Consider the following 56,888-nt stretch of genomic DNA (forward strand, 5'->3'; position numbering starts at 1 on the left):
GAGTCGTGCGGTTGCGCCCATCCGAAGCGCATCGATCGCGCGCGTTCGCGCCGACACGCGCTGGTAGAGCCGTGCCCTGCCCTCGAGTGTTTCGCCAGCGGGCACCGTCACGGGGAGGTCCTCGGCGACGAGCGGACCGAACCGGCGCCCGCGCCAGAACATGGCGACCAGCGCGGTGATCGCGAGGAGAGACGTGGTCGGCACGAGCCAGATCGGGGTCAGTTCGGCGACGTTGGGCGGGCCGGATGCTTCGACATCGGCAATCGTCGGCAGGTACCAGACGAGTCGCTCGGTCTCGCCGAGCAACCCGAGGGCGAGGGCGGCGTTGCCGTTCTCGATCACCCGGTCGTTGCTGAGCAGGTCGACCGGTCCCACCAGGGTGAGCGTGCCGTTCGCGGTCGGCAGCTGCACCACACCGAAACCATCGGTGTCCGCGGGGAAGCAGCCCACGGCATCCGAATCATTGGTGATCCGGAAGGTGGCGCCGGCGCTGATGCTCCCGGCGCGTTCGGCGGCAGGCAGGTCGCAGTCCGCCGTCAAGGCGACCGACTCTTCGCTCCTGCCGGCGGCGAACACGCCGGGTGCGAGCGACTGGAGCTGGGTGAAGGTGGGTCCGAGGATCACCACCGAATCCGCGGCGCTGACGAGCTCGGACAGCCTCGCGTCGGAGAGGTAGCCGGACGGGTCGAAGACGGCGAGGGTGGTTCGGGCCTGGTCGGCCTCCACCATCGCTTCACTGAAGGACTCCGGCAGCAGCACATCGACGCCCTGGCTCCGCAGGACCTCGGCGGTGGCCTTCGCCCCGGTCGGCGCCGGGTTCGCCGGGTCGAGTTCGATTCCGCTCGATGTGCCGCCCCGCGTGAGCATGAGGGTGGCAACGACGACGACGGCGGAGACCAGGGCGACACCGATCCAGAACACCGCGCGCCTGACGACGGTGCGAGCGAGGGGCGTCGTCACCTGATTTCCGGCGACGTCGGATGCCGCGGCGTGCGCTGTGCGCTCCTTGAGGTCGTTGGCGGTCACGCGGAGCTCTCCTCGGTGATGGCCTCGAGCCGGGCTGGCGTGCGCGCGTCGAGTTCATCATCGAGCGCGGCAAGTTGGCGATACTGCTCCGCGGTGCCCTCTGCGCCGAGGTAACGGACGCCGTCAAATGTCCGTGCGGCGTCGGCGAGCCGGAGGCGCGCGTCAGGAAATGCGTCGGCGGCGCGCTCGGCGAAGTCGTGCGCGGTTGTGCCGGGCGAGACGAAGACAACGGTGCGCTCGGTGAGGCTCCTGGCGATGGCCCTGAACCGGTCCCGGATGGCGGCGGTCCAGTCGCCGGCCGCCGCTGACCGGTCCGACGCCACCCGCAACTCGTCGGCGGACCGGGTGTCATCATCACCGAACAGGCCGCTCACCCCTGTGCTTCTGCGGTTGAGTCGCGGGACGCCCCAGACCAGCAGGGCGACAGCGATCGCGAGTATGACGGCCGCGACGATGGCAACCGGTATCCAGTCAGTCGGTACTGCCTCACCGGGCTGGAACAGGCGCCCGAGCCAGTCGAAGAACTCCTGGGAGAGCCTGTCGAAGAGGCTGGGTTGCGCCGCAGCGTACTCGGGTTTGCTCAACTCCTCGATGAGCCAGTCCCGTGCCTCGGGCGCTGACGGATCGACGGGCACATCCGCCGTTGGATGGGTGATTCCGGTGAACCGGCCGCCGGTTACCGCGAGCCCGCCTAGGCCCACGGCGATCCCGGACCGGTCCCTGCCTGCGTCTGGGGAGGGTTTGCTCGGACGAGGTAGGGGTCTTCGACCGTGTGGTCGCCCGTCTGCCGCGCCTCGACGAACCGGATGAGCTCGAGATCGAGTCCTTCCTTACGCATCCGAAGGTCGACATAGATGAGGGCGATCGCTGCGGACGACACGACGGAGGTGATCGAGCCGATCAGGAGTGAGAGCACGATCATGATCACGTAGAGCACGACCGGACCGATCCAGCTCTCCGCCGACGTGCCGGTCGGGTCGATCGCCGAGACAGCCATGATGTAGAGGAAGCTGATCGGGCTGATGACGATCTGCGACACAGTGCCGACGATGAAGGCGATGAGGTACTGCACGCCGAGGGTGCGCCAGAAGTAGCCGTCGGTGAGGCGCCAGGACCGGCGGATCGCGGCGATCATCGTCGCCCGTTCGAGCACGATGATGCTCGGCACTATCGACAGCTTGATGCTTACCCACACGCCGACCACGACGAGGGCGATAGCGGCGAGGATCGCGAGGATGATGCCGGCCGCGACGAATCCGCCGCCGAGGACGACGAGGAGCCAGACGATGCCGACGATGACAGCGACCACGGCCAGGACGGCACCGGTGGCGACGAGGACCCAGAGCAGCAGGCTGCCAAGGCGGGGCCAGGTTGCCTTCCACACAGCCTTGAGGGTGAGCTTCTCACCGAGGGTCGCGCGCGCAACCTCGGTGACAATAACGCCCTGCAGGAACACTGTTCCAACGAGGGTGATCAGGAACGGGACGAGTGAACCGATAATGATGCCGGCGATCCCGCCGGCCGCGACGGCATCCTGATCCTCCGGGGCCGCAGCGGTGATGCGCGAGATGAAGAAGAACGTGATCACGCCGATGACGAGAAGGCTGATGATGACGGTGACGGCCTGCACGAGGAGCGCGCTGCCGAACGTCGCCTTCGGGTTTCGCTTGAGGGCGAGGAACGGAGCGGAGAGCAGAGTGCCGAACCCGAGCGGGCGCAGGGGAATCAGCCCCGGTTTGGGGGGAGGGGTCCACCCCGGCTGTGAGAACAGCGGTGCGCCGTACGGATTCTGGCCGTACCCAGGCTGGGATGGAGCCTGACCGTACGGGTACGGGTTTTGACCGTACTGGCCCTGGCCGGAGGGGTTCTGGCCGTAGGTGTTCTGACCGTACTGGTTGCCCTGGCCGTACCCGTTCGAGCCGTGAACACTGGGGTCGTAGTCGTTCGGGGCGGCAGGCTGTTGCGGCTGTTGCGGCTGTTGCGGCTGGCCGGATGGCGGCGACGGCTGCTGCCCGGAAGGAGGGGGCGACACGCGCTCACCATAGCGTGGTGGCTCCTCCGGCTGGCCCGGTGCCTGCCAATTCTGGTCGTGTGTCATTCAGCGGCCCCTCCGTCGCGAAAACATGCCGTGCTCATCGTGGCACATCTGATCCGCGCCCCGCGAACCTTACTCCGGTCGGGCGAAATCGGTGCAATACGCAAAGTCCCCGGCTGGAGCCAGTAATCTGTTCGAGTACCCATGGCTGTCGTCCCCCCGCGTCAGCCGAAGAAACGAGAACGAGGCGTATGAACGCACGGATCCTGGTTGTCGACGACGACACAGCGCTGGCCGAGATGATCGGCATTGTGCTGCGAACCGAAGGGTTTGAGCCGCACTTCTGCGCCGATGGCAGCGGCGCCGTTGACGCTTTCCACGAGGTAAAGCCGGATCTCGTGCTTCTTGACCTCATGCTTCCAGGTATCGACGGCATCGAAGTCTGTACCCGCATCCGTTCCGAATCCGGCGTGCCGATCATCATGCTGACGGCCAAGACCGACACCGCCGATGTGGTCAAGGGACTGGAGTCCGGCGCAGACGATTACATGGTGAAGCCGTTTAATCCCAAAGAACTCGTCGCGCGGATTCGCACCCGCCTGAGGCCGACGCCCCAGCAGGCGCAGGACACCCTGCAGATCGGTGACCTCGTCGTCGACGTGGCCGGCCACGAAGTGCGACGTGGTGACGTGCCCATCAACCTCACCCCCCTCGAGTTCGACCTGCTGCTGACGCTGGCATCCAAACCGCAACAGGTCTTCACACGCGAGATGCTTCTCGAGCAGGTGTGGGGATACCACTACAAGGCTGACACCCGGCTCGTGAACGTGCACGTTCAGAGGCTCAGGGCGAAGGTCGAGTTTGATCCCGATAACCCACGCATCGTCATGACTGTTCGCGGTGTCGGCTATCGTGCCGGTTCCGGCGTCCCGCTCTAGAGCGCCCTATGGTGTTCAGCCGGGTAACTGACGAGCAGGGCCAGGGTCATTCGGGGGCGAACACCGGTGTCGCCGGGGCCAGGTTCGCCAACTGGAGAACGTGGCCGTCGAGAGCGGCCAGATCGTGGCGGCGTTCGCTCCAGTTCCGCACCGTCGTTGTGACGCTCGGTCTCTCGCTCGCGGCCGTGCTGATCTCGAGCGTGTACATGTCGCTGTCCATCGGCAACGACCTCTTCTCCTCCAGGGTCGATCAGGTGCAGCAGGACTCTTTCCGCGCCACGACGTCGGCCCAGAACCTTCTCGATTCGTCGAGCGAGCAGGACCGTGCCGGGATCCAGGAGCTGATGAGCGCTGCCCGCACCGAGATTGCCAGGACCTCGAGTTCGACGCTCATCGCCGGTTACCGGGCACCCGGCCAGCCGGCGAGCGCGGCGGCCCCACAGGATTTCGAGAGCCCGCAGCTGACCGGGGTGATCAGCGACGCGCTCAGGGCGAGCGTCCAGAAGAACCCCGACGAACAGTGGTGGCAATCCGTGTCGCTTCCGACGTCCAACGGCGGGACAGCACCTGGCATCGTCGTTGGCACCGAGATCACACTGCCGGAGGGCAGCAGGTACGAAATCTATATCGGGTACAACCTCAGCGACACTGAGGAGACGCTGCTGTTTGTCCAGCGCACCCTGATCATCGGTGGGCTCGCGCAGTTGCTGTTGCTCGGCTCTGTGGTCTGGGTGGTTGTTCGGCTCGTGGCCAACCCGATCCGGGTTGCCGCCGAAACCAGCCAGCAGCTCGCCGCTGGAGAGCTCGAGGTGCGCATTCCGGAGAGGGGCGAGGACGAACTCGCCACGCTCGCCCAGTCGTTCAACGCCATGGCAGACAGCCTCCAGCTTCAGATCAAGGAACTCGCTGACCTGTCGCAGGTGCAGCAGCGATTCGTCTCCGACGTCTCGCACGAACTTCGAACGCCGCTGACCACGATCCGCCTCGCTGGCGATGTTCTGTACGACCAGCGGGAGACCTTCCCTCCCGCCATGGCGCGCACCACCGAGTTGCTGCACACGCAGACCCAGCGGTTCGAGATTCTTCTGGCCGACCTGCTGGAGATCTCGAGGTATGACGCCGGCTCTGTCCAGCTGGAGATCGAACCATCGAGCCTCGTGCATCTCGCGGAAGATTCCATCGAGGGTGTCGCCGCGCTCGCCGAGCAAAAAGGATCAGAGATCCGGCTCGTCGCTCCCGGCGGGTACTCGCCCGTGGAAATGGACCCGCGGCGCATTCGGAGGATCGTCCGCAACCTGCTCGGTAACGCCATCGAACACGGTGAGGGCCGTCCGATTATCGTCACTGTCGACAGCAACGAGCGAGCCGTCGCGCTCACGGTGCGTGACTACGGGCTCGGAATGACCGAGGCGGATGCCGAGCGGGTCTTTGACCGCTTCTGGCGCGCTGACCCCTCCCGAAAGCGGACGATCGGCGGAACGGGCCTCGGCCTCGCCATCGCCCTCGAGGACGCTCAACTTCACGGAGGTACCCTTGACCTGTGGTCGCGGGTCGGCCACGGCTCCTGTTTCCGCCTGACCCTGCCGAGGGTCAGCGGTGGCAGCTTCACCGTCTCGCCCCTCCCACTCCCGCCCGACGACGCCGAAGGTCCTGGTCCCGTGAATACACTGTCACCGACGGATGCCGACGGCACGGTGTCAGGGGAGCGATCATGACCCCGAGGCGGCTGGCAACGAGGCGGCTGACAACGAGGATCGCGGCCGGCCTGGCGCTCTCCCTCGCCGTCCTGCTCTCCGGCTGCGCCGGCATCCCTCAGTCAGGCGCTCCGCAAATCGGCCAGGTGGTGCCAGCCGACGGAGATCCAGAGGTCGAGTTCCTCGCTGTCGGACCGGAGAAGGACGCGACCCAGGAGCAGATCGTCAGCGGCTTCATCGACGCTGCCTCCAGCCCACGGGACGACTACGCCACGGCGCGCGAATACCTCTCACCGTCGATCCGGTCCGAGTGGAACCCGGATGCGAGCGTCCTGGTGGACCTGGCCAACCAGCGCGTCTTCGCCCCCGTCGATGAACTGAACATGCTGGTGACGCTCGAGCCTGTGGCATCCGTTGACTCCGCGGGAGAGTTCACCGAGTTCACCGATCCGGAGACCACGAGCAGCGTGTACTCACTGGTACAGATCGACGGCCAGTGGCGGATCAATTCAGCGCCGGACGGCGTCGTGCTCGACGAGCAGAAATTCAGCGAGGTGTTCAACCCGTATTCGCTCAGCTTCTTCGACCCGACCTGGACGCACCTCGTGCCTGACCTGCGCTGGTTCCCGTCGCGGGCGTCGACCGGTACCCAGATCGTCGCCGCTCTTCTCGCCGGGCCAAGCGAGTGGTTGAGCGGTGCGGTGAGTTCCGCCTTCCCTGAAGGGATCAAGCTGACCAGCAAGGCGGTTCCCGTTGTCAACGACGTGGCACAGGTCGACCTCACCAGTGAAGCATTCGACGCGGATGAGGTCACGCTGCAGCGGATGCAGGCCCAGCTGTCTGCGAGCCTCTCTGGCGTGTCCACCATCACCTCGGTGAGTATCGCCGTCAACGGCAACGTGCAGAACATTCCGGCGCTGACCCTCGCTGGGACCCGCGTCGACCCCCGGGCGCTCGCGTTGACCGAGGACGGTTTTGGGTTCCTCGGGGGCGGAACCGTGGAGCGGATTCCTGGCCTCAGCCCGCAGATCGAAGCGCTCGGGGCAACAGCGGCCGTCGTGAACCAGAACTATTCGCTCGCCGCAGTGCTCACGCCGGGCGGCGTCTATGCGGTGCGCCAATCACAGGAAGCCGGGCTCAGGGTCGACGCACGAGCTGACCTGATCGCGCCGTCACTCGACAGGTTCGGGTTCCTGTGGTCGGTTCCCGAGAACGAGCCGGGAGCGTTGCTTGCGCTCAGGGCGGACGGTTCCCAATCGCCGGTTGCGTCCAGCTGGCCTGATGCCTCGAGCATCCAGTCGATTCAGGTGTCACGCGACGGAACACGGGTACTCGCGCTTGTGCACACGGTGGGCCAGCCCCGGCTGCTTGTGGCCGGGATCACCCGCGCCGCGGACGGCACACCGGTCAGCCTCGGTGAACCTCTCGGGTTCGCGGCCGGCGCCGGCGTCGGGCTGTCGGCGACCTGGGTCGACGACGTCACCGTCGCCTCGCTCGTCGGAGCGTCCGACGGACGGGGAGAGGTCGTGACCCAGGTGATCGGTGGCGAATCGGGAGCACTCGCCATGGTTGATGACGCGGTGCAGATCGTCGGTGGCAACACGGTCAGGCAACTCCGTGCACTCTCGTCGACCGGAAGTGTCGAGGTGCTGCGAACCTCCGTATGGCAGACGACGTCGAAGGGTGTGTTCTTCCTGGCCACCCAGCTCGGCAGCCCGGACTAGTCCTCACCAGCTCGGGGGAACGCGCGAACTCTCCACCGCTCCGTTGCCACCCTGTCCGTCAGTGGCGGGCCGGGACATGCTCGGCGGATGAATCACAGCGGGCACGCGGAGCCGGACTCCGACCCGGACTTGGGCTCGGACTCGGGGGTCGTGGCGGCAGGTGTGCGCTCGGCGTTCCGCGAGGCGATGGGGCTTCTCCTTCCTGTTGCGTGCGTCGGATGCGGTGAACCGGACGTCGCGCTCTGCGCCGGGTGTGTTGCGAGCATCGGCGAGCCCCCGGCGGTGCGTGACATCGGGGATGCGTTCCCGGTGTGGGCTGGCGCCGAATACGACGGTGCCGTGAGGCGCGCCATCCTCGCGCTCAAGAATGACCAGCGAACCGATGTCGCTGCGGTGCTCGCCCAGATCCTCAGGACGGCGTTCGACCTGGCGCTCGCCGAACTTCCGCGCCACGCCGGAACGGTCACCGACCTGAGGCTCGCCGCTCTCCCGTCCAGCAGGGCGGCCTACAGACGAAGGGGATACCGGCCGGTCGACAGGGTGCTCAGAAAGGGAGGACTCGCCGCGGAGCATCCGCTTAGGCTGGTCCGACAGCCTGCCGACCAGGTTGGCCTCGGTCGAGCGGGTCGAGAACGCAATCTTGTGGGGTCGCTTCGGGCCTCGGAGCGTGTCGCCGGAGGGAGTTTCCTCGTTGTCGACGACGTGGTCACGACGGGTGCGACGCTCAGGGAAGCACGCAGGGCACTCGACTCCGCCGGGGCACGGACTGTCGGTGCCGTGGTCATCGCGGCAACGCCACTGCGCATCATAGCAACGCGCCAACCACACAGTTTGCCGAGTGACTTCTCATCCGGCGCGGACTAGCGTGGGGTCTAAAGGCGCGAAAGGACCGCCCATGAATATGCGGCGGTTCGCGCAGATCTGGGAGGTTGACGTGGAAATTAACATTGTCGGACAAGGCCTGGGACTCACTGATCGCTTCCGCGATTACGTCGAGGAAAAATCAGAGAAAGTGGCCCACCTGTCAGACCGTGCCCTCGCATTCGAGGTCAAGGTCAGCCGCCATCATGATAAGAGTGGCAAGCCCGGAGACGACCGGGTCGAGCTGATGCTCATCGGTCCAGGTCCGCTTATCCGGGCTGAGGCGTCGGGCTCAGACAAGTACGTTGCCTTTGATCTGGCGATGGGAAAGTTGCTCGAGCAGGTACGCAGGGCGAAGGACCGCAAGAAAGTGCTGCGGGGCAAGCGGCGAACGTCGTTGTCGACCGCGAGCGCTGAGGGCTTCAGCGGCATCGACCTCCAGCCCGCTGACCCTGACGTGATCGACCGGGTCGCGACAGGAGTGCTGACGACGGTGGATGACAGCGACAGCGAATCCGAGGAGGAGTACTCGCCGGTTGTGATTCGCGAGAAGGTGTTCCCCGCAGAATTTATGACCGTCGACGAGGCGGTCGACAGGATGGAGCTGGTCGGGCATCCGTTCTTCCTGTTCGTCGACGCGAAAAATGACAGGCCGAGCGTGGTCTACCGGCGCAAGGGCTGGGACTACGGTGTCATCGGTCTCGATGACGAAGCGGCGGAGTCGAAGAAGCGGGCGTAACCCGCAACGGATGCCGTGAGGCACGTTGCGAGCGGGTGTCGGAGCGATCCGGCACCCGCTCGTGAGTTCCGGGTGTTTTCGCCGCCTTTATCAGGGCGCTCTCACCGGACTGGACGCTAACATGGGTAGCGTTGTCGACTGACGTTGATTACCGTGCACACGGCACGGTGGCGCGATACTCGCGTGCCCTAGATAAAAGTGGAGTGCAATTCGTGGCCTCAGTACTAGAGAGGGTTCTTCGCGTTGGCGAGGGCCGGATCCTCAAGAAGCTCGAAAACCTGACCAAAGCTGTTAACTCGCTCGAGCCGAACTTCGCGGACCTCACCGATGAGGAACTTCGCAATGAAACAGCCGAGCTCCGCGCCCGGTTCGAGAAGGGCGAAACCCTCGACGACCTGCTTCCCGAGGCGTTTGCCGCCGTACGCGAGGCGGGAAAGCGCACCATCGGGCTCAGGCACTTCGACGTGCAGATCATGGGTGGAGCGGCTCTTCACCTCGGCAACATCGCCGAAATGAAGACCGGTGAGGGCAAGACGCTCGTCGCCACGCTCCCCGCGTACCTCAACGCGATTGCGGGCAAGGGTGTTCACATCGTCACGGTGAACGACTACCTGGCGACCTACCAGTCTGAGCTTATGGGCCGGGTGTTCCGTGCCCTCGGCATGACCACCGGTGTCATCGTCGCCGGACAGACCCCGGCTGAGCGGCGCGAGCAGTATCTCTGCGACGTGACCTACGGGACCAACAACGAGTTCGGGTTCGACTACCTCCGCGACAACATGGCGTGGCAGTCCAAAGACCTCGTACAGCGTGGCCACTACTTTGCCATCGTCGACGAGGTGGACTCGATCCTCATCGACGAGGCGCGGACGCCGCTCATCATCTCCGGCCCGTCGTCAGGCGAGGCAAACCGCTGGTTCAATGAGTTCGCCCGCCTCGCGAAGATCCTCGTCGAGGGTGAAGACTACGAGGTCGACGAGAAGAAGCGCACCGTCGGTGTGCTCGAACCAGGTATCGAAAAGGTCGAGGACTACCTCGGCATCGACAACCTCTACGAGTCCGCGAACACGCCGCTGATTTCCTTCCTCAACAACTCGCTCAAGGCGAACGCGCTGTTCAAGAAAGACAAGGACTACGTCGTCATGAACGGCGAGGTCATGATCGTCGATGAGCACACCGGCCGTATTCTCATGGGCCGTCGTTACAACGAGGGAATCCACCAGGCGATCGAGGCGAAAGAGGGCGTTCAGGTCAAGGCCGAGAACCAGACCCTCGCCACGGTCACGCTGCAGAACTACTTCCGCCTGTACTCGAAGCTCTCCGGCATGACCGGTACCGCCGAGACCGAGGCCGCTGAGTTCGTCTCGACCTACAAGCTGGGCGTCGTTCCGATTCCGCCGAACAAGCCCATGCGGCGAATCGACCAGCCGGACCTCGTGTACAAGAACGAGGAGACGAAGTTCGCGCAGGTCGTAGAAGACATTGCCGAGCGCCACGAGAAGGGCCAGCCCGTCCTCGTCGGAACGACCAGCGTCGAGAAGAGCGAGTACCTCTCCCGCCTGCTCGCGAAGAAGGGCATCAGGCACGAGGTTCTCAACGCGAAGAACCACGCGCGAGAGGCCGCGATCGTCGCCCAGGCCGGCCGGCTCGGCTCGGTGACCGTCGCAACGAACATGGCCGGTCGTGGAACAGACATCATGCTCGGCGGAAACGCTGAGTTCCTGGCTGTCCAGGAGATGAACCAGAAGGGCCTCAGCCCGAGCGAGACTCCCGAGGAGTACGAGGCAGCCTGGGATGACGTCTTCACCGCCGTCAAGCAGAAGGTCCAGGAGGAAGCGGACAAGGTCATCGAAGCCGGCGGACTCTATGTGCTCGGCACCGAGCGCCACGAATCCCGCCGCATCGACAACCAGCTCAGGGGCCGGTCGGGCCGCCAGGGCGACCCGGGCGAGAGCAGGTTCTACCTGTCACTCACCGATGACCTGATGCGCCTGTTCAACTCCGGCGCCGCTGAAGCCCTCATGGGCCGCGGCGGGGTTCCCGACGACATGGCCATCGAGTCCAAGGTCGTCAGCCGGGCGATCCGGAGCGCACAGTCACAGGTCGAGGCCCGCAACGCCGAGATCCGCAAGAACGTGCTCAAGTACGACGATGTCCTCAACCGTCAGCGCGAGGCCATCTACGCTGACCGCCGCCACATCCTCGAGGGCGACGACCTGCACGAGCGCACCCAGAAGTTCCTTGAAGACGTCATCACCGAGGTGCTCGATGTGCACGTCGGCGAGGGCAACGGAGACGACTGGGACTTCGACGCACTGTGGGTCGACCTCAAGACCCTGTACCCGATCAGCCTGACCATCGATGAGGTTATCGCTGAGGCCGGGCAGAGGGGCAAGATCAACCGCGAGTTCATGCGTCGCGAGATCCTGTCGGATGCCAAGCTCGCCTACGCACGGCGTGAGGAACAGCTCGGCTCACCGGCGATGCGCGAACTCGAGCGGCGCGTTGTGCTCCAGGTCATCGACCGTCGCTGGCGCGATCACCTGTACGAGATGGATTACCTCAAGGACGGCATCGGCCTGCGGGCGATGGCACAGCGTGACCCGCTGGTCGAGTACCAGCGCGAAGGCTTCAGCATGTTCCAGCAGATGATGGGACAGATTCGCGAAGAGAGCGTCGGTTACCTGTTCAACCTCGAGGTCGAAGTCACCAAGGGGGCGAGCGAGGAAGTTACCTCCGTCGAGGCCAAGGGGCTCACCCGGCCGGACGACGAGGACGAGAACCTCAGCTACTCCGCCGCGACCGAGACCGGTGACGTCGAGGTTCGCAACCAAAAAGGCCAGGTAGAGAAAGCGGCAACGGCGCGCGCCAGGCAGGCGACAGCCGTGCGGTCAGCGCAGCCGGAGGCCGCAGCACCGGTCGCAACGGCCGAGCGTGGAGCTTTCGGTCAGAGGGGCCAGGCCACTCCACCCGTCGGAGGCAACCGCGCCGACCGCCGCGCCCAGGGTAAGAAGAAGTAACAGCGCGGCACACGCAAGCAGTGCAACACAAGCCCCGGCCCTTTTGGTGTCGGGGCTTGTGTCGTAAGGGCAGGCGTCGTAGCCGCAGGAGTCGTAACGGTAGGCGTCGTTCCACCGCCTCGGCTGCCCGGGTGTCCGCCTAGAGAATGCCGATGGAGGTGGCGCGCCATCGCTTGTCGACACCCTCGAGCCGAATGGCGACCGCCCGCGCTCGTGGCTTCTCGTAAACCATCACCACAGCCTCGATCACGCCGTCTGCCGGCGAGCTGGTCGTGATCCTGCCGATGACCAGGACGGGCCGCGTGGCTGGTGTCCCCTTGATCTGCCGCGCCCTCGCCGAAATCAGTTGCCGTTTGAGGAGGTGTTTGTAGACATCCTCGCTGATCCAGCGAGCGAGTTGATCGATGTCACGTGCTCCTCGCAGTACCTCCATGACGCATCGCGTCAGGTTCTCCAGAAGCGGTTCCGGCGGCGGGAGCAGCTCGGTCGGGGTTTTCTGTCTGTCGAAGAAGCGATCGGTGTCGAAGTGGTCCCCGCCAGACCCACGTGCACCGTGCGGTCCCGCAGGACCCGGCGGGTCGGTGGAACGCTGCCGCTGATCATGGGCGGGGACGGGATCGCCCGGTGCATTCTGCCGGGGAGGCCCCTGTGGTTTCCGCGACGGTGGAACTGGCTCGCCTGAGAACGGAATGCTCATGCGTGGCTCCGTAGAGTGACTGTCGGTGCTTGATGGGGCACGATGACCGGCGACGGACCGGCGATGACGCCACGGGGCAAGGCGGCAGCGGTGACAGGACGTGTGTTCGGGTCCACGCGAGACCTGCGTCAGCAGTTGCCCGGAACGTCCCGAGCAGGGTGAGGCTTCGAGACGGTACTTTTGCAGGTTCGAACCATCGATGTAAACCCCGGCGACCGAATCTGTGGATAACTCACGTTCCCGATCGCGGAATGTGTACCCTTCCAGAATGCGCTGGGACAGCCTTTTCGATGACCTCGAGAGTCAGCTCGAGCAGGAGCTTCACTCGGACGAGGGTGACCTCCGCGCTGAGGAGTACCGGCACCGGCTTGGCCGGCTGACGCTGAGGGAACGACTCTCGACGTTCAGCGGTCACGACGGCCGGGAGCGTGAACCGCTGTCGATCGAACTCATTACCGGCGAAGTCCTCGTCCTGATTCCGCAGTCGTTCGGCAGGGACTGGTTCTCCGCAGACCTGGCCGGGCAGGGAGCGCCAGCCAGTGCCGTTCTGGTTCCCGTCGGAGCGATCGCCGGTGTGATCGTGCCAAAGGCATCCGTCTCGCGGAGTCTTGATGTTCCGGAGGTGACGGACGGTGCGCCGCGGCTCACCGATCGAATCGGCCTCGCCTTCGCGTTGCGCGACCTCTGCCGACGGCGGTCCTTTGTCGAGGTCCACTGCGCAAGCGGCGTTGATGCCTGTCATTCCGGCACCATCGACAGGGTAGGCAGAGACCACTTCGATCTTGCCGTGCACGAACCGGGAGCGCCACGCAGGGAGCGGAACGTGGCGCACCAGCGACTGATCCCGTTCGACATGGTCGCGTACGTTCGCCTGTGACCCAGTCCCTGTCAGCCCTCGTCGTGGTTCGGCTTGATGATCGTCCCGCGTGCAATCTCGGGGAGGCTCGCGATGTCGGACTCCTGCCACAGGCTCATGCGTCTGGCTTCCTCGTACTTGCCCGCGATGTAGGCCTCGAGCACCCGGTGTTCGATGCGCCATCTTCCCGGCGCGCCGATGCTGATGGCGGGCAACTCAGCGGTTCGGATCAGCTCTGTCACCTCTGCTGTCGAGATATTGAGGATGTCCGCGGCGTCGGCAACCGTGAGGAAGCGGCCTACGGAGTCTGACGAGACCGTATCCATACGTCGATTATGAGGCTGCCGATCACCGGGGTGCCCTCTTGTGGATAACTTTCTCGCGTCATCGTGAAAGTTGGCAGCATGGAGGTCCGCAGGGCCGCCCCTGCGACCGCAGGGAGACAGGAGGGCCCATGGACGCGTCCATTCCGTCGGTTTCCCGGCGAATCCGGGCGGGTTTCGACCCACGATTCGCCGTTGGGATCGTGCTGATCGTCAGCTCGATCGTTGGTGTCTGGTTTGTCGTCACGTCGGCTGAGCGATCCACGGGCGTCTACGTCGCACGCACGACGCTGAGCGTCGGCGACGTGATCCGGGCCGGCGACCTCACCGTCCAGAACGTGCGCCTCGGAGACGCAGACGCCAGATACGTCACAGCCGGAAGCATCCCGGAGGAAGGACTTACCGTGGTCAGGACCGTGCTCAAGGGGGAGCTCGTGCCGCAGTCCGCGGTGGGAACCGACGCCAGCGTCGGGGTGAGCGCACTGGTCGTCGGTTCGACGTCGATTCTCCCGGAGTCCGTGGAGGCCGGTTCGCTCGTCGACGTGTGGACCGCACAGGTCGAGGATGACGGAACCTTCGCTCCGCCCGTCGTTCTCGTTGCGGGAGCAGCGGTTGTCAGGGTGGTCGAACAGCAGGGACTCGTCGTGGCAGGGGGACAGGACGTCGAGGTCCTCGTGCCGAAGGGCAAAGTCGCCGCGGTCCTCGCCGCCGTCGCTGGAGGCGATGCCATCTCGGTTGTCCCTGCGACGGGGAGGTGACGGCGGTGGTTGCTCTCGCCGTTGCCCTCGACGGTGACACCGAAGACCGGGTACTCCCCGCGCTTCTCGAGAGCGGGCACTGGGTCGACGTCCGGGTTGGAGAGCACGCCGACCCGGTGTCGGTGCTCGATGGGGCGACGGCAACCGTTCTCCTCATCTCTGCGGCGCCAGACCGGCTCACCTCAAGGGTGCTGGCGTGGTGCGACGCGCACGGCGTCCGGGTCGTTGCCGTGACGGCATCCGAACGGGACGTTCGTAATGCCAGGGCGCTGAACCTGCTCGAGGTGGTGTCGAGCGACGCACCTCTCGACGAGATCGACACCCTGGTGAGTGGCGGGTTTGTCGATCGGCCGGCGGCTCGCACCCAGGAACCCGGCCGCGTTCTCGTGGTCTGGGGTCCCGCTGGCGCCCCTGGGCGCACAACTGTTGCCATAACCCTCGCCACCGAACTCGCTGCGGTCGGCAGGTCTGTCGTGCTGATCGACGCCGACACGCACGCGGCGTCCATCGCTCCAGCGCTCGGTCTTCTCGACGAGTCGCCGGGCTTCGCGGCAGCGTGCCGCCTCGCGGGCAAGGACGGTCTCAGCGTGGCCGAGCTGGAGCGGATCAGCCAGACCTACCCGGTCGGCGGCGGATCGCTTCGCGTGCTCACGGGGATCACTCGCGCCTATCGCTGGCCGGAACTCAGCGCGGAGCGGGTCAGGCGAACGCTCGATGCCTGTCGGGAGTGGGCCGACTACGTCGTCGTCGACACCGGCTTCAGTCTGGAGAACGATGAGGAGATCTCAACGGACCTCTTCGCGCCGCGTCGCAACGCAGCGACGCTCACCTGTATCGACGCGGCGGACGAGATCATCGCCGTTGGTGCGGCCGATCCGATCGGGCTCCAGCGGTACCTTCGTGCGCACGGTGACCTGCTCGAGCGAGCGGTCGGCATCCCTGTGACGACGGTCATCAATAAGGTGCGAAGCGGATCGGTTGGCCTGAACCCGTCAGGGCAGGTCAAAGCGACGCTGCAGCGGTTCGGCGGTATCGGCGACCCGGTGCTCATCCCACACGACGAGAAGGGGACGGATGCCGCGCTGCTGGCTGGCAGGGCTCTTCACGACGCGAGTCCGAGGTCGTCGGCGCTCGCGGCGCTGCGCCGGTTCACGGCCAGCCGCATCCTGCCGCCACCGGAAGAAGTCGTCACGCGCCGGTCCCGTCGGCGCGAGCGCTCCCGCCAGCGCATCGGTCATGTGAGCCAGGCCTGATTGGGGCTCGACGCACGGGTCACACCCGCCAGCGCTGGCGGCCGCTGGGGCTGGCGCGACGGCATCCGGCACGGACTCGTACCGGTCAGCAGCACCCATAGACTGGACGAATGTCAACGCTCAGTGACCTCGTACTCGCCCAGGGGCGCTCCACCGAAGCCGATGTCGATTGGCTGCACATGCTCGTCGGCGATGCTCAGCTGCTCGCGGACCTGGCCTTCGCCGATATCGTGCTGTGGGTCCCTGACCGGGACGGCGGGTTCATCTCGGTCTCTCACTACCGGCCGTCGAGCGCTGCAACCCTGTTTTACCGTGACTTCGTCGGACAGCCGATCAAGGCGCAGTGGCGAGCACAGGTGAGCGATGCGTTCGAGAACGCGCGCATCGCCGACTCCACAGCCCCCGACTGGTACGAGGAAACACCGACACGGGTCCGAGCCGTTCCGGTCATGCGGAGGCTCAGCTCGAGTTCGCCCGAAAACTCACCGACGCCGATCGCTGTGCTCACCCGCCACACCAACCTCGGTGAGGCCCGTACTCCGAGCCGGCAGGAGCTCACGTTCAATGAGTGCGCAGACGACCTGTTCGAGATGGTGGCAACCGGCGACTTCCCCGACCTCTCGGCGCCCACCGGGCCGCGCAGGGGTGCGCCTCGCGCCTCCGACGGGCTGATCCGCCTCGACGTCGACGGGATCACGACTTTTGCGAGCCCGAACGCCCTGTCGGCCTTCAACCGGATGGGATTCGCCGAGGAGCTCGAGGGGGAGTCGCTCGCCGAAGTGACCACCAAGATCCTGCCGAGCAAGCAGGTCATCGACGAATCCCTGCCCCTCGTCGTCACCGGTCGCGCGCCCTGGCGCACGGACATCGAGGCCAGGGGAGTGACGGTGTCGCTTCGCGCGATTCCCCTCCGTCACCGTGGCGAACGCGCCGGGGCGATCGTGCTCTGCCGCGATGTGTCCGAGCTTCGCCACCAGGAACGTGAGCTCATTACGAAGGATGCCACGATCCGCGAGATCCATCACCGGGTCAAGAACAACCTGCAGACCGTGGCATCCCTGCTGCGGATCCAGGCGCGACGGGCGCACAACGATGAGGCTCGCGAGGCGCTGTCGCAGGCGATGAGGCGGGTGGCTGCCATTGCTGTCGTGCACGACACCCTGTCGGAGGGGCTGACCCAGGACGTCAACTTCGATGAGGTGTTCGAGCGCGTGCTCATGCTCATCGCCGAAGTGGCATCCAGCCACAACACGACGGTGCATCCCCACAAGACCGGTGAGTTCGGGGTGCTCCCCAGTGCATACGCGACGCCGCTCGCACTTGCTCTCACCGAACTCGTCACGAATGCCGTGGAACACGGACTCGCGGGCCGCGACGGAGAGGTCGAGATCGTCGCTGACCGGTCGGGCGACGAGCTCACTGTCCTCGTCCGCGATAACGGTGTGGGGCTCCAGGAAGGCAAGGTCGGTTCGGGACTCGGAACCCAGATCGTCCGCACGCTGATCCAGGGTGAGCTCAGTGGAACGATCGACTGGCACACGGTCGTCGGCTCTGGAACCGAGGTCACGATCGAGGTGCCGCTTCGCTGGATCTCTCGCACGTAGCATCCGCTGTCTTCTCAATGACGAGTGCAGAAAAGACCGTTGCCCACTCTCCGGAGAGAGTGGGCAACGGTCTTTTCATTGTCAGTGCCTGAGGTCTGGCGCCTGGGCGCGGTGCCTCAGGCCCGTCGGCTCAGGAAGCGCGGCGGGCGCGGGCGGCGCGGCGCTTGAGCGCGCGACGCTCGTCTTCGGAGAGGCCACCCCAGACTCCCGAGTCCTGACCGGTCTCGAGGGCGTACTGGAGGCAGATTTCGGTCACAGTGCACCGACCGCACACGGCTTTCGCCTTGTCGATCTGGTCGACTGCCGGGCCTGTGTTTCCCACCGGGAAAAATAGTTCAGGATCTGCGGTGAGGCAAGCGGCTTTGTCGCGCCAGTCCATGGGGGTACTCCTTTGAATTGCGGGTATGCGACCTCTGTGGTCGAAAATGGAAACGGGCCCGGATCTGAGAGGGCGATCACACGATGGGATCCGCTCACCTCTTTGTGAACCGCAGATCGAGGCCTCAATTATGTTCCCATAAGGGCTCAGTCAAATCAATAGATTTGGGTGCGATATACCTGTGAATAACGCTCCCGACACAAAACGGACACACGAAAGGTCTACAATTTCCAGTTTTTCACCCGAGACGCGAGGATCTCTCGCGATTCGCCTGCTCACCGGCCTTTTGTTCATCGAGGCTTTGGCCATGATTTGTGTCGTGGTTGTTCTCGTCTTCGACGTCCTCACCCAGCCGGCGGCATCCTTCGCCAGCGCACTCGCCCTCACCGTGCTTGCCGGCATCGCCGCTGCCTTCGTATCGGCCGTCGCCGTCGCTCTGGCGAGGCGCTCACCGTGGAGCCGTGGAGCCGCTCTGGTCTGGCAGCTCGTGCAGCTCGCGATCGCGGTCGGTGCCTTCCAGGGTGCGACAGCGCAACCGGCGTGGGGCTGGGCGATCCTGGCACCGACTCTTGTCGCGCTCGTGCTGCTCTTCACGAAGAGCGTGATGGAAGCGCTCCGGCGCCCCGAGGTCGAGTAGCCCGGCACCCCGCGGCGTCGCGCGCTGCAGTTGCATGCGCGCGCTGCAGAAGTATCTGCCGCGCGGGCATGGATGTGTACCGCTCGCGGACGGCGGATGCGGCGCGCGTGTCAGGCTACGCCGAGCTTCTTCCGCAGCGGATGCCGTCGGCAGGGGGTGTGAGCTGTCGCGCGAGCCGCGCGAGCCACGCGAGCCACCCGAGCCACCCGAGCCACCCTCGCCACCCGGGCGGCCCGGGCTGCGACGCGTACCCGGTCGCGCGCGCCCCGGCACCCCGGGCGGCCCGGGCTGCGACGCGTACCCGGTCGCGCGCGCCCCGGCACCCGTGGCGTCGCGCGCTGCAGTTGCATGCCCGCGCTACAGAAGTATCTGCCGCGCGGGCATGGATGTGTAGCGCTCGGGGGCTGCGGATGCAGCGCGGGTCAGGCTACGCCGAGCTTCTTCCGCAGCGAGGCCACGTGCCCCGTCGCCTTGACGTTGTAGAGGGCGAGCTCGATCGCGCCCTTCTCGTCGATCACAAAGGTCGAGCGCAGCACCCCGGTGATGATCCTGCCGTACGAGTTCTTCTCGCCGTACGCGCCATACGCCTTGTGGACGGCGAGATCCTCGTCGCTGAGCAGCGGGAAGGTGAGCGCGTCACGCTCGGCAAAGGCGGCGAGCTTGTCTGGCGAGTCCTTGGAAATGCCGAGAACCGTGTATCCCGCAGCCTGCAGCGATCCGAGGCTGTCGCGGAAATCACAGGCCTGGGTGGTGCACCCAGGGGTCATCGCTGCCGGGTAGAAGTAGAGGATGACCTTTGAGCCGGCGAAGTCCGCGAGGGAGACCGGTGTCCCCGCCGAGCTCGGCAGGGTGAACGATGGAGCGGTCTCGCCCGGCTGCAGCCGCAGTGGAGCGTCGGGAGCGGTGGTGGTCGATGAATCTGTCATGGTTCCAGCCTAAGCATCTCTTGTGGCGGCGCGGGTCGCGAAGGTCGCGAGCAGCCGCTGCAGCGAGTCGAGTCGCGCGGGGCCCGTCTCGCCGAGTTCGCCGGACTCAACGGCCTCGATGATGGCGCAGTCCGGCGCATCCGGCAGGTGGGTGCAGCCCCTGGGGCACCGCTCGGCCGCCTCCGCGAGGTCGGTGAAAGCCTTGAGGATGTTGGCGGGGTCGATGTGTCCGAGCCCGAAGGATCGGACACCGGGTGTGTCGATGACCCACCCTGTGCCGTTCTCATTCTCGATCCGGTAGGACACCGTCGACGAGGACGTGTGCCTCCCGCGCCCGGTGACGACGTTGACGTGGCCCGTCGCCCGCTGCGCGCTCGGCACCAGCGCGTTCACCAGGGTGGACTTGCCGACACCGGAGTGGCCGACGAAGACCGTGTCGTGGCCGATTAGGGCGTCGGTGATCTCGGCGAGCGGCATTCGGTCCTCCGCGCTCGTGAACACGAGCAGGTCGAGCCCGGCAAAGTTCTTCAGGAAGTCAGAAGGGTCGGCCAGGTCCGTCTTCGTGATGCAGAGAATGGGGCGGATGCCGGCGTCGAGGGCGGCGATGAGGTACCTGTCGACGAGGCGCTCGCGTGGTTCAGGATCCGCGGCAGCGACGACGACGAGCATCTGGTCAGCATTCGCGACGATGACGCGCTCGACCTCGTCGGAGTCGTCGGCGCTTCGGCGGAGCAGCGTCGTGCGCGGAACGATCCGAACGATGCGGGCGAGGGTACCTGGCTCACCGGAAAGGTCACCGACCACGTCGACACGATCGCCGTTGACGACCGCGTGCTTGCGGAGTTCGGATGCCCGTGACGCGGTGATCCGGCGTTCCTTCTTCGTGCCTTCATCGAGCAGCACCGTGTACCGGCCGCGGTCGACGGCGAGGACGCGTGCGGTCTGCGCGTCGTTGTGCTCTGGCCGGGTTTTCGTGCGCGGCCGGTTGCCCTTGCGGTTCGGCCGAACGCGGATCGATGACTCGTCGAATTCGGGCTCGTCGTCGTCGCCGGTGTCCCACCAGCTCATGCGCTGACCGCTTTCGAGAGCATCGTCGTCCACAGTTCGGGGAACTGGGGGAGGGTCTTCGCTGTTGTCGCGATGTTCTCGATCGACACACCATCGACGACGAGGCCGATGATTGCGCCCGCCGTCGCCATTCGGTGATCGTGGTAGCTCGACCAGACGCCGCCCGAGAGCGGCTTCGGCACAATCGAGAGGCCGTCGTCGAGCTCGGTGACGTCGCCGCCAAGCTGGTTGATCTCGGTGGCGAGAGCGGCAAGCCGGTCTGTTTCGTGGTGACGGATGTGACCGATTCCGGTGATCGTCGACGGCGACTCCGCGAGGGCGGCGAGTGCGACGAGCGGCGGCGCAAGTTCACCCGCCGTGGTGAGGTCGAGGTCAACCCCGAGGATGCGGCCGGTTCCGGTCACGGTGACGCGGTCACCGTCGATGGAGACTGTCGCGCCGAAGCGGGGGAGGATGTCGAGCAGTTCGGCGCCGACCTGAGTGGTCTCGGCGGGCCAGCGCGGAATGGTGACGCTGCCACCAGTGACGAGGGCCGCAACGAGGAACGGTGCCGCATTGGAGAGGTCGGGTTCGATGTCGATGTCGAGACCGGCGATCGGGCCGGGTTCGACCCGCCAGGTGCCAGGGGCGGGCGAAGTCACCGTCACCCCGCGAGCGGCGAGGGCGGCGATCGTCATGTCGATGTGCGGCAGGCTCGGCAGGCGGTCGCCCGCGTGCCTGAGGGTGAGCCCCTCGTCGAATCGTGCGGCGGCGAGGAGGAGTGCCGAGACGAACTGGCTTGAGCTCGATGCGTCGATGGTGAGTTCCCCGCCACCGACCCGGCCGGTGCCGTGAACGGTGAACGGCAGCGATCCGCGTCCGTCGTCATTGATGTCGACGCCGAGCTCGCGGAGGGAGGAGATCAGTGTCTTCATGGGGCGACCGCGTGCTGAGTCGTCGGCATCGAACGTGGTCGGGCCCAGGGCAAGGGCGGCAACGGGAGGAACGAATCGCATCACTGTGCCGGCGAGGCCGCAATCAACGGTGGTCGAACCGGTTAGTTCGCCGGGCGTCACCAGAAGGTCAGGGCCGAACTCGCCGGTGGCATCCGTCTCGGTAATCGCGGTGCCGAGGGACCGCAGGGCCTCAATCATGTTCTGGCTGTCGCGCGAGTGCAGGGGTGCACGCAGCAGCGACGGCGACTCGGCCAGGGCGGCAAGCACCAGTTCCCGGTTCGTCAGCGACTTCGAGCCGGGGAGAGAGACGACCGCCTCGATCGGCCCGGGGGCGACGGGTGCAGGCCACGGCTTATCGCCGGCGGGCTGGGAGCGGTCGCCGTAGATGTCGAACTCCGGTGCGGAATATTGAGACTCAAGCATTGTTTATCTAATGTATCGGCCATTACAGCTTTGGAGGCATTTCGGCAATGACAGTTCGCGTCCTTGAACGACAGGTGAGCATGCCTGTCGCCGCCGGGCTTGTTCCCGACCTCACGGGCGGTCTCGTCAAAGCGGTCGTAGACTTGCCTGTGATGACCACCGTGGACGATAACCCAGCCCCTGAACCGGTCGAAGACCCGCGAGCACTGTTTGAAGAACAGGCCCTGCCCTTCATCGACCAGCTGTACGGCGCGGCCATGCGCATGACGAAGAACCCGTCTGACGCGCAGGACCTCGTCCAGGAAACGTTTGTGAAGGCGTACGCGGCTTTTGGGCAGTACACGCAGGGCACGAATCTCAAGGCGTGGCTGTACCGCATCCTCACGAACACGTACATCAACATCTATCGCAAGAAGCAGCGCGAGCCGTACCAGGGCACGATCGATGACCTCGAAGACTGGCAGATGGGTGGCGCGGAGTCGACAACGGCGACGTCGTCCCGATCGGCCGAGGCGGAGGCCATCGACCACATGCCTGACAGTGCGGTGAAGGATGCCCTCCAGGCCATTCCTGAGGACTTCCGACTCGCGGTCTACCTGGCAGACGTGGAAGGTTTTGCGTACCAGGAGATCGCCGACATCATGAAAACCCCGATCGGGACCGTTATGAGCCGACTGCATAGAGGCAGGCGGATGCTGCGGGACCTTTTGGCTGATTACGCAACGGAGCGCGGCATCGACACGCGCCCGACAGGAGCTCGAAAATGACAGATTGCGGATGCGACCAGGCCAAGCGCGACCTTGAGGAGTACCTCCGGAATGAGGTCTGCCAGGCGAACGCCGCCGACATCAGGGAGCACCTCGAGCACTGCGCGTCGTGCCAGGAAGAAGCTCTGCTCGCGCGCACGCTGACGGATGCCGTCCAGAGGGCGTGCAAGGAGACAGCGCCGGAAGACCTCAAGCTGCAGGTGCTGGCGAAGCTCCGTACTGTGCAGGCGTCGCACTCCTGAGGCGAAGCCTTAGGCACGGCGGCAGCCCTTACTCAGGCAATCCAGTCTCCGTGACGTCGACCCTCAACCGTCTGCGGAACTGATACTGGAACTGATACTTCCGATTTCCAACTTTTGATCGACGCGGTCGCCCTGGCAGCGATCGTAACGTTGAGTGTGTGATCAAGACTTCTGCCTCTCGTCGAGACTCGCGCGTTCCTGTCTGGCTGCGCGTTCTCATCCCCGCCGCTCTCATCCTCGTCTGGTTCGGGCTCTTCGGAGCCGGCGGTGCGAGTTTCGGCCAGATCAGCGAGGTCAGCACCAACGACCAGTCGCAGCAACTGCCGGCAAGCGCAGAGGCAACGAAAGTCCAGGACCTTCAGGCGGAGTTTCGCGATGACGATGTCATCCCGGCGATCGTGGTCTTCGAACGCGACGGCGGTCTGACCGAGACCGACCTGGCCGAGATCGACGCCACCGTCGCCGAGTTTGCCGACGTGGATGGCGTCCTCGCCGAGGAGAGCTCGCCGCCCATCGTGTCCGATGACGGCGATGCCGCGCAGGTCGTGATGGTGCTCGACACAGACGTGAAGACGGCGGACACGGTCGAGGCCCTGAGGACAGTCCTCACCGACGACCCCATCGACGGTGTCACCGCCGCGATCACCGGCCCGGCAGGCCTCGCCGCCGACCTCACCGATGCATTCGCCGGTATCGACGGCCTCCTTCTCCTCGTCGCGCTTGGCGCGGTCTTCGTCATCCTCGTGGTCGTCTACCGGTCACCGCTCCTCCCGGTTCTCGTCCTGTTCTCGAGCCTCTCGGCGCTCTGCGCCTCGATCCTTGTCGTTGTGCAGTTGGCCCGCGCCGACATCCTGCTGTTGAGCGGGCAGACCCAGGGAATTCTCTTCATCCTCGTCATCGGTGCAGCGACGGACTACTCGCTGCTCTACATCGCGCGGTTCCGGGAGTCCCTCGTCACCCAGCCGACGAAGTGGAAGGCCACATGGGCGGCGCTCAAGGGATCGTGGGAGCCGATTCTCGCCTCGGGCGGAACGGTGATCGCCGCGCTTCTCCTGCTGCTCTTCTCCGACCTGAACTCGAACAAGTCGCTCGGCCCCGTCGCATCCATCGGGATCGTGTTTGCCCTGCTCGCCTCACTGACCCTCCTCCCGGCGCTCCTGTTCTGGGCGGGGAAGGTCGCATTCTGGCCGATCAAGCCGAAGGCCGAGGCCGCGGACGTCAACCCGATCGGCGATGACAGGAAGGGGCTCTGGCCCGGCCTCGCGCGCCTCATCGCAAAGCGCCCGCGCGTGATCTGGATCTCGAGCGTGATGCTCCTCGCGGTGCTCTGCCTCGGCATGTTCCAGCTCAAGGCCGACGGCGTCGCTCAGAGCGAGTTCGTGCTCGGCGAGTCACAGGCCCGCGACGGACAGGCGGTTCTCGCCGACCACTTCCCGGCAGGATCCGGTTCGCCGACGGTCATCATCGCCCCAGAGGACGAGCTCGAAGCTATCTCCGAAATCGTCCTCGGCACCGACGGCGTCGATTCGCTCACCGTGCTCGCAGAGGACTCGCCGTCGGGATCGCTCCCCGTCACTGAAGACGGTGTCCAGCCGCTTGGCCCTCCTGGAACCCCGGTCCCGGAGCCCACAGTTGTTGACGGCAACGTGCTGCTCTCGGCCACCCTCTCCGACGCCGGCGACTCGATCGCCGCCGAGAACGTCGTCGTGGAACTCCGCGAGGCGCTCGCGGACATCTCGACGGAGGATGCGCCGGTCCTGGTCGGCGGGACGACGGCCATCGCGCTCGACTCGAACACGACGGCGATTCACGACCGCAACCTGCTCATCCCGTTGATTCTCGCGGCGATCACTCTCATCCTGATGCTTCTGCTCCGGTCGATCGTTGCTCCGTTGCTGCTGATCGCCAGCGTTGTGCTGTCGTTCGGTGCGGCGCTCGGGGTGTCTGCGTGGGTATTCAACGGCATCTTCGACTTCCCAGGAGCAGACCCGTCAGTCCCGCTGTTCGGCTTCGTCTTCCTGGTGGCCCTCGGGGTGGATTACAACATCTTCCTCATGACGAGGGTGCGCGAGGAGTCGAAGAACCACGGCACAAAGCAGGGGATTCTGCGCGGGCTCGCCGTCACAGGTGGTGTCATCACCTCTGCGGGACTGGTTCTCGCCGCCACGTTCGCGGCGCTGAGCGTCATTCCGATCCTGTTCCTGCTCCAGATCGCGTTCATTGTCGCATTCGGTGTGCTCCTCGACACGTTCCTGGTGCGCACCCTGCTCGTACCCGCGTTGAGCTACGACATCGGGCGCGCCATCTGGTGGCCGAGCAAGCTCGCGCGTCGCATCCATTCGACCGACCGGCAGCCCGCCGCTGCCGTGGATGAGCCCGTGGCCGCTGGGCGCACAAGCTAGCCAGAGGGCTGGGAAGAAGCGGGGCCCGGGAACGGGGGCACAGGGGCACGGGGAAGAACCGGGGCACGGGGAAGAGCCAGGGCACGGGGGGAGAAGGCGGTGAACGGATGCCACGGTATCGGTTCACCGCCTTCGTGTCTGTGTGTGTCACTGCCGCCCGACGCGGCCACTCAGCTGGGCGAGCCGGGACTCCTCGAGGTCGAGAATGTTCTGCGCCCGTTCCATCACCCTCGAGCTGTACGCGCCGGTAGCCCGGGCGTCGAGCAGCGCGTCACGCTCCGCCTGCAGCACCCGCAACCGAAGAATCCGGTGCTGCTGGTGTGGCCCCGGTTGACCCGACCGGGCTTCGGCGACTGACTCGCTGCGCATGATGCTGTCCTCCCGCACCCGCTCGATGACGTCGGGGGAGAATTCGCCCCCGTTCTCGGCGAGCAGGTCGGGGTTGTCGAGGCTGGCCAGTCCGACGTCGCTGATCTCGTTGATAAGCCCGGCCAGCTCCGCCCGGTCTGCGGCGGGATCGGTGCCAACGATCCCCAGTTTGCGGATGAGGATTGGCAGCGTACCGCCGTTGGCGAGCAGTGTGACAACGGCGACAGTGAATGCGATGAGGATCAGTTGCGGTCGGTACGGGATGTCGGTTGGCAGTGACTGCGCCGCCGCGAGAGTGACGACGCCACGCATCCCCGACCAGGCGAGCACCGCTCCACCTCTCCAGCCGAGCCCCTCCGAGGTGAGGAAGGTCACGTCGGCCCGCCGGCGGGTGAGGAACCGGCGGACCCGCTTCGTGTTCCCCGGTGAGGAGGTCTCATCGGGCTCCCGGTCGTCGAGTCTCCGGAGCGCCGAGTCAAGGTACTGCTCCTGACCCTTGGCGCGTCGCTGGTCGCGGCGCAGTATCGCGATGAGCGGGATCACAAAGAGGGTGCGAACGAGCATAAGGAGAATGCTGGCGAGGATGCCGAGGCCGATGGCTGCGGTCACGCTGAGGTCGTCTGCCTCCACCTGGTCGATGAGCGTGCGGAGCTCGACGCCCATCAGGAGGAAAACGCCGTTCTCCAGCACGAACTGCGCTGTGCGCCAGTTCAGGCGCTCGGCGATCCGGTCGTGGGAGCTGAAGTACCTGGCGCTGTTGTGGCCGGTGATCAGTCCGGCGACGACCACAGCGAGGACACCAGACGCGTTGAGCTCTTCCGCGGGCAGGAAGGCCAGGAATGGCACGGTGAACGACAGCGTGGTGTTGAGGATCGGGTCGTCGAACTTCGACCTGACCCAGACCATCGCGTAACCGACAGCGGTTCCGATGACGATGGCGGCAGCGACCGCGTAAGCGAACTCCCCGGCCACCTCCGCGAGCGAAACCGCCCCGGCAGACGCGGCAATCGCTGAGCGCAGCAGCACGAGTGCCGTCGCGTCGTTCACCAGCCCCTCGCCCTCGAGTACGGTGACCAGTCGCGGGGGGAGACCGAGCCGCTTTCCGATCGACGTCGCGGCAACGGCATCCGGCGGGCTGATCACAGCCCCGAGGGCAATCGCGGCGGGCAGGCTGAGGTCGGGGAGGATGAGGTAGAGCGCGAAACCCGTGATGAACGCCGACACAATCACGAGCAGGACCGAGAGTCCGGTGATCGCCTTGAGGTTACGGCGGAAATCGACGAGGGGGACGTTGACCGCTGCCGCATAGAGGATCGGCGGCAGGACAACCGAGAGAATCAGCTCGGGCGGTACGACGATCTCGGGGACGCCCGGCACGAAGCTCGCGCCGATCCCGACGACGACGAGGAGGAGCGGACTCGCCACTCCGAGCCTGGGGGCGAAGCGCGCGACCACGACGATGGCCAGGACTCCGAAGAGCGCGAGGATGGCGTATTCCATTGCCCAAGAGTAGGTCGGATGCCGTCATGCGTGGAGTGCTTGCTGGCCGGCGTCCGCGGTGGTACGCGGCCTGAATCAGGAAACACGAGAGGGGTGTCGGCCGAAGCCGACACCCCTCTCGATCGCTTGCGACAGGCCTAGAGGGTGAGTGCCCTCGACAGCAGGTCGGCCTGCTCGGACGCGTGGCGCTTCGCCGAACCCGTTGCGGGCGACGCTGATGCGGCGCGGGAGACAACGCGGATGCTGCGTTCTCCGACGTGCTTCGACGCCTCGAGTGCGATGAACGGCCATGCGCCCTGGTTCTCCGGCTCGTCCTGTACCCACACCAGTTCGGCGTTCGGGTACTGGGCGATCACCGCGGTGAGGTCGTCCTTCGGCAGCGGGTAGTACTGCTCGAGCCGCACGAGGGCGACCTCATCGTTCGGCTGCTTGGCGAGTTCGGAGACGAGGTCCCAGTGGATCTTGCCCGAGTGCAGCAGAACACGCTTCACCGCGGCCTTGTCGGTGATCCGGGCATCGTCGATGACGGGCTCGAACCTGCCGCTCGTGAAGTCCTCGACACTCGACGACGCACCGCGGAGGCGGAGCATGGCTTTCGGCGTGAAGACAACGAGCGGACGGCGGGGCCTCGCGTACGCCTGGCGGCGCAGCAGGTGGAAGTACGACGCGGGAGTCGATGGGCGGGCCACCGTCATGTTGTTCTCGGCGCACAGCTGCAGGTAACGCTCGATCCTCGCGGACGAGTGGTCTGGTCCCTGTCCCTCGTAGCCGTGGGGCAGCAGGAGCACGACGCTCGAACGCTGTCCCCACTTCTGCTCGGCACTCGAGATGAACTCGTCGACGATGGTCTGGCCACCGTTGGCGAAGTCGCCGAACTGGGCTTCCCACAGCACGAGCGCGTCGGGGCGTTCCACGGAGTATCCGTATTCGAAGCCCATGACCGCGTACTCCGACAGCAGCGAGTCGTAGATCCAGAACCGTGCCTGGTTGTCGGCGAGGTTGGCGAGCGGGAGCCACTCCTGACCGTTCACGCGGTCGTGGAGGACGGCGTGGCGCTGCACGAAGGTGCCGCGTCGGCTGTCCTGGCCGCTCATGCGCACCGGTGTGCCCTCGACGAGGAGGGAACCGAGAGCGAGGAGCTCGCCGAATGCCCAGTCGATGTTGCCGTTGCGGCTCATGTCGAGCCGCTTCTGCAGCAGCTGCTGCAGTTTCGGGTGCACAGTGAACCCGGCTGGCTTGTTGTTGAAAGCGTCTCCGATGAGCTGCACGACGGCCTCGGGCACGCCCGTGGTCTCCGGCTCTCCCGAGTAGCCGTCGTCATCGGCCATGTCATCGAGGATGATGGGCGTCGACGCCGTCTGGGAGGCGTGGGTTTCCATGAATGCCCGCTCGAGGCGGTCCTGGAAGTCGCGGTGGGATGCCTCGTACTCGTCTTCGGTGATGTCGCCACGACCGACGAGAGCCTCCGTGTAGAGCTTGCGCACGCTGCGCTTCTGCTCGATGAGGTTGTACATCAGCGGCTGCGTCATCGACGGGTCGTCGCCCTCGTTGTGACCGCGCCTGCGGTAACAGATGAGGTCGATGACGACGTCCTTCTTGAATTCCTGGCGGTACTCGAGGGCCAGTCGCGCAACACGGACGACGCTCTCGGGGTCGTCACCGTTCACGTGCCAGATCGGGGCCTGGATCGTCTTGGCGACATCGGTCGAGTACACGGACGAGCGGCCTTCACCCGGAGTCGTCGTGAAGCCGACCTGGTTGTTGACGACGAGGTGGATTGTTCCGCCCGTGCGGTAGCCGCGCAACTGAGACAACTGCATCGTCTCGAGCACGATTCCCTGGCCAGCCATCGCTGCGTCACCGTGGACGAGGATGGGGAGCGTTGAGTAAGAGCCGATCGGCTGGCGATCCTGCTTCGCGCGGACGATGCCCTCGAGGACACCGTCGACAGCTTCGAGGTGTGACGGGTTGGCGGCGAGGTACACCGGGAGCTCGCTGCCGTCGGAGGCGCTGAAGGTTCCCTCGGTGCCGAGGTGGTACTTGACGTCGCCGGAGCCCGATGCCTTCTTGGTCGTGCCCTCGAACTCCTGGAAGACCTGGCCGTAGGTCTTGCCTGCGATGTTGGTGAGGACGTTGAGGCGTCCGCGGTGGGCCATTCCGATGGCGGCACCGTCGAGTCCCGCTTCGGCAGCGCCCTGCAGGATTGCGTCGAGAAGGGCGATGGTCGATTCGCCGCCCTCGAGGCTGAAGCGCTTCTGGCCGACGTACTTGGTCTGCAGGAAGGTCTCGAATGCCTCTGCCTCGTTGAGCTTGCCGAGGATGCGCATCTGCTCGTCGTGGGTCGGCTTGGCGTACGGTCGCTCCACCTTCTCCTGGATCCACTTGCGCTGTGCCGGGTCCTGGATGTGCATGTACTCGAGGCCGATGGTGCGGCAGTACGAGTCACGGAGCAGGCCGAGAATGTCGCGGAGTTTGGCCTGGCGCCTGTCGCCGAAGCCGCCGGTGACGAACTCGCGGTCGAGGTCCCAGAAGGTCAGGCCGTGGTTGAGGATGTCGAGGTCAGGGTGCGACCGCTGCACGTATTCGAGCGGGTCGACATCGGCCATGAGGTGGCCGCGCACCCGGAACGAGTTGATGAGCTCCTGGACGCGGGCGGTCTTGTTGACCGTGTCGCTGAGGTCGACCGAGATGTCCGGTGCCCAGTGCACCGGGTCGTACGGGATGCGGAGGGCGGCGAAGATGTCCTGGTAGAACGACTTCTGACCGGTGAGGAGCTCGTGGACCTTCTTGAGGAACTCGCCGGAGCCTGCGCCCTGGATGACGCGGTGGTCATAGGTCGAGGTGAGGGTGATCGTCTTGCCGATGGCGAGCTCGACGAGCGTGTGCTCGCTCGCGCCCTGGAACTCCGCCGGGTAGTCGAGGGCGCCGGCGCCGATGATGCAGCCCTGCCCCTTCATGAGGCGCGGCACCGAGTGCTCGGTACCGATACCACCGGGGTTCGTCAGCGACACCGACGCGCCCTTGAAGTCATCGGCGGTCAGCTTGTTGCCGCGCGCACGGGTCACGAGGTCCTCGTACGCGGCGAGGTACTCACCGAAGGTCAGCGTGTCTGCCTTCTTGATCGCGGGAACGAGCAGCGCGCGGCTGCCGTCAGGCTTGGGGATGTCGACGGCGATACCGAGCCCGACGTGTGCCGGTGCGACAACACTGGGCTTGCCGTCAACGACGTCGTAGTAGACGTTCTGGCTGCGGAAGTCCTTGAGGGTCTGGATCAGGGCCCAGCCGATGAGGTGGGTGAAGCTGACCTTGCCGCCACGAGCGCGCTTGAGGTGGTTGTTGATGACGATTCGGTTGTCGATCATGAGCTTGGCGGGGATGGTCCGCACGCTCGTCGCCGTCGGAACCGTCAGGCTGGTTTCCATGTTGGTCGCGAGCGACTTCGCCATGCCGCGCAGCGGCTGCACGGTGTCCTGCGGCTCTTCGCGTTCGGCGTCAGAGGCATCGAGCGCTGCCGGTTTCGTCGGAGCGGTGCGCGGGGCATCCGCCGGGATCGGCGCGGCTTTCGGCTGCACAGACGTCGTCTTCGCTTCCGGCTGCGATCCGATGACAGGGATCGGGGCGGTGAGCGGGTGCGAGGGAGGGGCAGGGCGCGTAGCAGCGTCGCCCTTCACTGGCGAGTAATTCTCGAGAATCGGCCACCACGACTGATCAACGGAATTCTTGTCGACAATGTACTGTTCGTACATCTCATCGACGAGCCACTCGTTAGCTCCAAATTCACCCGACGAACCGTCGTCAGTTCCCACACCGGTCAACTGGCTTGACACCGCCAGACCACCACTCTCTCCATTGAATTGAGCACAACAGCGACATCCGTGGGAAGCGCTGTCAGATCCAGTTCTCAAGCCTAATCCCTTTGGCCGGATGCTGCGGCCCTTCATCGGGAGGTACCGTGGAGTTCATGGAGTTCTACGGGCAGAAACCAGATTTCGATCTCACCTATTCGGACGTTTTTCTCGTCCCATCGCGGTCGGCGGTGACCTCGAGGCTTGACGTCTCCCTCGCGCCGGGAGACGGCACGGCCGCGCGCATTCCGATTGTCTCCGCCAACATGAACTCGGTGACGGGACCCCGCCTGGCCGCAACGCTCGCGCGGCGCGGCGGGCTGGGTGTGCTGCCCCAGGACATGCCGCTTCAGGATCTCGATTCGGCGATCCGGTGGGTCAAGGACCAGCCCGTCGAATACGACACGCCGATCGAGTTCTCCGCTGACGCCACAGTCGCCGACGCGCTGCTCATGACCCCGGCGCTGGCCGGACACGGCATCGTCCTGAGGTCATCGACCGGGGAGTACCTCGGATGCCTGCCGGCGACCGCACTCGGCTCGACGCGTCCCGACGCGAAGCTCGGTGATTTGCTGCACGAAAGGCTCACGTCGATCGATGCGGAGGACGTGACCGACCCGCGGAGCGCCTTCGACCTGCTCGTCGCGGCCGACCTCGACTTTGCCCCTGTGCTGCGGCACGGAAAGTTGATTGGAACCCTGTCGCGCACGAGCGCGTTGAGGGCGACCCTGTACAAGCCGGCACTCGACGCCTCCGGCCGTCTGGTTGTCGCGGCAGCGATCGGCATCAACGGCGACGTGGCGGCCAAGGCGCGTGCCCTCGCCGCCGCCGGTGTCGACGTGCTCGTGCTCGACACCGCCCACGGACACCAGGAGGGGATGCTCAGAGCTCTCGCAACGGTCAAGGCACTCGGACTCGGACTCCCGCTCGTCGCAGGCAACGTCGTGACACCGGTCGGCGTCAACGACCTCGTCGAAGCCGGGGCCGACATTCTCAAGGTCGGAGTGGGCCCCGGTGCCATGTGCACGACCCGGATGATGACGGCCGTCGGCAGGCCGCAGTTCTCCGCGGTACTGGAAACCTCGGAGGCCGCTCGTGGCCTCGGTGCCCACGTGTGGGCAGACGGAGGGGTGCGCTACCCGCGCGATGTCGCCCTCGCTCTCGCCGCCGGAGCGTCTAGCGTGATGATCGGGTCCTGGTTTGCCGGAACCGTCGAAGCACCCGGAACCCTGCACACGGATACCGACGGGCGGCTGTACAAGGAAAGCTGGGGGATGGCATCCACCAAGGCTGTCCAGGAACGGTTCGGACGACTCGACCCGTATGAGCTGGCTCGCAAGACACTGTTCGCCGAGGGCATCTCGTCGTCGAAGATCTACCTCGACCCCGGCCGCCCGAGCGTTGAGGATCTGCTCGACATGATCACCTCGGGAGTTCGGTCGTCGTTCACCTACGCCGGGGCATCGAGCGTCGATGAGTTCCGGGAGCGCGCCCTTGTCGGTGTGCAGTCGGCCGCGGGATACGACGAGGGCAAGGCGCTGCCGGTGTCCTGGTAACGACCCGGTTCGCCGCTCGGCCTGGTTTTCTGCCCCGCCGTCTCAGATACTTCGCGGCGGGAGCGATGGCCGCCTGCGTATAATTGCGAGCACAATGGACGACCCCCCTTCTGCTGAATCGCCCGCCTTCTCACAATCTGCCCCTCTCGCGTGGGAGGTGACCGGTGTTTGAGTGGATCATGCTCGGCGTCGGGTTGCTTCTGACCGTCGGCACCGGCCTCTTCGTCGCCAGCGAGTTCGCGCTCGTGAACCTCGACCGCTCCGAACTCGAGGCGCGCCAGGAGCGCGGCGAGTCCCGGCTGGGCATGACGATCGCCGCGCTGAGGATCACGTCAACGCACCTGTCGAGCGCCCAGCTCGGCATCACCCTCACCACTCTGCTCACCGGGTACACGATGGAACCGGCGATCACGACCCTGCTCTCCGAGCCGCTCGTCTCCGTCGGGCTTCCTGAGGTCGCCGTGGTCCCCGTAGCGACGACCGTCGCGATCGTCGTCGCCACCCTGCTGTCGATGATCATCGGTGAACTCGTTCCGAAGAACTTCGCCCTCGCACTGCCGGTCCAGACCGCCAAGCTCGTCATCCCGTTCCAGTCGGTATTCACCGCTGTCTTCAAGCCAGCGGTTGTGCTGCTCAACGGAAGCGCGAACGGACTCCTGCGATCGATCGGGATCGAGCCGAAGGAAGAGCTGTCCGGAGCGCGCACCGCTGAGGAGCTCTCGAGCCTCGTGCGTCGAAGCGCCGGAGCAGGCACCCTGGAAAGGGACACGGCAACGCTGCTGAACCGCACTCTGCTGTTCGCGAGCCACACCGCAGCGGATGTCATGACGCCACGACCGCGCGTCGAAGCAGTCCGCAGGGGGGATTCGGCCAGGCTCGTGGTTGAGCTGGCGCGAACGACCGGTTACTCCCGGTTCCCCGTCATCGATGAGGATGCCGATGACGTCGTCGGCCTCGTGCACGTCAAGCAGGCCATCGCGGTGCCTCGCGCCAAGCGTGGGGACGTGCCGGTGTCTGCGCTTCAGTCCGAGATCGTGCGTGTTCCCGAGACCATGCGCCTCGATGCTCTGCTCAGCGAACTGCGCGGCCGCGGTTTCCAGATGGCTGTCGTCGTCGATGAGTACGGCGGAACCGCCGGAATCGCCACTCTTGAGGACCTGGTCGAGGAACTCGTCGGTGAGGTCGCCGACGAGCACGACCGCACGCGAGCGGGAGTCGTCCGCACGCTCGGCTCGATCGCCTTCCCCGGTGACCTCCGTCCGGACGAACTGCTCGAACGCACCGCGATCACGGTCCCAGAGGACGGACCGTACGAGACCGTCGCGGGATTCGTGATGAGCGAGCTCGGCAGGCTGCCCGTGGTGGGCGACACCGTAGAGATCGACTCCGGCACGTTGCGGGTCGATCGACTCGACGGTCGCCGCATCGATCGCATCCGTTACACACCCCACCCGCTCGAGGAAGGAGCCGACCATGAGTGACTGGGCTGGAATAGCCTGGCTCGTCGTCCTGCTCGCCGGCAACGCCTTCTTCGTTGGTGCCGAGTTCGCCGTCATCTCGGCCAAGCGGTCGCAGATCGAACCGCTGGCCGAACAGGGCAAGCGCAGTGCCATCACCGCCCTGTGGGCGATGGAACACGCGACGCTCATGCTCGCGACCAGCCAGCTGGGTATCACGGTGTGTTCGCTGCTGATCCTCAACGTGTCCGAACCCGCGATCCACCACCTGCTCGAGGTCCCGCTCGCGATCACCGGGCTCCCCGAGGAAATGGTCGGAACCGTCGCATTCATCGTGACGCTGCTGCTCGTCTCCTACCTGCACGTGGTGTTCGGCGAAATGGTGCCGAAGAACCTCTCGTTCTCGGTGCCCGACCGTGCGGTGCTGCTTCTCGCGCCACCGCTGGTCTTCGTCGGCCGCGTCTTCAAGCCGGTGATCTGGGCGCTCAACGGGGCCGCCAACGCGGTGCTCAGGCTGTTCGGGGTCGAGCCGAAAGACGAGGCCACGTCGACGTTCACCCTCGACGAGGTGGCGAACATCGTCTCCCAGTCGACGCGTGAGGGCCTGCTGCTCGACTCGACCGGCGCACTCGTTGCGGCTTTCGAGTTCACCAACAAGAAGGTCATCGACGTCGCAATTCCCCTCGAGAACCTGATCACGCTCCCCGAGAACGCGACACCGACCGACGTTGAGCGCGCGGTCGCCAAGCACGGCTTCTCGCGTTACGTGATCGTCGATGAGAACGGGTTGCCGTCCGGCTACCTCCACCTCAAGGACGTCCTCAGCCTGGAGTCGGATGACGACGAGGACGAGTCGGACAAGCCGGTTCCCGCCAAGCGCATCCGCCATCTCGTGTCGATTTTCGAGGACACCGACCTGGAAGACGCCCTCGCGATCATGCGACGGTCAGGCGCCCACCTCGCCCGCGCGTTCAACAGCGAGGGCGACAACACCGGCGTGCTGTTCCTCGAGGACATCATCGAGGAACTCGTCGGCGAAGTTCAGGATGCCACGAGGCGGCACTAGCGGTCGGCCGGCGCCGTGTTCGGAACAGGGTACGGCGCCCGCTCGTACTGACCGGGCAGGTAGTCGATGCTTGCGCCGAGCTCGGCTGCCGCGCGCAGGGGGAAGTGTGGGTCACGGAGCGCTTCGCGGCCGATCAGGACCGCGTCGGCGCTGCCCGACGCGACAATCTCCTCGGCCTGCCTGGCCTCGGTGATCAGGCCGACCGCGGCGACACCGACGCCGGCAGCAGCCCTCACCGAGGCAGCGAACGGCACCTGGTAGCCGGGCGAGAGCGGGATATCGACGCCGGCGATCGCGCCTCCCGTCGAGATGTCGAAAAAGTCCGCTCCGGCATCCGCCGCCCAGCGGGCCACTGTTGCCGTCTGGGTCTCGTCCCAACCGCCCTGCGCCCAGTCGGTGGCTGAGAACCTGACGAACACCACGGTGTCACCGGCGTTCTCCCTGACCGCGTTGACGACCCTGAGCAGCAATCGTGCGCGGTTCTCGAGCGATCCGCCGTAGCTGTCGGTGCGAGTGTTGACGAGCGGGCTCAGGAACTGGTGCAGCAGGTACCCGTGCGCGGCGTGAATTTCGAGCACGCTGAAACCCGCCGTAACGGCGCGGCGAGCTGCAGCGGCGAAGTCGGCAACTACGCTGTCGATGCCAGCCTCGTCGAGTTCGCGCGGGGCTGCAAAGCCGTCGAATGCCTCGGTTGTCGGGCCGACGGTCTCCCAGCCGCCGTCCGCGATGGGCAGGCTGCCACGACGCCCGTCGCTGCCCCACGGGGCGAAGGTCGAGGCCTTACGCCCGGCATGGGCGAGCTGGATACCCGCTGCAGCACCGTGCGACTCGACGAATCGAACCACGCGCGCCCAGGCATCCGCTTGTTCGTCGGTCCAGATCCCTGTGTCGCGGTCGCTGATCCTGCCTTCGGGACTCACCGCGGTGGCCTCGGAGATCACGAGGCCTGCGCCGCCGACGGCGAACTGGCCGAGGTGCACGAGGTGCCAGTCGGTCGGGATGCCGTCCCTCGCCTCGACCGAGTACTGGCACATGGCCGGGATCCAGACGCGATTGCGGATCGTGAGGTTCCTCAGGGTGAGCGGAGTGAACAGGGCGGGCATCGATCTCCTTCGAGCGGTGTGCTGTGTGCGCACCACGGCTGTTCAACCTATCCCACAGGCCTCTATCGTGAGGGTATGGAGAGCGAATGGATGCCGTGGGCCGAGCGCGATGCAGCAGCATACGTTGCGGTTCCCACTGAGCGCGATGATAAGTACAGCCGCGGCGTGCTGGGGGTCGTCACCGGGTCTGCCGAGTACCCCGGTGCCGGGGTCCTCGGCGTCGAGGGGGCAGCGCGTACCGGGCTTGGGATGATCAGGTATCTCGGCGACGCGACGAAGCTCGTGCTGTCGCGGCGCCCCGAGGTGGTGACCCTTCCCGGCCGGGTGCAGGCGTGGCTCATCGGGTCGGGCACCGATTCGGGGGAGCTGGGACTGCTCGGGACCCTGTTTTCCGATGCCCTCGCGTCAGACGAACCTGTCGTTGCCGACGGCGGTGCGCTCGAGATGGCGGCAGAAGCGCCGAGGGCCGGGGTGATCGTCACACCCCACTACCGGGAACTGGCGCGCATGCTCGCGCACGTCGGGGAGAACGTCTCGGCCCAGACCATCGCGACAACGCCGTCGGTCTGGGCCAGTCGCGCCGCTGACATCCTCCGCGTCACCGTGCTGCTCAAGGGCAGCACCACCTTCATCGCCGAGCCGCTCGGAGCGAGAATCGCCGTTTCCGGTGCGCCCGGCTGGACGGCGACCGCCGGCGCAGGCGACGTGCTCGGCGGTGTGCTCGGTGCGCTCGTCGCGACGCACGCAGACGGGGCGTTCGAGCCCGGAACGCTCGCACGGCTGGCGGCATCGGCGCAGGTGCTGCACGCGACGGCGGCACACCTCGCCTCACGCGGCGGCCCGATCGTTGCGCTCGACATCGCTGAGGCGCTGCCCGATGCGGTCAGGCAGGTGCTTGCCCTCCGCGTCGACTGACGGCATCCGCGCACTTCTCACAGGGATGTCCCAGCCCCACGGTGCGCAGAATTTCGTCGCTTCTCGCTACCATTAGTTTCAGCTACAACTAATTAGGACAACCGCGAGAACGGAATTCAGCCATGCAGGTAAGCACCAGAACCCAGGCGGCAGCAGCCCTGGCAGGACTCGCCGTCATCGGCGGACTGGCCGGCTGCTCGGCGCCGTCCGGCCAGGCAGCGAACGACGATGGCAAGACCAAGGCAGCGCCGGAGGCCGGCACGGAATACGCCGACGGCGAGTACACGGCGACGGGCGATTACACCTCGCCGGGCGGTGAGGAGACGGTCACCGTGACGCTCTCGCTCGAGGACAGTGTCGTGACCGCGCTCGACGTGGTGGGGAGCGGACACACCCCGAACGGCAAGAAGTTCCAGGGCGAGTTCATCGACAACATCTCTGACATCGTCGTCGGCCAGCGGATCGACGAGTTGAAGGTCTCCAAGGTCGCCGGCTCGTCCCTGACCAGCGGCGGATTCAACGCGGCGATCGATGAGATCAAGGGCGATGCCGCGTGACCCTGACGCGCTCGTGATCGACGATGAGTCCGCTGGACCCGGTGTCGGGCCCCCGACCGCGGGAGCGGCGGGCTCTGCCGAATTCGACGCGATAGGCACCCGCTGGCAGATCGACTCGGACCGGCCGATCTCTGCCGGCCTGGTGAGAGAGATCACGAAGCGGATCGACGACTTCGACCGCGTCTGGTCACGGTTCCGCGACGACTCGACGGTGACGAGGATTTCGACGGTCGGCGGGGCCTGGGACCTGGGGCCGGATGCTCCCGCACTGTTCAGCCTGTACCGGCGCCTCGGCGAGGCAACAGGTGACGCTGTCTCGCCGCTCGTCGGCGATGCCCTCGCCGCGCTCGGCTACGACGCGTCGTACTCTTTTCGCCCGAACGGCGTCCAGGAGCCGGCGCCGGTGATGACCGACGTCGCCACGCTGGACGGCACGGTGCTCACCGTGAGCCGTCCGGTATCGATCGACATCGGCGCTGCCGGCAAGGGCTACCTCGTCGACCGCGTGGCCGAGCTTCTCCTGGCCGGCGGCCACAGCTCGTTCACTGTCGACGCGTCAGGCGACCTGGTGCACAGCGGCCCGCCCATACGGATCGCGCTCGAGCATCCGTTCGACCCTAACCTCGCCATCGGAGTGCTGACTCTCGCCGGGGGAGCGCTTGCCGCGTCCGCAACGAACCGGAGGGCATGGGGGAACGGGCTGCACCACGTGATCGATGGCCGTACCGGCGAACCGGTGCGTGAGGTCGTTGCCACCTGGGCGACCGCCGAGGATGCGGCCACGGCCGACGGTGCGGCGACGGCGTTGTTCTTCACGAGTCCTGCAGCGTTGCGTGCTTCGCTCGGCGCCGGGGTGCCCAATATCGACGCGCCCGGTATCGAGGTGCCCGGTATCGAAGCGCCCGGTATCGAAGGGCTCCGCATGTTCACCGACGGATCGGTCGAGTATTCTTCGGGGTTCTCCGCCGAGCTGTTCCGGTAAGGGCTGTTCCGATGAGGGCTGGCTGATGAGAATTCCGCGACGAAAGGTGTCCCGATGCGAGATGTTCCGGTGAGAGATGTGCCGAAGAGAGCTGCGTCGCTGAGAGGCACGTTCGACACCGCGCTCGGCCGCGTCACGACGTACCGGCAGGTCCTCGTCCTCCTCGTCCTGCTTGCCGGGGTGAGCATGCTGTTGAGCGCGACCGGATTGCTCTTCTTCACCCCGCTGGAACTGGTGTGCGGCCTCCTCGTCGCTGTCGGCGTCAGTTACCTGTCCAACGCCGTCGTCGCCCGGCTGTTCCGGGTGGTTCCGCACGCAGAATCGGCGATCATCACCGGCCTCCTGCTGTTCTTCATCTTCCGCCCGAGTACCGAACCCGGTGAGCTCGTCGCCACTGCGGCCGCCGCGCTCGCGGCCACGCTGTCGAAGTACCTCCTCGCCGTTCGGGGCAGGCACATCGTCAATCCGGCCGCTTTCGGCGCCGTGGTCGTCGGGGTAACCGGACTCGGCGTGTCGTGGTGGTGGGCGGGAAGCCAGGTGCTTCTCCCGGTCGTGCTCGTCGCCGCGTTCCTCGTGCTGTATCGCACGCGTCGCCTCGCGATGGCCGGTGTCTTTGTCGGCGTGAGCGTTGGCGTCATCGCCGCTGGGCTGGTCGCGGGTGGCATGTCGGTCGGTGCGGCACTGCTCACGCCGTTTACCTCGTATCCGGTCGTCTTTCTCGCCGGGTTCATGCTGAGCGAACCGCTGACCCTCCCGCCGAAGCGCTGGCAGCAGCTCGCGGAGGCGGCGGTGGTCGGAGTGCTGTTCGCCCTGCCGTACTCGATCGGACCGCTCTACTCGACGCCTGAACTCGCGCTTGTCGTCGGTAACCTCCTCGCCTTCGTCGTGAGCCAGCGCCGCGGCATCCGCCTCGAAATGGTGTCGCGTCGCCGGATCGGCCCGTCGATCGTCGAGATGACGTTCCGGCCGGCCGCGCCGGTGAGATTCGAGCCAGGGCAGTACCTCGAGTTGCAGGTGCCGCACCGCCCTGCCGATGCGCGTGGGCAGCGGAGGGTGTTCAGCATCGCGTCGCCGCCGGCATCCGCCGACGTGTCGATCGCGTACCGGGACAGCGCGAGCAGTTTCAAGACCGCGCTCGGCAACCTCGAGCCTGGCGACCGCGTGCGGGCGACCGGGATCTGGGGCGACTTCCTGCTGCCGCGGGATGCCGCACGGCCGGTGCTGCTTGTCGGCGCCGGTATCGGGGTCACACCGTTCCTGAGCCAGCTGGCCGCTGCCGGTGGGAGCGGGCGCGACATCGTGCTCGTCTACACCGTCGCGGATGCCGCTGAGCTGGCTGTTCTCGACGGCCTCGACCTGGCGGGCGTGCGCGTTCTGGTGCTCGCTCCGGAGCCTCCCGCCCGTCTGGCCGACGGTGTCAGCTATCTGGGGGCAGGCCGCATCGATCGCGATCGCCTCGCCGCAGCCGTTCCCGACGCTGGGTCGCGTGAGGCATGGGTGTCGGGGCCGCCCGCGTTCGTCGACGACATTCGTCCGATCCTCCGCGCCCTCGGAGTGCGCCGCATTCACAAGGATTACTTCTCGGGGTACTAGCTCGGGAAGCTAGATCGGGGTACTAGCTCGCCGGTGGGTGCCTGGCCGCCCGGTGTCGCGCGTTCGGGTGACACCTGCTGTGGGTGTGCACGCCTGGCACCCGCACCAACCGTCACTCGAAGCGGTACACGGGGTGCATCGGCGACCGAGTGAGCGTGTCGCGGCCTGCGTTCGGGTGACACCTGCTGTGGGTGCGCGCGCCTGGCACCCGCAACAACCGTCACTCGAAGCGGTACACGGGGTGCATTGGCGACCGAGTGAGCGTGTCGCGGCCTACGTTCGGGTGACACCTGCTGTGGGTGTGCGAGCCTGGCACCCGCAACGACCGTCACTCGAAGCGGTACACGGGGCGCATTGGCGACTGTGTGAGCGTGTCGCGGCCTAGGATGATGCGGTGAGCAGGTCGATCGGGGTGTGGGGCGCGTTCGTCCTCGTGCACGTCACCCTCGGCTGGATCTGCCTCGGCATGCCCGGCACCGGTATCGGCGCGTACGCGATCGGGCTCCCGCTGGGCGACGTGACCCTCGTGTACCAGCGCTGGGTCGAGCAGGCGCTCGCCGGAGACGGAATTCCGGGCATCGACGAGCGGTGGGTGTACCCGGCTGCGGCGCTCCTGCCGCTGTTCGCCGCGATGGCCGCGGGCCTAGGGAATTACGGGCTCACGTGGCTTGCCCTCGTGACCGTGCTCAATGCCGCCGCTCTCGCCGTGCTGCTCGGGCGTCACAGCTCTCCGCGTCGCGTCGCCGCGGCGTGGTGGTGGATCGCGTTCACGGCAGCCCTCGGACCGATCGCCCTCGCTCGCATCGACTCGATCACCGTGCCGCTCGCGATCATCGCTCTCCTGGTTCTGGCGAAGCATCCGCGTGTGGCCGGCACCCTGCTGGCACTCGCCACCTGGATCAAGGTGTGGCCCGCGGCGATCATTGCGGCCCTCGTGATCGCGTCGCGCTGCCGGTGGGACATCGTCGCCGCCGGGCTGGCCACGAGCGCCGTGATCGCACTTCTCGTTGTCGCTGCCGGCGGGGCAGAGTTCCTCTTCGGTTTCGTCACGGAGCAGGCCGATCGTGGGTTGCAGATCGAAGCTCCCGCGGCATCCTGGTATCTCTGGCTCGCGGCGCTGGGATCAGGGCCGAGCGCCATCTACTACAGCACCGAGATTCTCACCTTCCAGGTGACTGGGCCGCACGTCGACACGGTCGCAGCCGTTCTGACACCCCTGAGCGCCGTCGTGGCGGCGGCTGTGGCGTTCGCGGGCGTCGTGGCGGTCAGGCGGGGCGCCCCGGTGGTCCGCGTTCTGCCGCCGCTCGCGCTGGCGCTCGTTGTCACGCTCCTGCTCGTGAACAAGGTCGGGTCGCCCCAGTTCGTGACATGGCTGATCGCGCCCGTCGTGCTTGGCGTCGTCTGGCGGGGGCGCCGCTATCTCGTTCCGGCGGTCATCGCCCTGATCATCGCTGCGCTCACGCATCTGGTCTACCCCTACCTCTACGGGCACCTTCTTCTGGCTGACCCGGTTCTGGTCGCGATCCTCACGGTGCGAAACCTCGGTTACGCGGTTCTGCTCGGCTGGGCGATCACGGCCGTTGTTCGGGCGGGCCGACGCGTTCCGCCGAGAGGCCCTGTCACCGGTGCAACCGACGGAGTTAGCATGGAGAACGAGACCGCACACCGCTGAACTAGCCAGGGAGTAGTCATGCTCGTCGCCTTCAGTGTCGCACCGTCCGGCGGCACCAACCCCGAAGCGTCACTGCACGATGCCGTCGCCGCGGCCGTGAAGATCGTGCGGGAGTCCGGGCTTCCCAACTCGACTGATTCGATGTTCACGACGATCGAGGGGGAGTGGGACGAGGTCTTCGACGTCATCAAGCGCGCGACGGATGCCGTCTCGCGGTTCGGACCGCGCGTGTCACTCGTGCTGAAGGCCGATATCCGCCCGGGGCACACCGGTGAACTCACCGGCAAGGTCGAGCGGCTGGAACGCGCGCTCGAGGGAAACCCGTCGGAGTGACCCGGTCACCCGGCCTTGGGGCCGGGCACAGGAAATGACCCGCTGCAGCGGTTCGTGTGCTGGTCAGTCGAGGATGATGCCGTCGAGGATCGCGCGCTTGCGGAGCGCGACCTTGGTGCCGACGTCGAAGCCGGACGCGCGGTACTTCTCGCGGATGCGCTTGAGGTAGCTCTTCGCCGTTTCCTCAGAGATACCGAGTTCGTAGGCGACGCTCTTCACCGGCTCGCCCGCGGCGTAGAGTGCCATGACCCTGCGCTCCTGGGCGCTGAGCTTGGGAGATCCGCTCTTATTGGCGTTGAGCGCGATGTCGAGCTCGTGCGAGATGAACGACTCACCGATCATCGCCGACCGGATCGCCTCGACGATCATCGAGGGGTCTTCGGTCTTCACGAGGTACCCAAGCGCGCCGGAGGCGAGTGCCTCGCGGACGACGGCGGGATCCGAGTACGTGCTCATGAGCACCGTCTTCACGCCCGTCGTCTTGAGCGTCGAGAGCTTGAGCGACACGGGGATGTTGTCCTTGAGGTCGAGGTCGAGAAGCACGACATCGACGGGGAACTCGGGGTGGGTGAGCAGCTCCGGCCAGGTTGGGACGGCGGCGACCATGGTGATGTCGTCCGCTGCGCCGCGAATCCACTCGGTCAACGCTCCAAGAAGCATTTTGTGATCATCGACGATCGCAAGCCGAATGGGTGCCTCTGCACTGCTCATCTGTCTCCCCCTCTAAGCATCCGTTGGCCTAGTGGTCAATCGGATTGTCCACGGTGCACTCTATGACAACCATCAGCGCGCCGGGCGTAGTGCTATCAACATACCGTCCTGCACGGCCAAGATGCTGCCATGTGGCCGGTTCCACGTCAACGCGCCGCATCCCCTTCGCCTCAATCCGGATCGGGAAGCGGATACCGCCCGAGCGATCCGTGCCCTGGGCAGCCGCAGGACCGAGGGTCACTATCGCTTCCCGCGTCGTGCGCTGTTCCCCGTACATCAGCAGCCAGAGTGCCGACAGCAGGCCGTCGCGCTGGCGCTGGTTCAGCAGCCCGGCAAGCGATTCCGGGTCGCGCAGGTCGACAGCCCCCGACAGGAAATCGGACTCGCTGATGGCGTGGTGCAGCCAGGTGTGTCGCCGGCCAGCGATGAGGTGGAGTCGCAGTTCGGTGGCGAGCGCTCCGGCGCGGGCCGCACGCTCGTCCTCGAGCGGGAGTGGCTCGCGGCCGCTCGCGATGTCGTCGAAGAGTCGCTCAATCTCGAGGTCGATGGACGCGAGTTCCTCGGATTCGAGCATGCTCACGCCGAACGCGGGCGCGGTGACCGTTGACTGGATGAGCACGCGGTCAAGGGTCATCATCACCATTCGCCGGTACGAGCCCACGATGGCCGCGCCGATGAGCGGTGGCATGATCGCGAGGGTCCAGAGCAGGATGTCCGATCCGAGAGCGAGGGTGTCCGGCCCGGGATTCACGGCATAGTTCACCGCAAGCGCCACGGCGAGTGCTGTTGTGACGATAATCAGATCCCGAACCGGACGGATGCTGGCGATACCGAGAAGCACGCCGCCGACCGCGATAGCGGCGGTCGGGAAGAGCCCGAGGTCGCTGAGGCCCCACACGGCCGCCAGATCGAGCACCACGACAGCGGCGAGCCCGATGCTGAGCATGACAAAGGCGAAGTTGCCGAGGATGAAACCGTTAGCGCGCACCACGATGATGGTCGCAACAGACGCTCCGATGAGGAGCAGCCAGGCGGCGACATTCAGGGGCAGGTTCGGGTATTCGGACACGTGGAGCGAGAAGCGCCACAGGCAGCTCAGGATGATCATCGCTCCGGCGACCGCGAGTCCCGTGCCGAGCTGGTGGGTCCCGAGCGAGGCTCGCGCTGCGGCGGTCCGGTTCGGCCTGCGGGCAGTTCTGGTCACTTGGGAACCTCCAGTACGACCGTCGTCCCGGCGTCGGGAGCGCTGAAGACACGGACGCTTCCGCCCGCGTCGCGCACCCGCGCGACCACGGACTCGGCGAAACCGAGCCGCCCGCCTTCGACCGCCTGCGGATCGAAGCCGACCCCGGCATCCGTCACGACACCGCGGACAACCTCACCGTCATCGCTGAGGGTGACGTGGGCGACCGTTTGTCCCGAGTGCCTTCGCACGTTCTCGAGGCACTCACTGAGCGCGAGGACGAAAGCCTCGAGTTTGGTGCCGGGGAGACCGAGCTGGCCAGAGCCGTGCCAGTTGATGTCGAGCCCGATTGAGCCGAACCGTCTCTTGAGCGCCTCGAGGGTACCGCCGAGGGCGAGTTCGGCGGTGTTGGTCAGGGTGTACTCGCCGCTCGACTTGGGCTGGGGGGATTCGCCGAGGCGCAGTCTGGTGAGCAGGGCCCCGTCAGATTCGGCCTGGGCCCTGAGCGCCTCGGGGGCAACTCCGACGCCGGAGTGAGCGAGCAGCGTGAGCGTCGCGAGTACTGTGTCGTGCAGCAACCGGGCGTCCCTGTGCCGCTGGGTTTCCGTCTCGGTGGCCCGGCGCTCCACGTTGTGTGCCCGGCCGATGCTCGCAACGCGGGCCATGATGCGCGGGAAGCTGGACCGGAGCCACAGGCCGAACATCGTCGAAACGCCCCAGCCGACGGAGATGAAGACGAGAAGCGGGAGAGTGCGGGGGTTCACGCCGGTGCTGAGGGCGAGGATGGTTCCTATCGTGCTGATGAACGCGAGAGCAAGGCAGGCGAGCTGCCCCCAGGTGGAAACGAGGATCGTGGCCATCGACCCGATTCCCCAGGCACCGATGGCCGAGATGGCGCTCCCCGTTCCCATGTTGAGCTGACCATCTGCGGGGATGTAGATCGCGGCGATGGTGGAGAGCCCGATGCTGTAGGTGAGGATCATCCAGAGCGGGTCGGGCCGGTAGGTCATGATGATTTGCGCGGCGGCCAGGGCAGCGAGAAGGAGCACACAGGTCAGGTAATTCGGAAACTCCATCGCGGCGGGAAGTGACAGGCAGATCAGAGCGGTGACGGTACCCGTGAGGCCGAAGAGCCTGGTGGTGCGGTACAGCAGTCGCGCGAGTTGCCAGCTGAAGCGATCCCGCTCTTCGGCACTCAGTCGTTTCGGGCTCATCCTTCGCCCGTGAAAGCACCGAACGGGCGCTGGAGGAGCGGATGCGCGTCATCGAGGGTGCCAGCCATGTTCGGCAGTATATTGCCAGCCCGGTGTTCGCGAACGTCGACGCGGCCGGTTCTGCCGCTCAGGCGGCAGGCGATTCCAGCAGGCGCGAGAGGTGGAAGCTCACCGCGACGTGTTCGATCAGGAATCCGTCGTGGCCGTACTCGGACTCGATGACCGCCGGGGCGGTTCCGTCGATACCGGTGCGGATGCCCGCGGCGATGCGTTCCTGGCCCTCGACCGGGAATAGCCGGTCAGAATCGATTCCAAGCACGAGCGTTGGGGCACGCACCCGACCGAGGGCTTCCTCGATCCCGCCGCGGTCGCGACCGACATCGTGCGAGTTCATCGCCTCGACGAGCGTGATGTAGCTGTTGGCGTCGAAGCGGCGAGTGAACTTGTTGCCGTGGAAGTCGATGTAGGACTCGACCGCGTACTTGCCGCCGTCACCGAGGGGGCTGATCGGGGACTGCCAGCTGCGTTCGAACCTGTCGTTGAGTTCGGTCGGGCTGCGGTAATTGAGCAGTGCCATGCGTCTCGCGAGGGCGAGCCCCCGATGCGGACCCTCACCGTCGCGTGCGTCGTAAAAGTCACCGCCGGCGAACAGGGGATCGGTCTTGATCGCCTCGATCTGCACCGAATTGAGCGCGATCTGGTCTGCCGTGGTCAGGGGAGGTGCGGCGAGGACCGCGAGACGGCCGACCCGCTCCGGAAAGCCGACGGCCCACTCCAGCGCGTGCATTCCACCCATCGAGCCGCCGATGACCGCCGCCCAGCTCTCGATGCCGAGCGAATCGGCGAGGGCGACCTGCGCTCTGACCTGATCGCGGATCGTGGTGAACGGAAACCGTGACGCCCATTCGAACCCGTCGGGTGAGAAGGAGGCTGGCCCGGTCGAGCCCTGGCAGCCGCCGAGCATGTTGGGAGTGACGACGAACCAGACGTCGGTGTCGATCGCGAGTCCAGGCCCGACGATCTCCTGCCACCAGCCGGCCGTGGGGTGACCTGGACCGGCCGGGCCCATGACGTGGCTGTCGCCGGTGAGCGCGTGGGCGATCAGAATCGCGTTGTCTCTCTCGGGGGAGAGGGTGCCGTAAGTCTCGAAGGCGATGCGGACGTGTGGCAGGCTCTGTCCGCTCTCGAACTCCAGCGGACCGAGGTCGGCGAACAGGCGGAATCCACGCGGGTCGCCGTCACGCCACGCGCCCGTTGCCGGGGGCTTGCCGAGCACGTGCCTGGTGTCCGCCTCGGTGATAAAGCGGGACGGGACCGTGTCTTCGGGTGTCTGCCAGTCCATGCGTCCATTGTGCCCAACCGGAGTCCAGGCCGCCGTCGTGTTACGACTGGCGGCTTGATTCGCTCAGACGGATGCCGAAATTCGCGCGATTCTGCGAAGCGCGGCATCCTCGGAGGTCGACCGGCGGCCAAGAATGCGTCGGACGCCGCCGAGAACCACCCGGGTGGTCGTGACGGCGGGCCACAGCGGTCGACGAAGGCCGAGGAGCTCACGGTACTCGCGGGGGATCGACGCCACCGCGCCGGCGAAGAGCACCCGGTAGGCCGGAATGACCCCTCGTGACAACGGAGGATTGCGGATGAAGTGCACGATCTCGGCCACTCGCTCGTCATGTTTCAGGGTGCCTGCCGCATACACCGAGTGCAGATGCTCCTCCAGCTCAGCGGCCGATCGGGGTGGCTGCTCGACGCCGATGAGCTCGCCCGCCTTCGCCCACTCGCTGACATAGGCGTCTGCGCCGCCGGGAATCGCTGAACCCCAGAGAAGCTGGCAGGCCAGAAACGAATCGGTGAAGACCGAGTGCACCCAGTCGAGGAGTTCCGGATCGCCGGCCGCGTACTCGCGCTCATCGCCGTTCGCGTCGAGGTACGTTCCCGTGACGCGTTCGTGGAACCGGCCGACGCGCTGCGACTCGGTGACGGCGGTGGCCGTGTCACCGAAGGTGACGGTCATCAGCCAGCGGATGGTGCCGGACAGGCGGCCGAGCGGGTCTTCCCGATACCTCGACCAGTCGTGCACGCCGGCCAGTGCGCCCGGATGGAGTGCCTGCATCAGGAGCGATCGGATGCCGGCGACCATCGTCGGGAGTTCACCGTGCACCAGCCACGACGCCGAGCCCGGACCGAAGAAGCCGGCGTCATCACCGTCCTCGAGTCGGTCCACCCAGGCGGGTCGACCTTCGCTCGAGCCGGAGAGTGTGCTCAGGAGATGCGACTTCCACGCGTCGGCCAGCCTCGTCATCGGGCGAGGATAGCTCCGGCTGCTGGGAGCGCGCCGATCGTCCGGTCGCCGGCAGCTCCGGCGATCGACAGTTGCGGCGATCGTCCGGCGCCCCGGCATCCGCTCAGGGGTTTCTGACCCGGCTACGCCCGCGCGGCCTCGACGACCTTTCGGGCAGCGGCGAGACCCTGCTCGAGGTCTGCCTTGAGGTCAGCGACGTTCTCGAGGCCGACCGACAGGCGCACGAGGCCGGGCGTGACCCCGGTGGTGAGCTGCTGCTCCGGGGTGAGCTGGGAGTGCGTCGTCGACGCCGGGTGGATAACGAGAGAGCGAACGTCACCGATGTTGGCGAGGTGGGAGAACAGGCTCAGCGAGTTGACGAGCTCACTTCCGGCGTCGACGCCGCCCTTGAGCTCGAAGCTCAGCACGGCTCCGACACCCTTCGGCGCGTACTTGTTTGCCGCCGCGTACCAGGGGCTCGACGGCAGTCCCGAGTAGTTCACGCTCGCGATGTCCGGGTGGCTGTCGAGCCACTCCGCGATTTCCTGCGCGTTTTGTACGTGACGCTCGATCCGGAGGGACAGGGTTTCGATTCCCTGGATGAGCTGCCAGGCGCTCGCCGGGGCGATGGCCGCACCGAGATCGCGGAGCAACTGGACGCGCGCCTTGATGATGTACGCGAGGCCATCACCGACAGCCGTCGTGTAGCTTGCACCGTGGTACGACGGGTCCGGCTCGGTGAGGCCGGGGAACTTCTCCACGTTCTTCGACCACTCGAACGTGCCGCCATCGACGATGACGCCGCCGATCACCGTGCCGTGGCCACCGAGGAACTTCGTCGCCGAGTGCACGATGATGTCCGCGCCGTGCTCGAACGGCCGGATCAGGTATGGCGTCGCAATCGTGTTGTCGACGATGAGCGGGATGCCTGCCTCGTGCGCGATGCTCGACACCAGCGCGATATCCAGGATGTTGATGCGTGGGTTGCCGATCGTTTCGGCGAAGAACAGCTTCGTGTTCGGGCGGATGGCGCGGTGCCACTCGTCAGCGTCGTCCTGGTCCTCGACGAACGTTGTCTCGATGCCGAGCTTCGCGAGCGTGTACTTGAACAGGTTGTATGTACCGCCGTAGATCGACGACGACGAGACGATGTGGTCGCCCGCCTGGGCGATGTTGAGGATCGAGGCCGTCGACGCGGCCTGGCCGGACGCGAGAAGGAGGGCGCCGCTGCCCCCTTCGAGAGCGGCGACCCGCTCTTCGACGACGGCCTGCGTCGGGTTCTGGATCCGGGTGTAGATGTTGCCGAACTCGGCGAGGGAGAAGAGGTTCTTCGCGTGGTCCGCGCTGTCGAACACATAGCTCGTGGTCTGGTAGATCGGCGTCGCGCGAGCCTTTGTTGTCGGGTCGGGCGCAGCACCCGAGTGGATCTGCTTGGTTTCGAACTGCCAGGAAGCTGAATCGGCCATGATGAGCTCTTTTCGGGTGAGGGGGCGGGGGACACGCGGGCTGGGGCTTGGCCCTCATTCGAGACTAAGCACCGTGACAGCAGGCACACAATCCCACCGCAACATGACGTAATCGGGCCCACCGCAACATGGCGTAGTCGAACCCCCAAAATACGGCGGTCTATCGGATCTCCGGTCCCGCGTGGACCCGCCGCTACTCTGGAGCAATGACGAGAAGACGCGCAGTGGTGACAGGGGCAAGTTCAGGAATCGGCGAGGCGACGGTTCGCCTGTTCGCGAGCCGTGGCTGGGACGTCGTCGGCGTCGCCCGCCGGCGGGACCGGCTGGAGGCGCTCGCCGCGGAAACCGGTGCCCACGTCGTTGTCGCCGACGTCACGGTGCAGGCCGACGTCGACCGCCTGCGGGACGAGGTGGCGGCATCCGGTGGTGCTGATGTCCTGGTCTGCAACGCTGGCGGTGCTTTCGGCATGGACTCCGTCGAGGCCAGCGACCCCGATGACTGGGCAAGGATGTTCGACGTCAACGTGCTCGGCACCAAACGAGTGATTTCCGCGCTGCTTCCCGTTCTGCGCGACACGGTCGAAGTTCCGGATGCCGCGTCGATCGTCGGCGTTACATCGGTCGCCGGTTTCATCGCTTACGAGGGAGGCGGAGGGTACAACGCCGCCAAGTTCGCTGAGCGGGCGCTCTTCGCCGTGCTCAGGCTGGAACTCGCCGGTGAGCCGATCCGCGTCATCGACGTAGCTCCGGGCATGGTGCACACCGAGGAGTTCTCGCTCGTGCGATTCGGCGGTGACCAGGCCCGCGCCGACGCGGTCTACGACGACGTGCCAGACCCGCTCGTTGCCGATGACATCGCCGAGGCCATCGTGCACGCCGTCGAACTGCCCGCGCGCGTCAACATCGACTCGATCGTCGTGAAGCCGGTCGCCCAGGCAGCCCTGCACAAGGTGATCCGTGGCGAACTCGCGATGAAGCGGAGCTGAACGGCCTGACTCGCGTGTAGGTTCTTCGGCATGACGAATACCGATGGCGCGCTCGCTGGCGGAAACATGAATGCCGTCACCAGGATCGGGAACACGGTTCGGAGAACAGCGGGGCCGTGGACGCCGACGGTGCACCGGTACCTTCGCTACCTCGAGCGCAACGGCATCGACTGGGCGCCGCAGCCGATCCGGTGCGATGACGACAACGAGGTGTTGAGCTTCATCCACGGGGATGTGCCGGTCTATCCGCTTCCCACCTGGATCTGGGACGATGCGGTGCTCATCGACGGCGCGAAGAAGCTCAGGCAACTGCATGACGCGTCGATCGGATTCGGCGTCGACACGGCAATCTGGCAGTCGCCGACGAAGATTCCCTCAGAGGTGATCTGCCACAACGACTTCGCGCCGCACAACCTCGCCTTCGCCACCGACGGTTCAATCGTGGGTGCGATCGACTTCGACCAGGCCTCGCCGGGCCCCAGGCTCTGGGACCTGGCCTATTTCGCCACCCGCGCCTGCCCGCTCACCCGGCATCCGCCCGCCGGCGCTCCCGGTGCCGACGACGCCAGGCGACGCGTTGAGCTGATTCTCGAGGCGTATGGGTCGGATGCCACCTGGCGCGATGTTCTGCGCGTTGCGGCGACCCGGCTGTGGGATCTGGCGGAATTGTCGCGGGAGAAGGCGGAGGAACTGTTCAAACCGGAACTCAGGGCGGAGGCTCTCGCCTACGACCGTGACGCCGAATACCTCGCGTCGGTTCTCCGGGCGTCCGCCTAGAAGTGCGTGATGCCGTAGACCGGGCCGTCTGATGCCAGCAGGCCCTTGAGTCGCCGAGCCGCGCCGTCGGTGTGCTCGATGAGCTGTCCTGCGGCGCGCAGCACAACGGGATCGGCGCCGCCGAGGTAGAGCGAGCTGAGCACCCACGCGTCGAGCTCGATGTCGGGGGTCGCGGAATCCGCGCGTTCCACCCGCGCCGTGGCATCCGTTACCGAGATCCGGAACACGCCGTCGGCGAATCCGAGGTCATCGATGACGCGGAGGACGATGTCGCCGTCGGTGACGTACGGGCGCGCCTCGAGCGCGGCGATCGGGTCGAGGATACGCAGCCAGACCCAGTCCTCGTTGGCGGTGACGGTGATCGCCCTCGGGTCGGCGAGTGCCCAGGACAGTGGGTCGTCGAGCCGACCTGCCCGCCAGGTCACCGAGTCGCACAGTTCGATCGACGCGAGGTAGTACCAGAGGCCCAGGTAGGCGTTGTCGTCGGCCGCGACGAGGTCGAGGACCTCGACCGACCGCGCGTCTGTTCCCTTGCCGCCGAACCGGTAGGAGACGTAACCGTCGATCTCGCCATCGGTGTCGTAGTGCAGCGCCGCGCGGATCGCGCGGTCTTCGTCCTTCGCCTCGTCGGCCTGTCCCGAGATCCGACCCCAGATGCCGGCGTGCCTGCCGACGGAGCCGGTCTGGCTGGCGTGGAACCGGTCGAACACGGCGGGGGCGATGTCGATGAGATCGCGGGCGTCGACCCACTCGGCGGTTCCGGTCGGTGTCGTGAGCAGACGGAAGCGCGCGTCGGTGGCGACGGAGATGTTGTTGGCCCAGGTGGCGGGACCGAACCCGAACCGGCGGTAGATGGTGGCTTCGGTTGCCGTCAGTGCGGCAATCGCCATTCCCGCTTCGTGAGCGCGAGTCAGGCTGTCCGTCATCATGCGGCGGAGGAGGCCCTTGCGGCGGTGGGTCGGACGCACGGTGACGGACGAAATCAGGTGAGTGGGCACGAGGTGACCGCCACCGACGTTGACGGTCTTCTCGAACGAGGCGAAGGTGGCGACGGGGTATTCGGGCGGAAGCGAGGACGCGCGGCGCGTGACCGGGTACGCACCGGTGAGGACCTGGTCGTCCGTCCTCAGGCGGACGGCTGCCCTGGCGACGGCCTCGTCGGTCATGCGGGGGTAGTGGAACGCCTGGTTCTCGATCTGGATCCAACCCACCGTCTCGGCGAAGTTGTCGTCGGTCGGTGCGGCCGCGCCGAAGACGTGGAGTTCGTATTCCTTCTCGTGTTTGCTCACTGCTTAACCGTACCTTGGTGTTCTGAGGAGGAGTTCCGGAGGGGTACCGTGAACCCATGACACCCGCGGCCGAGACCAGCTCCCCAGCCCCCGTTCCAGACCGCGAGGTCCTCAGCTGGGACGAGTTCGGTTCGGCCTCACGCGAGCTGGCGAAGGCCATTCTCACTTCGGGTTTCACCGCCGATATCGTCGTTGCCATTGCGCGCGGTGGCCTGCTTCTTGCCGGGTCGATCTCGTACGCCCTCGGCACAAAGAACTGCGGCAGCATCAACGTCGAGTTCTATACGGGTGTCGACGAGCGACTGCCGGAACCCGTGCTCCTGCCGCCGCTTCTCGATGCTCCCGCGCTCCTCGGCCAGAATGTGCTGCTCGTCGACGACGTCTCTGACTCCGGTCGCACGCTCGCGATGGTGGTCGACCTGTTGCGCGGGCACGGCGCGACGGTGCGCACGGTGACCCTCTACTCCAAGCCCCGGACGGTCCTCGAACCCGACTTCGTCTGGCGCAGGACAGACAGGTGGATCACCTTCCCGTGGTCGGCGTTGCCGCCGGTGACCGCCGACGCACCGTAGGCTCGACGTATGAGTGTGCACCTGGTTGGCGGCGGTTGGTCCGAATCGAAGAGTTCCGCGGTCTATGACCTGTTCGTTGCGGAGGCTGCTGAACGCGCGGAGTCCGAGTCCTTCGATGGTGCGCCGCGCATCGCCGTGATCGTGGTCCGCGATGAAGACGGTGATGCACACGCGGCGAAGCTGGTCGATGCCGCGTCAGCAGCCGGGGCGTTCGAACCTGTGGTCACCTCACTCGCGTTCGGCGAGACCGCGACGCCCGCTGCACTGGCCGGCGTGCACGGGATTATCGTCGGCGGCGGGTTGACGCCCGCGTACCTCGCGAGCCTCACGCCGATCTTTGGCGAAATCAGGCGGCTCGTCGCATCCGGCGTACCGTACCTCGGCTTCTCCGCTGGGGCCTCGATCGCATCCGAGCGTGCTCTCGTCGGCGGCTGGCGGATCGGTGGCGTCGAGGTCAGCCCCGAGGCGGGTTCTGAACACCTGGATGAGGTCACCGTTGAGAACGGCATCGGCCTCCTCGATATCTCGGTCGACGTGCACGCCGTGCAGTGGGGCAACCTGTCGCGACTCATCGCGGCAACCGAAGCGGGCCTCGTCGACGGCGGCGTCGCGATCGATGAGAACACAGCCTTTGTCGTCGGCGAGGGCGCTCTTCGCGTCGTCGGCGCCGGCAGCGTGTGGCAGGTCCTGTCCACTGACGGTGGTGTCCGCGTCTCCTCACTCGCCGCTGGATGAATTTCACCCTCACCGAGCTCGCCGCCCAGGGTCTGATCGATCCGGGCTGGGCGAGCGCGCTCGAACCTGTGCAGCCCGAGCTGAATGCCCTTTCTGCGTTCCTTGACGCTGAGACGGAGTCGGGCAGGGGATTTCTGCCCGCACCGGAGAATGTGCTGCGCGCTTTTCGGTCGCCGCTCGACGGCATCCGGGTGCTCATCGTCGGGCAGGATCCGTACCCGTCACCGGGGCATCCGATCGGCCTGTCATTCGCTGCGGATCCGCACGTCAGGCCGCTTCCGCGAAGCCTCGTCAACATCTACCGAGAGCTGAACGACGATCTGGGCATCGCGCCCGCCGAGTCCGGCGACCTGAGCCCGTGGACCGATCGCGGTGTGCTGCTCCTGAACCGTGTGCTCACCGTGTCGCCGGGCGTCGCGGGTTCGCACCGGCGGAAGGGCTGGGAGGCGGTGACCGAGTGCGCCATCCGTGCCATCGCGGCGAGGGACAAGCCGCTCGTCTCGATCCTCTGGGGAAAGGACGCTCAGGCTCTCGCGCCCCTGCTCGGCACGACCCCACGGATCGAGAGCGTGCACCCGAGCCCGCTCTCGGCCTCGCGCGGGTTCTTCGGCTCACGGCCGTTCTCCCGGGCCAACGAACTGCTCGTCGAGCAGGGCGCTGAGCCCATCGACTGGCGGCTGGACTCGACGACCCTCTGGTGAGACGACTCCGACGGCAGTCTCCGTCGCCCGCAGAGATGCCGGTCCGCAGAGATGATTCCGGAAGACGAAACGGGATCGACACACGGGTCATCTACTCTTGAACCGTGCTTGAAGAGGAATACCAGCCCCGACGCCGATTGCCGCCGCACCTGCGCAAAAAACCCGAGCCAGAGACGCCGTTCAGTTACACGATTCGCGAGGCGCGGCCGGAGGACCTGCCGCACATTCGCGAGATCTATAACTACTACGTCGCCAACAGTGTCGTGACCTTCGACGAAGACAAGATGTCGCTCGCGAAGTGGAAGGCGAAGTTCGCCCAGCTGCAGAAGCTCGGCCTGCCGTTCATCGTCGCCGAGTCGCCGAACGGGGTGATCCTCGGCTACGCGCTGGTGTCGCCGTGGAAGGACAAGCGGGCGTACCGCTTCACCGTCGAGAACTCGATCTACCTGGGCCCGGCGTCGACGGGCAAGGGGCTCGGTCGTGTGCTGCTCGGCGAACTCATTGACCGCTCGAAGAAGGCCGGTCTGAAGGAGATTCTCGCCGTGATCAGTGACAAGGGCGCCGAGGGCTCGATCGCGCTGCACGAGTCCTTCGGGTTCGTGGAGATCGGCCGGATGGGGCGGGTCGGGTTCAAGTTTGAGCGCTGGCTCGGCACCGTTTTGCTGCAGAAATCGCTGAAGTAGGCGCGCGATGACTGAATCTGCGCCACTTGAGCGCCCGGCCAGGAGCACGCCGCTTCGTGCGTACGCCGGGGAGATCCATGCGGACCCGGATGCCGTCTTCGCGGCTCTCGAGCGACGGTTGCGTGAGAGCTCGACCGAAGTCTCGCCCGCCGTCGACAGCGCCGCGCGTTTCATCGCAGTGCAGGGCAACTGGTGGTATCGGGCTGAATACCGGGTCATGGCATCCGATGACGGCGCTCGTATCGAGCACGAGCTGCTCAACGTTGCACCGAGGTTTCACTGGGCCGGGCCGCTGGCCGGACGCGCGGTGCTCGCGGACTCGCCAGCCGCCTTCGGGCGACTCCTGACCGAGCTGGCTGCCGAGCTCGAGCGCTGAGTCGGGGTCTCGCCGCGGCGAGGCGACCGCGCTATCGTCTCGCCATCGAGCCGGTTCTGCGCTCGACTGTCACGAGTGCACGGCAAACGCCGCCGAACCGTGCATTTGCGACGGTTGACCGACGGTACTCAACCACTTCGGGGCTCGTCTGTCGCGAATGCGCGGCAAACGTCGCCGAACCGTGCATTTGCGACAGTTGAACGACGGTACTGAACCACTTCCGCGCTCGACTGTCACGAGTGCACGGCAAACACGCTGAAACCCGCCATTTGCGACAGTTGTACGACGGTAGTGAACTGCTTCGGCGTTCGACTGTCGCGAGTGCACGGGCAACGTCGCCGAACCGTGCATTTGCGACGGTTGAACGACGGTAGTGAACCACTTCGGCGCTCGTCTGTCACGAATGCGCGGCAAACGTCGCCGAACTGTGCATTTGCGACGGTTGAACCGCGGTACTGAACTGCTTCGGCGCTCGACTGTCACGAGTGCAGGGCAAACGCCGCCGAACCGTGCATTTGCGACGGTTGAACGACGGTACTGAACCACTTCCGCGCTCGACTGTCACGAATGCGCGGCAAACGCGCTGAAACCCGCCATTTGCGACAGTTGTACGACGGTAGTGAACTGCTTCGGCGCTCGACTGTCACGAATGCGCGGCAAACGTCGCCGAACCGTGCAGTTGCGACCGTTGAACGACGGTACTGCAAGGCTGCCGCGCTGAAGGTGACACGCGAACGTAACCGGTCGCCCCGGCGCCGAGTGCGCGGCGGTGGTTCACACGCGACAAAGGCCGGTGGAGCTGTCGCCCCACCGGCCTGTGTGCTGAGTTCCTGCACCGAACGCCCGCGGTCACCGTGCGTTCGACGTGTGCGGTTCCTATCCGCGGGAGGTCGCCCGGCTGAGGATGAAGTATCCCGCGAGTGCCGAGAGCACCGTCGGTACGAGCAACCAGGCAACGACCCCCTGTGGTCCTGAGGCGACGAACCATTCGCCGACGAGGTGCCAGGTCTGCGTCAGGGTAACCAGTGCCACGGCACCGACAATCAGGATGATGGTGATCGCGCCTGCGACCAGGAGCCCGTTCGTGCGCCAGCGCATGAAGATCGTTCCGCTCACCGTGCCGATGAAGGCGAAGAACATCATGGCGACGGTGAACACGAAGAGTCGCTGCCAGACCTCACCCGAACCGAAGTACACCGAGGTGAACATGTGGCCACCGAAACCCCAGCCGTTCGTCCATTCCTCCACGTAGGAGAGCACTGTGAGGATCACGCCGTACGACACCGAGAGCAGGAGGAACGCCAGTGTCGAGCCGAGGTAGAACTCGCGGCGGGTGAGGCTGAGCCCAAGCGCATAGGCGAACGTCATATTCATGGCCTGGGCGCCGACGACGAGCATGTACACGAAGATGTAGAAGGATGCGCCACTCCACTGGGTGCCGTCCAGGGCGTCCTGCCGGTCGCCGCCTGTGACGTTCGCTGCGATGATCCACCAGATCAGCATGTTGATCAGCCAGATGAACGCCAGGATCATCAGGGGGATCCAGTACACCGTCCACTTGTTGATGAGGTTCAGCCGAGCGGCGTTCCAGATCCGGTTGAGGGGCTGGGGGTTGCCCGCTGTCACCGGGTTCGAGGGAGTACCGGCCACCTGTCGGGT

Annotated in this window: 50 protein-coding genes (2 of these 50 only partly in view); 30 read left to right on the forward strand and 20 right to left on the reverse strand. The window is 66.1% G+C overall.

Annotated elements, in window-relative coordinates; all coding sequences use genetic code 11:
* The 3 genes in view from AC1X6S_RS10020 to AC1X6S_RS10030 are tightly spaced (each overlapping or abutting the next) and all read right to left on the reverse strand, a layout consistent with a single transcriptional unit that may run on beyond the window.
* Positions 1-1,026: the 5' portion of a DUF4350 domain-containing protein gene (locus AC1X6S_RS10020; RefSeq protein ID WP_483405605.1), read on the reverse strand. Its footprint begins 219 nt before the window's first position; 1,026 of the gene's 1,245 nt are visible here — the first part of the coding sequence; it begins with the start codon at positions 1,024-1,026; the stop codon falls past the left edge of the window.
* On the reverse strand, positions 1,023-1,727 hold the full coding sequence (locus tag AC1X6S_RS10025) for a DUF4129 domain-containing protein (RefSeq protein WP_483405606.1): 705 nt from the start codon (positions 1,725-1,727) through the stop codon (positions 1,023-1,025). Before AC1X6S_RS10025 ends, AC1X6S_RS10020 begins: the two co-directional genes overlap by 4 nt.
* Entirely contained in the window at positions 1,718-3,058 is a 1,341-nt protein-coding gene (locus AC1X6S_RS10030) for a hypothetical protein (protein ID WP_483405607.1), read from the reverse strand. Before AC1X6S_RS10030 ends, AC1X6S_RS10025 begins: the two co-directional genes overlap by 10 nt.
* A gap of 254 nt (positions 3,059-3,312) precedes the next feature.
* Between AC1X6S_RS10030 and mtrA the strand changes: the two genes are divergently transcribed.
* The 6 genes from mtrA to secA all read left to right on the forward strand — a co-directional run bounded on the left by mtrA (position 3,313) and on the right by secA (position 12,037).
* Entirely contained in the window at positions 3,313-3,999 is a 687-nt protein-coding gene (gene mtrA / locus AC1X6S_RS10035) for an MtrAB system response regulator MtrA (protein WP_483405608.1), read from the forward strand.
* Between the two features lie 8 nt (positions 4,000-4,007).
* Complete coding sequence (mtrB, locus tag AC1X6S_RS10040) at positions 4,008-5,714, forward strand: MtrAB system histidine kinase MtrB (protein WP_483405609.1); 1,707 nt, start codon at positions 4,008-4,010, stop codon at positions 5,712-5,714.
* Positions 5,711-7,417 carry an LpqB family beta-propeller domain-containing protein gene (locus tag AC1X6S_RS10045; RefSeq protein WP_483405610.1) on the forward strand — a complete coding sequence of 569 codons (1,707 nt, stop codon included), beginning with the start codon at positions 5,711-5,713 and terminating at the stop codon, positions 7,415-7,417. The genes mtrB and AC1X6S_RS10045 overlap by 4 nt, the downstream gene beginning before the upstream one ends.
* Positions 7,418-7,504: 87 nt before the next feature.
* Positions 7,505-8,281, forward strand: coding sequence for a ComF family protein (locus tag AC1X6S_RS10050; RefSeq protein ID WP_483405611.1), 777 nt, complete (start codon positions 7,505-7,507; stop codon positions 8,279-8,281).
* 70 nt (positions 8,282-8,351) lie between these two features.
* Positions 8,352-9,017, forward strand: a complete 666-nt coding sequence (hpf, locus tag AC1X6S_RS10055) for a ribosome hibernation-promoting factor, HPF/YfiA family (RefSeq protein WP_483405612.1) — start codon at positions 8,352-8,354, stop codon at positions 9,015-9,017.
* A gap of 212 nt (positions 9,018-9,229) precedes the next feature.
* Positions 9,230-12,037, forward strand: coding sequence for a preprotein translocase subunit SecA (gene secA, locus AC1X6S_RS10060; RefSeq protein ID WP_483405613.1), 2,808 nt, complete (start codon positions 9,230-9,232; stop codon positions 12,035-12,037).
* A gap of 139 nt (positions 12,038-12,176) precedes the next feature.
* On the opposite strand, the gene AC1X6S_RS10065 is transcribed toward secA, so the two are convergent.
* Positions 12,177-12,734: an Rv3235 family protein gene (locus AC1X6S_RS10065; RefSeq protein ID WP_483405614.1), complete on the reverse strand. Its 558-nt coding sequence runs from the start codon at positions 12,732-12,734 to the stop codon at positions 12,177-12,179.
* A 268-nt stretch (positions 12,735-13,002) separates the two neighbouring features.
* Here AC1X6S_RS10065 and AC1X6S_RS10070 point away from each other — a divergent pair, with 268 nt between their 5' ends.
* Positions 13,003-13,611, forward strand: coding sequence for a hypothetical protein (locus AC1X6S_RS10070; RefSeq protein ID WP_483405615.1), 609 nt, complete (start codon positions 13,003-13,005; stop codon positions 13,609-13,611).
* Between the two features lie 11 nt (positions 13,612-13,622).
* Here the strand turns inward: AC1X6S_RS10070 and AC1X6S_RS10075 are convergent, their stop codons facing one another.
* A complete protein-coding gene (locus AC1X6S_RS10075; RefSeq protein ID WP_483405616.1) occupies positions 13,623-13,916 on the reverse strand; it encodes a helix-turn-helix domain-containing protein in 294 nt (97 codons plus the stop codon).
* A 128-nt stretch (positions 13,917-14,044) separates the two neighbouring features.
* Here AC1X6S_RS10075 and AC1X6S_RS10080 point away from each other — a divergent pair, with 128 nt between their 5' ends.
* The 3 genes from AC1X6S_RS10080 to AC1X6S_RS10090 all read left to right on the forward strand — a co-directional run bounded on the left by AC1X6S_RS10080 (position 14,045) and on the right by AC1X6S_RS10090 (position 17,528).
* The gene (locus tag AC1X6S_RS10080; protein ID WP_483405617.1) at positions 14,045-14,671 is read left to right on the forward strand and encodes an SAF domain-containing protein; all 627 of its coding nucleotides are present in this window, start codon (positions 14,045-14,047) and stop codon (positions 14,669-14,671) included.
* A 5-nt stretch (positions 14,672-14,676) separates the two neighbouring features.
* Positions 14,677-15,924, forward strand: coding sequence for a CpaE/TadZ family protein (locus tag AC1X6S_RS10085; protein WP_483405618.1), 1,248 nt, complete (start codon positions 14,677-14,679; stop codon positions 15,922-15,924).
* 110 nt (positions 15,925-16,034) lie between these two features.
* Positions 16,035-17,528, forward strand: coding sequence for a sensor histidine kinase (locus AC1X6S_RS10090; protein WP_108390421.1), 1,494 nt, complete (start codon positions 16,035-16,037; stop codon positions 17,526-17,528).
* A gap of 130 nt (positions 17,529-17,658) precedes the next feature.
* Here the strand turns inward: AC1X6S_RS10090 and AC1X6S_RS10095 are convergent, their stop codons facing one another.
* Positions 17,659-17,907: a WhiB family transcriptional regulator gene (locus AC1X6S_RS10095; RefSeq protein WP_090711166.1), complete on the reverse strand. Its 249-nt coding sequence runs from the start codon at positions 17,905-17,907 to the stop codon at positions 17,659-17,661.
* 307 nt (positions 17,908-18,214) lie between these two features.
* On the opposite strand from AC1X6S_RS10095, the gene AC1X6S_RS10100 reads away from it, so the two are divergent.
* A complete protein-coding gene (locus AC1X6S_RS10100; RefSeq protein WP_483405619.1) occupies positions 18,215-18,544 on the forward strand; it encodes a hypothetical protein in 330 nt (109 codons plus the stop codon).
* Between the two features lie 422 nt (positions 18,545-18,966).
* Here AC1X6S_RS10100 and bcp read toward each other — a convergent pair whose 3' ends face one another.
* Genes bcp through aroA form a run of 3 tightly spaced genes read right to left on the reverse strand, consistent with a single transcriptional unit; the run spans position 18,967 to position 21,896 of the window.
* Positions 18,967-19,470 carry a thioredoxin-dependent thiol peroxidase gene (bcp, locus tag AC1X6S_RS10105; RefSeq protein WP_483405620.1) on the reverse strand — a complete coding sequence of 168 codons (504 nt, stop codon included), beginning with the start codon at positions 19,468-19,470 and terminating at the stop codon, positions 18,967-18,969.
* 9 nt (positions 19,471-19,479) lie between these two features.
* Entirely contained in the window at positions 19,480-20,538 is a 1,059-nt protein-coding gene (gene rsgA, locus AC1X6S_RS10110) for a ribosome small subunit-dependent GTPase A (protein WP_483405621.1), read from the reverse strand.
* The gene (gene aroA, locus AC1X6S_RS10115; RefSeq protein WP_483405622.1) at positions 20,535-21,896 is read right to left on the reverse strand and encodes a 3-phosphoshikimate 1-carboxyvinyltransferase; all 1,362 of its coding nucleotides are present in this window, start codon (positions 21,894-21,896) and stop codon (positions 20,535-20,537) included. The genes rsgA and aroA overlap by 4 nt, the downstream gene beginning before the upstream one ends.
* A gap of 152 nt (positions 21,897-22,048) precedes the next feature.
* Between aroA and AC1X6S_RS10120 the strand changes: the two genes are divergently transcribed.
* From AC1X6S_RS10120 to AC1X6S_RS10130, 3 genes are all read left to right on the forward strand, one after another.
* The gene (locus AC1X6S_RS10120) at positions 22,049-22,663 is read left to right on the forward strand and encodes a sigma-70 family RNA polymerase sigma factor (RefSeq protein WP_483405896.1); all 615 of its coding nucleotides are present in this window, start codon (positions 22,049-22,051) and stop codon (positions 22,661-22,663) included.
* On the forward strand, positions 22,660-22,905 hold the full coding sequence (locus tag AC1X6S_RS10125; protein ID WP_483405623.1) for an anti-sigma factor family protein: 246 nt from the start codon (positions 22,660-22,662) through the stop codon (positions 22,903-22,905). Before AC1X6S_RS10120 ends, AC1X6S_RS10125 begins: the two co-directional genes overlap by 4 nt.
* Before the next feature lie 158 nt (positions 22,906-23,063).
* Complete coding sequence (locus tag AC1X6S_RS10130) at positions 23,064-25,307, forward strand: MMPL family transporter (RefSeq protein WP_483405624.1); 2,244 nt, start codon at positions 23,064-23,066, stop codon at positions 25,305-25,307.
* 147 nt (positions 25,308-25,454) lie between these two features.
* Here AC1X6S_RS10130 and AC1X6S_RS10135 read toward each other — a convergent pair whose 3' ends face one another.
* On the reverse strand, positions 25,455-27,176 hold the full coding sequence (locus AC1X6S_RS10135; protein WP_483405625.1) for a cation:proton antiporter: 1,722 nt from the start codon (positions 27,174-27,176) through the stop codon (positions 25,455-25,457).
* Positions 27,177-27,313: 137 nt separating this feature from the next.
* Positions 27,314-31,003, reverse strand: coding sequence for a multifunctional oxoglutarate decarboxylase/oxoglutarate dehydrogenase thiamine pyrophosphate-binding subunit/dihydrolipoyllysine-residue succinyltransferase subunit (locus AC1X6S_RS10140; protein WP_483405626.1), 3,690 nt, complete (start codon positions 31,001-31,003; stop codon positions 27,314-27,316).
* A 134-nt stretch (positions 31,004-31,137) separates the two neighbouring features.
* Here AC1X6S_RS10140 and guaB1 point away from each other — a divergent pair, with 134 nt between their 5' ends.
* The 3 genes from guaB1 to AC1X6S_RS10155 all read left to right on the forward strand — a co-directional run bounded on the left by guaB1 (position 31,138) and on the right by AC1X6S_RS10155 (position 35,100).
* The gene (guaB1, locus tag AC1X6S_RS10145; protein WP_483405627.1) at positions 31,138-32,577 is read left to right on the forward strand and encodes a GMP reductase; all 1,440 of its coding nucleotides are present in this window, start codon (positions 31,138-31,140) and stop codon (positions 32,575-32,577) included.
* A gap of 179 nt (positions 32,578-32,756) precedes the next feature.
* On the forward strand, positions 32,757-34,058 hold the full coding sequence (locus tag AC1X6S_RS10150) for a hemolysin family protein (protein WP_483405897.1): 1,302 nt from the start codon (positions 32,757-32,759) through the stop codon (positions 34,056-34,058).
* The gene (locus tag AC1X6S_RS10155; RefSeq protein ID WP_483405628.1) at positions 34,051-35,100 is read left to right on the forward strand and encodes a hemolysin family protein; all 1,050 of its coding nucleotides are present in this window, start codon (positions 34,051-34,053) and stop codon (positions 35,098-35,100) included. The genes AC1X6S_RS10150 and AC1X6S_RS10155 overlap by 8 nt, the downstream gene beginning before the upstream one ends.
* Here AC1X6S_RS10155 and AC1X6S_RS10160 read toward each other — a convergent pair.
* Complete coding sequence (locus AC1X6S_RS10160) at positions 35,097-36,203, reverse strand: NADH:flavin oxidoreductase/NADH oxidase (protein ID WP_483405629.1); 1,107 nt, start codon at positions 36,201-36,203, stop codon at positions 35,097-35,099. The two genes, AC1X6S_RS10155 and AC1X6S_RS10160, sit on opposite strands and share 4 nt — an antisense overlap.
* A 75-nt stretch (positions 36,204-36,278) precedes the next feature.
* Between AC1X6S_RS10160 and AC1X6S_RS10165 the strand changes: the two genes are divergently transcribed.
* From AC1X6S_RS10165 to AC1X6S_RS10190, 6 genes are all read left to right on the forward strand, one after another.
* Complete coding sequence (locus tag AC1X6S_RS10165) at positions 36,279-37,118, forward strand: ADP-dependent NAD(P)H-hydrate dehydratase (protein ID WP_483405630.1); 840 nt, start codon at positions 36,279-36,281, stop codon at positions 37,116-37,118.
* Positions 37,119-37,240: 122 nt separating this feature from the next.
* The gene (locus AC1X6S_RS10170; RefSeq protein ID WP_483405631.1) at positions 37,241-37,675 is read left to right on the forward strand and encodes an FMN-binding protein; all 435 of its coding nucleotides are present in this window, start codon (positions 37,241-37,243) and stop codon (positions 37,673-37,675) included.
* On the forward strand, positions 37,665-38,657 hold the full coding sequence (locus AC1X6S_RS10175; RefSeq protein WP_483405632.1) for an FAD:protein FMN transferase: 993 nt from the start codon (positions 37,665-37,667) through the stop codon (positions 38,655-38,657). Before AC1X6S_RS10170 ends, AC1X6S_RS10175 begins: the two co-directional genes overlap by 11 nt.
* A gap of 54 nt (positions 38,658-38,711) precedes the next feature.
* Entirely contained in the window at positions 38,712-40,250 is a 1,539-nt protein-coding gene (locus AC1X6S_RS10180) for a ferredoxin--NADP reductase (protein ID WP_483405633.1), read from the forward strand.
* A gap of 394 nt (positions 40,251-40,644) precedes the next feature.
* Positions 40,645-41,922, forward strand: coding sequence for a glycosyltransferase 87 family protein (locus AC1X6S_RS10185; protein WP_483405634.1), 1,278 nt, complete (start codon positions 40,645-40,647; stop codon positions 41,920-41,922).
* Positions 41,923-41,940: 18 nt separating this feature from the next.
* The gene (locus tag AC1X6S_RS10190; RefSeq protein ID WP_483405635.1) at positions 41,941-42,255 is read left to right on the forward strand and encodes a thiamine-binding protein; all 315 of its coding nucleotides are present in this window, start codon (positions 41,941-41,943) and stop codon (positions 42,253-42,255) included.
* Positions 42,256-42,318: 63 nt separating this feature from the next.
* Here AC1X6S_RS10190 and AC1X6S_RS10195 read toward each other — a convergent pair whose 3' ends face one another.
* The 6 genes from AC1X6S_RS10195 to AC1X6S_RS10220 form a co-directional block, all read right to left on the reverse strand.
* Complete coding sequence (locus AC1X6S_RS10195) at positions 42,319-42,966, reverse strand: response regulator transcription factor (protein WP_108390437.1); 648 nt, start codon at positions 42,964-42,966, stop codon at positions 42,319-42,321.
* 28 nt (positions 42,967-42,994) lie between these two features.
* A complete protein-coding gene (locus tag AC1X6S_RS10200; RefSeq protein ID WP_483405636.1) occupies positions 42,995-44,170 on the reverse strand; it encodes a hypothetical protein in 1,176 nt (391 codons plus the stop codon).
* Positions 44,167-45,363: a sensor histidine kinase gene (locus tag AC1X6S_RS10205; protein WP_483405637.1), complete on the reverse strand. Its 1,197-nt coding sequence runs from the start codon at positions 45,361-45,363 to the stop codon at positions 44,167-44,169. The genes AC1X6S_RS10200 and AC1X6S_RS10205 overlap by 4 nt, the downstream gene beginning before the upstream one ends.
* Positions 45,364-45,490: 127 nt before the next feature.
* Positions 45,491-46,705: a homoserine O-acetyltransferase MetX gene (gene metX, locus AC1X6S_RS10210; RefSeq protein ID WP_483405638.1), complete on the reverse strand. Its 1,215-nt coding sequence runs from the start codon at positions 46,703-46,705 to the stop codon at positions 45,491-45,493.
* 63 nt (positions 46,706-46,768) lie between these two features.
* Positions 46,769-47,665 (reverse strand): oxygenase MpaB family protein, encoded by an 897-nt coding sequence (locus tag AC1X6S_RS10215; RefSeq protein ID WP_483405639.1) that lies wholly within the window; start codon positions 47,663-47,665, stop codon positions 46,769-46,771.
* 122 nt (positions 47,666-47,787) lie between these two features.
* On the reverse strand, positions 47,788-49,110 hold the full coding sequence (locus AC1X6S_RS10220) for a bifunctional o-acetylhomoserine/o-acetylserine sulfhydrylase (RefSeq protein WP_483405640.1): 1,323 nt from the start codon (positions 49,108-49,110) through the stop codon (positions 47,788-47,790).
* Between the two features lie 206 nt (positions 49,111-49,316).
* Here AC1X6S_RS10220 and AC1X6S_RS10225 point away from each other — a divergent pair, with 206 nt between their 5' ends.
* The gene (locus AC1X6S_RS10225; protein WP_483405641.1) at positions 49,317-50,096 is read left to right on the forward strand and encodes an SDR family NAD(P)-dependent oxidoreductase; all 780 of its coding nucleotides are present in this window, start codon (positions 49,317-49,319) and stop codon (positions 50,094-50,096) included.
* 30 nt (positions 50,097-50,126) lie between these two features.
* A complete protein-coding gene (locus tag AC1X6S_RS10230) occupies positions 50,127-50,873 on the forward strand; it encodes a phosphotransferase (protein WP_483405642.1) in 747 nt (248 codons plus the stop codon).
* On the opposite strand, the gene AC1X6S_RS10235 is transcribed toward AC1X6S_RS10230, so the two are convergent.
* Complete coding sequence (locus AC1X6S_RS10235) at positions 50,870-52,162, reverse strand: GNAT family N-acetyltransferase (RefSeq protein WP_483405643.1); 1,293 nt, start codon at positions 52,160-52,162, stop codon at positions 50,870-50,872. The genes AC1X6S_RS10230 and AC1X6S_RS10235 overlap by 4 nt on opposite strands.
* Positions 52,163-52,218: 56 nt before the next feature.
* Here AC1X6S_RS10235 and AC1X6S_RS10240 point away from each other — a divergent pair, with 56 nt between their 5' ends.
* From AC1X6S_RS10240 to AC1X6S_RS10260, 5 genes are all read left to right on the forward strand, one after another.
* Positions 52,219-52,734, forward strand: a complete 516-nt coding sequence (locus tag AC1X6S_RS10240) for a phosphoribosyltransferase (RefSeq protein ID WP_483405644.1) — start codon at positions 52,219-52,221, stop codon at positions 52,732-52,734.
* Between the two features lie 9 nt (positions 52,735-52,743).
* Positions 52,744-53,469: a type 1 glutamine amidotransferase family protein gene (locus tag AC1X6S_RS10245; protein WP_483405645.1), complete on the forward strand. Its 726-nt coding sequence runs from the start codon at positions 52,744-52,746 to the stop codon at positions 53,467-53,469.
* The gene (locus AC1X6S_RS10250; RefSeq protein ID WP_483405646.1) at positions 53,466-54,170 is read left to right on the forward strand and encodes a uracil-DNA glycosylase; all 705 of its coding nucleotides are present in this window, start codon (positions 53,466-53,468) and stop codon (positions 54,168-54,170) included. The genes AC1X6S_RS10245 and AC1X6S_RS10250 overlap by 4 nt, the downstream gene beginning before the upstream one ends.
* 104 nt (positions 54,171-54,274) lie before the next feature.
* A complete protein-coding gene (locus tag AC1X6S_RS10255; RefSeq protein ID WP_483405647.1) occupies positions 54,275-54,853 on the forward strand; it encodes a GNAT family N-acetyltransferase in 579 nt (192 codons plus the stop codon).
* A gap of 7 nt (positions 54,854-54,860) precedes the next feature.
* Positions 54,861-55,229, forward strand: coding sequence for a hypothetical protein (locus tag AC1X6S_RS10260; RefSeq protein WP_483405648.1), 369 nt, complete (start codon positions 54,861-54,863; stop codon positions 55,227-55,229).
* An 876-nt stretch (positions 55,230-56,105) separates the two neighbouring features.
* On the opposite strand, the gene AC1X6S_RS10265 is transcribed toward AC1X6S_RS10260, so the two are convergent.
* Positions 56,106-56,888, reverse strand: the 3' portion of a protein-coding gene (locus AC1X6S_RS10265; protein WP_483405649.1) for a hypothetical protein. Its footprint extends 36 nt past the window's final position; only the last 783 of its 819 coding nucleotides appear in the window; the start codon falls outside the window, past its right edge; it ends in the stop codon at positions 56,106-56,108.

Source organism: Mycetocola sp. Y442, assembly GCF_056898615.1.

What these genes read in the sequence shown, in the direction of transcription:
- mtrA (WP_483405608.1), top strand. Translation starts at nt 3,313, where the DNA reads ATGAACGCACGGATCCTGGTTGTCGACGACGACACAGCGCTGGCCGAG.
- mtrB (WP_483405609.1), top strand. Translation starts at nt 4,008, where the DNA reads ATGGTGTTCAGCCGGGTAACTGACGAGCAGGGCCAGGGTCATTCGGGG.
- AC1X6S_RS10045 (WP_483405610.1), top strand. Translation starts at nt 5,711, where the DNA reads ATGACCCCGAGGCGGCTGGCAACGAGGCGGCTGACAACGAGGATCGCG.
- AC1X6S_RS10050 (WP_483405611.1), top strand. Translation starts at nt 7,505, where the DNA reads ATGAATCACAGCGGGCACGCGGAGCCGGACTCCGACCCGGACTTGGGC.
- AC1X6S_RS10065 (WP_483405614.1), bottom strand. Translation starts at nt 12,734, where the DNA reads ATGAGCATTCCGTTCTCAGGCGAGCCAGTTCCACCGTCGCGGAAACCA.
- AC1X6S_RS10070 (WP_483405615.1), top strand. Translation starts at nt 13,003, where the DNA reads ATGCGCTGGGACAGCCTTTTCGATGACCTCGAGAGTCAGCTCGAGCAG.
- AC1X6S_RS10075 (WP_483405616.1), bottom strand. Translation starts at nt 13,916, where the DNA reads ATGGATACGGTCTCGTCAGACTCCGTAGGCCGCTTCCTCACGGTTGCC.
- AC1X6S_RS10080 (WP_483405617.1), top strand. Translation starts at nt 14,045, where the DNA reads ATGGACGCGTCCATTCCGTCGGTTTCCCGGCGAATCCGGGCGGGTTTC.
- AC1X6S_RS10090 (WP_108390421.1), top strand. Translation starts at nt 16,035, where the DNA reads ATGTCAACGCTCAGTGACCTCGTACTCGCCCAGGGGCGCTCCACCGAA.
- AC1X6S_RS10095 (WP_090711166.1), bottom strand. Translation starts at nt 17,907, where the DNA reads ATGGACTGGCGCGACAAAGCCGCTTGCCTCACCGCAGATCCTGAACTA.
- AC1X6S_RS10100 (WP_483405619.1), top strand. Translation starts at nt 18,215, where the DNA reads ATGATTTGTGTCGTGGTTGTTCTCGTCTTCGACGTCCTCACCCAGCCG.
- bcp (WP_483405620.1), bottom strand. Translation starts at nt 19,470, where the DNA reads ATGACAGATTCATCGACCACCACCGCTCCCGACGCTCCACTGCGGCTG.
- rsgA (WP_483405621.1), bottom strand. Translation starts at nt 20,538, where the DNA reads ATGAGCTGGTGGGACACCGGCGACGACGACGAGCCCGAATTCGACGAG.
- aroA (WP_483405622.1), bottom strand. Translation starts at nt 21,896, where the DNA reads ATGCTTGAGTCTCAATATTCCGCACCGGAGTTCGACATCTACGGCGAC.
- AC1X6S_RS10120 (WP_483405896.1), top strand. Translation starts at nt 22,049, where the DNA reads ATGACCACCGTGGACGATAACCCAGCCCCTGAACCGGTCGAAGACCCG.
- AC1X6S_RS10125 (WP_483405623.1), top strand. Translation starts at nt 22,660, where the DNA reads ATGACAGATTGCGGATGCGACCAGGCCAAGCGCGACCTTGAGGAGTAC.
- AC1X6S_RS10135 (WP_483405625.1), bottom strand. Translation starts at nt 27,176, where the DNA reads ATGGAATACGCCATCCTCGCGCTCTTCGGAGTCCTGGCCATCGTCGTG.
- guaB1 (WP_483405627.1), top strand. Translation starts at nt 31,138, where the DNA reads ATGGAGTTCTACGGGCAGAAACCAGATTTCGATCTCACCTATTCGGAC.
- AC1X6S_RS10150 (WP_483405897.1), top strand. Translation starts at nt 32,757, where the DNA reads ATGCTCGGCGTCGGGTTGCTTCTGACCGTCGGCACCGGCCTCTTCGTC.
- AC1X6S_RS10155 (WP_483405628.1), top strand. Translation starts at nt 34,051, where the DNA reads ATGAGTGACTGGGCTGGAATAGCCTGGCTCGTCGTCCTGCTCGCCGGC.
- AC1X6S_RS10160 (WP_483405629.1), bottom strand. Translation starts at nt 36,203, where the DNA reads ATGCCCGCCCTGTTCACTCCGCTCACCCTGAGGAACCTCACGATCCGC.
- AC1X6S_RS10165 (WP_483405630.1), top strand. Translation starts at nt 36,279, where the DNA reads ATGGAGAGCGAATGGATGCCGTGGGCCGAGCGCGATGCAGCAGCATAC.
- AC1X6S_RS10170 (WP_483405631.1), top strand. Translation starts at nt 37,241, where the DNA reads ATGCAGGTAAGCACCAGAACCCAGGCGGCAGCAGCCCTGGCAGGACTC.
- AC1X6S_RS10175 (WP_483405632.1), top strand. Translation starts at nt 37,665, where the DNA reads ATGCCGCGTGACCCTGACGCGCTCGTGATCGACGATGAGTCCGCTGGA.
- AC1X6S_RS10180 (WP_483405633.1), top strand. Translation starts at nt 38,712, where the DNA reads ATGCGAGATGTTCCGGTGAGAGATGTGCCGAAGAGAGCTGCGTCGCTG.
- AC1X6S_RS10190 (WP_483405635.1), top strand. Translation starts at nt 41,941, where the DNA reads ATGCTCGTCGCCTTCAGTGTCGCACCGTCCGGCGGCACCAACCCCGAA.
- AC1X6S_RS10195 (WP_108390437.1), bottom strand. Translation starts at nt 42,966, where the DNA reads ATGAGCAGTGCAGAGGCACCCATTCGGCTTGCGATCGTCGATGATCAC.
- AC1X6S_RS10205 (WP_483405637.1), bottom strand. Translation starts at nt 45,363, where the DNA reads ATGAGCCCGAAACGACTGAGTGCCGAAGAGCGGGATCGCTTCAGCTGG.
- metX (WP_483405638.1), bottom strand. Translation starts at nt 46,705, where the DNA reads ATGGACTGGCAGACACCCGAAGACACGGTCCCGTCCCGCTTTATCACC.
- AC1X6S_RS10215 (WP_483405639.1), bottom strand. Translation starts at nt 47,665, where the DNA reads ATGACGAGGCTGGCCGACGCGTGGAAGTCGCATCTCCTGAGCACACTC.
- AC1X6S_RS10220 (WP_483405640.1), bottom strand. Translation starts at nt 49,110, where the DNA reads ATGGCCGATTCAGCTTCCTGGCAGTTCGAAACCAAGCAGATCCACTCG.
- AC1X6S_RS10225 (WP_483405641.1), top strand. Translation starts at nt 49,317, where the DNA reads ATGACGAGAAGACGCGCAGTGGTGACAGGGGCAAGTTCAGGAATCGGC.
- AC1X6S_RS10230 (WP_483405642.1), top strand. Translation starts at nt 50,127, where the DNA reads ATGACGAATACCGATGGCGCGCTCGCTGGCGGAAACATGAATGCCGTC.
- AC1X6S_RS10240 (WP_483405644.1), top strand. Translation starts at nt 52,219, where the DNA reads ATGACACCCGCGGCCGAGACCAGCTCCCCAGCCCCCGTTCCAGACCGC.
- AC1X6S_RS10245 (WP_483405645.1), top strand. Translation starts at nt 52,744, where the DNA reads ATGAGTGTGCACCTGGTTGGCGGCGGTTGGTCCGAATCGAAGAGTTCC.
- AC1X6S_RS10250 (WP_483405646.1), top strand. Translation starts at nt 53,466, where the DNA reads ATGAATTTCACCCTCACCGAGCTCGCCGCCCAGGGTCTGATCGATCCG.
- AC1X6S_RS10260 (WP_483405648.1), top strand. Translation starts at nt 54,861, where the DNA reads ATGACTGAATCTGCGCCACTTGAGCGCCCGGCCAGGAGCACGCCGCTT.